Below are 57,095 nucleotides of genomic sequence, written 5' to 3'. Positions count from 1 at the left end.
GGCCAGGTGCCACTTGGTCGGCGACACGTCCGGCATGGTCTGCACACACATGTCCTCGGCACTCAGCGTCACAACCAGGGCCTGCGAGCGCTCCCGAACGCCCGAATAAAGCGTCAAAACAGTGTCGTCCAATACCTGCGTCACAGCCGTTTTCCCCTTCCCCACCAATGGAATTAACAAGTTCTCAAACTGAATGGGATAAATAACGCCAAACAGGATTTAGTACGCATCAGGACTGCATGGCTGCCAATCCGCAAGAAGCTCTGACCGCGCTCGCAAAAATGCGCGACCCGTCCAAGCGGCACCAGCTCGCCCTTGGCGTGACGGATATGTGCATCGCTCAAAAACTCTCTCCGAGTGCCGAGCCCGTCGCGGGCGAGTTGCTGGTTACACTGTCCGGGACGGCCCAGACGGAAACGAAAATCGCCATGGCGGAGAAACTCTCCGCCAGCAAGTTCGCGCCCAACGCTATTCTTCGCCATCTGGCCACGCAAGAGCTGGAAATTGCCAGCATCATCATCAAGAAAAGCGCCAATCTGACCGATGAGGACATGATCCACATCGCGCAGACGACCTCGCCGGATCATCGCCTGATCCTGGCCAAGCGTCAGAATCTGCGCGTCCGCGTGACCGATGCGGTGGCCCAGCCGGGCGAAGCCCCGGTGCTGCGCGCGCTCGCCGATAATGATACGGCTGAGATTTCCGAAGGCACGCTGGAAATCTGCCTGACCGTTGCCAAGAACCACCCCAAGCTGCGCGAGGCCCTGGCCCGCCGGCATGACCTGTCGACCGACTACGCGACCCAGCTCTGCATCATGCTGCCGGAAAGCTGGCGCGAAGAGCTGTGCCGCCGTTTCGGTCTCGACAAGGACCGGGTCGAGGAGCTGACCGTGGAAGCGGCCCTGCGGGTGCCGAACGAAAATTTCGAGGACGAAGCTGCGGCGGCTGTCATCGCCGCTGAGGACGCGGGAACACTGAACGGCCAGTTCGCCCTGTCGGCGCTGAAGACCGGCAATCTTGCGCTGTTCGACCATGCCCTCGCCAAGCTGTGCTCGGTGACCCCGGCGCAATGGCGCGTAGCCTTGGCTATGGGCGGCGTACGCGCTGCGGCCATGGCCTGCCAGGCCGCCGGTCTTGACCGCACCGCCTATCCCGTCATGCACAAGGGCCTGCGCCACCATGGCCGCATGCACCAGGCGCTCGAAGGCGATGCCATGACCGCGGCCGCGAATGTTTTCCGCATGTATGGTCCGGAAAAAGCGTCGAAAGTCTTGCGTCAGATGGGCCGGGGAGTTTGAATGACGTCCACTTAGCCGGGCGTACATTTTGACCTCCACTTCCCAGCCTTCCCTCGCCTTCCTCGCCAGCCGCAAGCCGGGTGCGCTTGCCGCCAAGGAGCGGCTCGAGCAGCGCTATGGATCCGTGTCCGTCTATGACGCCGACATTATCGTCGCCCTTGGCGGTGACGGGTTGATGCTGGATGCCCTGCACACCTCGATTGCAACCGGGGCCCAGGTCTACGGCATGAATTTCGGATCGGTCGGATTCCTGATGAATGATTTTCATGAGGACAATCTTGTCGAGCGCATCCAGGCGGCCGAGCCGGCAAGGATCCGCCCGCTACGGGCTACGGGCGAAGACATCCATCACAACGCCTTCGAGGCGCTGGCGATCAATGAGGTCTCGCTGCTGCGCGAAACCCGCCAGACCGCCAAGATCAAGATCCGGATCGACGACAAGGACCGGCTGGCCGAATTGCAAGCCGACGGCGTTCTCGTCGCCACGCCCGCCGGGTCGACCGCCTACAACCTGTCCGCCCACGGGCCCATCCTGCCGCTGGACAGCCGGGTGCTGGCCCTGACGCCGATCAGTGCCTTCCGGCCCCGGCGTTGGCGCGGCGCGCTCCTGCCGCACACGGTCAAGGTCAGTTTCGAGGTCTGCGAACCGACTTATCGGCCGGTATCGGCGGTGGCGGACAACAAGGAATTTCGCGAAATCGTCCGCGTCGAGGTCGAGGAAGCCCGCGACATAACCCTGACCATGCTGTTCGACGGCGACCGCAATCTCTCCGAACGCATCCTGGCCGAACAGTTCGAAAGCTGACCGGTTTAGCGCGCCGTTAAGCAAGCGACCCTATGCTAGCGGTCGGTTTTGAATGACGGGCGCCAGGCCATGACGGAACAGACCCAGGACGATTACGGCATCAGCCGGCAGCGCGTACTTGTCGTTGACGACAATGCGGCCCTGCGGGGTTTGCTGCGGGTTTCGCTAAACGCCTTCGGTGTCGCCAAGGTCACCGATGTGGATGGCGTCGACCGTGCCCTCGCCCAGCTTCGCCAGGATCCGTACGACATTGTGCTGACAGACTGGAAGAAGATGCGCCCGCGCAGCGGTTTCGACCTGTTGCGCGAACTGCGCGATCCGCAGCGCACCCCCGCGCCCGGGGTCAAGGTGGTCATGCTGACGGCCTATGACGACGCCGAGCGCATCACCATGGCCCGCGCTGCGGGCGCCAATGGCTTCCTCGTCAAACCCTTCACGGCCGCCTCATTGTCCCAGACTTTGCGCGAAGTCATTACAGATGAGCGGAATTTTATCCAAACCGAAACGTTTTTAGGGCCAGATCGTCGATCGAGAGACAGGTCCCTCGATGGCCCCATGACTATTGCCAGGTAAAGGAACGCCCCATGGCCAAGCCGCAACAAGATGTCGAGATTGTGAATCCGCCGAACCTTCTGCAGGTGAAAATCGGTGGTCCAATCAGCGCGGGCGATCTGCACCTGATCGAAAAAGCGGAAGATGCGATCAAGGATCTGCGCAGCGATTTTGGCACCTGGCTGGAAGAAGAGGTTCAGAAGCTTGAGGAAGCAGCGGCCGAGGTCAAAGCCGAAGGGCTCAAGGGCAAGGCCGGTGAGACTCTGTTCATTCGCGCGCACGACCTGCGCGGCGTCGGCTCGACCTATGAATTCCCGATCATTACCCGTCTGGCGAAATCCCTGACCAAGCTGATCGATCTGGACGAGAAACGTGAGAAGGCTCCGCGCGCCCTCGCCCTAGCCCACGTCAATGCAATCCGCGCGGCGCTGAGCCAGAATATCCGCGACACCAATGACGCAGTTGCCGCAGCCCTGGCAGAAGAGCTGGAAACGCAGTCGGCAGCCTTCGCCGAGCCGTGGAAAGACGACTAGGGTCTTATAAAAAATTGGAAGACTGAAAGCGGCCGGGTTTTTACCCGGCCATTTTCATGGGCGCATCGCTGTCGAAACGCGACAGCACATAGTCCAGATCATCCTCCGGGATGCCTTGGAAGCGGGTGATGGCGCGTTCGGCGAGGACGCGCTGGAAGTGCGAGCGTCCGGCCTCGTCCTGAGGCATTTCCATAGAATGATAGACATCCAGAACCGCCCGGATCGCCGGATAGAGACGCGGCGGCATGCCGGTACGGTCATAGACCGCACGCAGCCCCAGCGGACCGGCATCATGGACCAGCAACCAGGCTCGGCCATGCGTGACGCCGGCGAGCTCGGCAAAGGCGTGCTCGAGGAAAACGATGTGACCACGCAGGACGGCCCGCAGGATGAGAGAAGGCGTCAGGCGCCCGCTCATCCGCAGATGTTTGACGAAGGCTTCCGGGTCCTGCGCCACGCCAGCCTGATCGACGAGATCGATCGTCGCCCGCTCACGCGCGCCCTCGGCCAGCTCAATCGCCAGCTGCGGCGGCAGGGCGTGGTTTCGCACCAGGCGCTCGGCCGCCTCCTGGCTGACATGGGCGACCAGCTTCTCGGTGATCTCCACCGGCAGATGCGTCCGGGCCACAAAGGAATCCATCACGGCCGGATTCTCGCAGAAAGCCGCGAACGCCTTCTCATAGGCCTCGGTGTCAAACTCGGCGCCGTTATTCGACGCCGCGATACCGGTCGCCTTGTCGTCACCGGACTCGATAATCTCGTGCACAACGCTGGGCGGCAGGCTCTCGCGCGCGGCAATGGCGCAGCGCTTGGAGCTGTCCGAGGCCCGAACCAGCACCTCCAGATCCTCGGCCTCAAACGACGGCGAGGACAAAAGGACTGGCGTGGCAACCGAATCAACATCCGCCGCAAGCTTGATGGCGATCTCGCGCGGCAGGTTCTTGGACTGGCGTAGCGTCACCGCCATGGAGCGGCGCACCATTTCCGCAGCGTCCTGGACAATGAGATCCAGAATACCGCCGACGGCAGACCGCTCGACATCGGTAAGCTTGGCAGTATCGATCAGCTGACACACCTTGCGCGCCGCGAGGGCCCGGTCTTCCTCATCCCGTCCGCGCACCAGGCGCCGGATATCGGTATCAGTCAGTCGGTTTCGAAGGGTAACAACGCTCATCGCTTGCTCGCCGGATAAATGGGTCTGAGCGAGCAGGATGAGCCGGTATGCTTAATGAAGTCTTTCGCTGACCGCGTCCGGTTAAGCCTTTTCCCGGTCCCCACGCTCCGGCGCATCCAGCTCGGCCAGGATTTCCACGACCGCCGGTGACAGTTCGCCGCCGTGAAAACGCGTCATACCCGGTGCCACCGGACCAGTTGAACGGGACGCCGTCGCACCTGGTGCGGCGGCAATCTGGATCGGGACCGGATTGACAGGGACCGGATTGACAGGGACCGGCGCCATAACCGCTGCGGAGCCATTGGCCTCGCCAGTGAGAGAGGCCAGCACCTCGGCGACGCCGCGCGGGCGGGCACCATCATAGAAAATCGGGCGATTGGCAGCGGCAGCCTGCGGGAATAATTCATCAGCACGGCGCTGCGGCGTACGCTCGGCCGCAGCGATCAACCCGGCGGCTCCATTGGCTCCCAGGAAATGGGCGGCGTACAGCTCGCCTCCGCTGGCCGGGCGTCCGAGTCGGCTTTCGATGACCTGCGCATTCTCTCCGGCCAGTTCGGCGGCCATGCGCGCCGAGGCAGCCGGGTCAAACCGCAGATCGAGGATTTCCTGTTGCCGGGCCGGATCGGAAATGGTGAAGCGGCCATCGGCGCCGCGATCGATCGCGGCCGCGGCAGCGGCATAGCCATGCTTGGCGCCATGGCGCTGCAACGTGCCCAGCCAGGTCTGTTCGATGAACTGGAACATACCGGCAGCACTGGATGTCCGCGCCTCGGCCCGCGCATCGAAATTGCTCTCGCGCGCTGCTGTCCGAGCCAAATAGCCAAAATCGACCCCGGTCTCGCTGGCCGTCTGGCGCAAAAGCCCGGCTGTGGCCTCGGGGATATTCATTTCGACGCGGCTCACCACAGCGCGGCTCCTGCAAGGCTTGAAAACGAATCGAGCCCAAGCCTCGCTGCGCCGCTCCTAACCGCTCGTTAACGCCTTGGTTCTCCCGGGTCGTCGTGCTAGGGTTCAACCGAGGGATGAATCTGTGGAGAGATGCCATGAAGATCGCCGCAAGTATCACGACCGCCGCCATTGCCGCCTGCCTGATGGCCCTGCCCGCGACCGCGGATGAGGGCGAGGAGGAACGGCGCAATGAGCGTGTCCGCCTCGTCCATATCAATGGCTACACCGTGATGGATAACGAGCATCTGCTTCTGCGCGGCGGTGTATCTCGCCGTTATCTGGTGACGATGCAGCGCCAGTGCTTCGGTTTGCGCGCGGGCGTCCATATCCGGACCAGTTTCGGGCGCACCCAGACGATTTACAGCCCGCAATTTGAATACATTACCACCCGCGAGGGACGCTGCTATATCCGCAGTATTGAAGAGGTGGACAGCGAGGAAGCAGCCCGCATCCTGATCGAACAACGCGCTGCCGCGGACGCCGCCGAAGACGCGGAAGCCGGATCGCGCTGAGCTTTTTCGACTGCTTGGCCCGGCATCAATGGCGATAGGTCAGAGCGATCCAGATTTTTGACTGGTCTCCCGGCTACACCGGGTCATTGGTTCCCTCGAAGTCAAAAGAATCAAAGCGCAGCGCGATATTGCCGTGCGGGTCGAACGACACCCAGGCACCCCATTCGCTGCCCAGGTCACGGCCCGTACGCGGAGCGGAAAGCTCGTGCCGGCACAGCCCAAACTCGACCTGCTCGAAAAAGCCAAGCTCCGGCTCAACGAATTAGTAGACAGCAAGGTTAGCGTCCTCGAGACCATCAACGCTCCCCTGGAGACCACCACCCGTGAAGACATCGGCATAGCCCAGCACGGAATGATTGGCCCCGAGCGGGTTGAGAATGCGTTTGCTGTCGTCACCCTTTAGGACACGCCAACCGGCCGTGAAGGTCACCGGGCCATATGCGAGAGAGAGATCGGTAATGATATAGGTCAGGTCGAACTCGGCTCTGCGCTATTATCTCGGCTCGGATGTCCTGCCCTACGCCGCCTCGCCTATCCCCTATGTACTCGGAGTGGTCGCGCTGGGCGTGATTCTCCGGCGCTGGTTTTTCTGCCTGGCGCGTGCCCTGGCGCTGCGGCTGGTCCTCGCTGGTGCGGCCTTCGTCAGCGGCGCCGTCGGGATCGAACTGATCGCCGGCGAATACCTCGCCCACATCGATCCGCACCATCTCGGGATCACACACCCTACGCGGGACCTGTTCGCGACCCTGGAGGAAAGCCTGGAAATGGCGGCGCTGATCTTTCTTATCCAGACCCTGGCCGCCGGGGTCGCCGCAGGCCAGGCCGATACCGATCCCGCCACCAATAAAAAGGATACCCGGCCTGCCAACGACCGGGTGTCTCAGCCGGTATAACGTCGTGATGGTGTCGTAGGAGAAAAATGGTACCGCCTCCCCGGTTCGAACGGGGGACCTCTAGATCCACAATCTAGCGCTCTAACCAACTGAGCTAAGGCGGCACGCGTGAGCAGGTGGCACACGACCTGCGTCAAGGCGCGGGAAATTAGCGCCCGCGCCCTGATTAGGCAAGCATCGGAACAGGGCTTTTTCAGGCGCGATTACACGCTGGCAGAACCTGCCCTACACATACCCTCGCGCCGTCATGTGCGAACGCATCGCGGCGATGCGGTTATCGTCTGACGGGTGGGTCGACATGAATTCGAGACGGCCGCCCTGGTGCAGGTCGGACATGTTCTGCCAGAAATCGATCGCCTGGCGCGGATTGTAATTGCCCTGCACCATGTAATCGACGCCGAGGCGGTCAGCCTCGTATTCGTGCTGACGGCTATAGGGCAGAATAACGCCGAGCGTCACACCCATGCCAAGCGCCGCGCCGATATCGTCATTATAGGCCGCGGTCTGCTGGTTCGAGCCCAGCGCAGAGGTAATCAGAGAGACGCCCATCTGGGCCGCGATTTGCTGGCTGGCACGCTCGGCAGAGTGGCGACCCGCGACATGACCGACTTCATGCCCCATCACGGTGGCGATCTGGTCATCACTCTCCATGATGTCGAGAATGCCCTTGTAGAAGCCGACCTTGCCGTTGGGCAGGACCCAGGCATTGATGGTGTCACTGTCGAAGACAACGAATTCCCAGTCCTTGTCAGTCTGGCCGGAGGCATCGACGACGCGCTGGCCGACCCGGTTCAGGCGGCGCTGATAGCTCGGATCCCGCAACACCCGTTCACGCTGCAGGCTGTCGCGCCAGGCTTGGTCTGAGAGCTGGGCCAGTTGCCCGTCCGAGACCAGCATCAGTTGGGACCGGCCCAGCGCTGCATTGTCGGCGCAGCCCCCCAGCATGGGCACGATGGAACCCGCAGCCAGGCCCATGATGACCTCGCGACGCTGCATCAGATTTTTCAACTCGTTCGACGACATGCCTTCTTCCCCCTTCGACTGATGGTCTGTCTATGTATAGAATAGCGCAGCAGTTTCTGCCTGTCTCGCCCAGAAATGGTCACGACGGGCGGCTAACACGGAACAGTCCCGCCCGAGGAGCACGCCGCACCATGCCCCGCCTTTTACGCTTTCTTCTGATCCTCATTGTCTTGCTGGTTGGCCTGGCGATCGCTGTGCCGATGCTGATTCCCGCCGAGGCTTATCGCGAGCGCGTCGCCAGCGAAGCGTCCACAGCGCTGGGCCGTGATGTCGTGCTGGCCGGGGATATGCGCCTGTCACTACTACCGCGGGTCGAGATCCGGGCCGGTGATGTAAGCATCGCGAATGCAGAGGGCTTTGGCGGCGATCCGATGGCGCAGATGTCGGAACTGCGGGTCGGCATCCGCCTGATCCCGCTCTTCTCGCGCTCGGTGGAGGTCGAGGAATTCGTCCTCGTGGATCCGGTGATCCGGCTTTCGAGCAATGCGCGAGGGAATAACTGGACCTTCCGCAGCGACACCGCCCCGGCCGCCCAGCCGGCCGCCGGACCGGGTTTTGAGCGCCGCCCGGGCGCGCTGCCCTTTGACGCCTCCTTTGGCGATGTCCGGGTGGAAAACGCCACGCTGATCTATTCCGGCAATGGCCAGACCCGCGAGATCCGCGGCCTCAATGCCCGCCTTGCCCTGCCATCTCTGGACGAGCCGGCCGGTCTGACCGGCGCCTTGAACGCCGATGGCGAGCAATTGACCTTCAATGCCGAGCTGGGCTCGGTGCGCGGCCTGTTCGAAGGCGCTGAAACCCCGATCTCGCTCCGTCTCGGCGGAGATATCATGCGGGCAAGTTTTGATGGCTTGGTTCGCGAAGGCCCTGATTTCGTGCTGGCCGGCACGATCGACACCACAATCCCGTCACTGCGCAGCCTGGCCACCTTTGCCGGCAGCGAACTGCCGCCGGGCGATCAGCTGCAACGGGTCGAAGCCTCCGGCAATCTGGTCGCCAGCGCTGAGCGGATCGAGCTAAACGGCGCCCAGGTCCGCCTCGACGAGATTACAGGGAATGGCGATCTCGACATTGCCCTCAGCGGCCCGCGCCCGCGCGTCACAGGCGCATTGACGGTCCCGGCACTCGATATCACCCCCTATCTCCCCGAACAGTCCACCGGTGGCTCCGGCAATGGTGAAGGCGCTGGCATTCCGCCGTGGAGCGAAGCCCCCATCGACCTGTCCGGCCTGGGTGTAATCGATGCCGATCTCGATCTTTCCGTCGGCCTGTTCGAATATGGTGAAGTCGACATCTCCGATGTTGATCTGGATGTGGCGATCGAAAACAGCCGCCTGGATGCACGTCTGCGCCGTTTCGGCCTTTATGACGGAAGTGGTGCGGTTCGTGTTGTGGCCAATAATCGCACTAATCGCCCCTCTTTCCGCGTCACTGCCAATCTTGACGGGCTTGATGCTGGCCCCTTCCTGACAGCAGCAGCGGGTTTTGACCGGCTTGCCGGTCACGGCGGCATGAATGTCGATCTGCGCGCGTCGGGTAACAGCCAAGCGGCGATCATGCGCTCGCTCTCGGGCAATGGTCAGTTCGCCTTCCGCGACGGCGCCATTATCGGCATCAACCTGGCCGAGACGATCCGCAATGTGAACAGCTTCTTCAACGCGGCCCCGGCCGGCGAAGCGGAAACCAGCAGCGAGGATGAGAGCCAGGCCGAGACCGGGGACCAGGCGCAAACCGATTTCTCCTCGCTCAACGGCTCTTTCACCCTGACCGGTGGCCGCGCCACGACCGACGATCTGTCCATGCTCAGCCCCCTGCTGCGGGTGGGCGGCAATGGCTGGGTCAATATGGGCGAGCAAAACCTCGACCTGCGCATGCGCCCGCGGTTGGTCGCCTCGATCGAGGGCCAGGGCGGCGCGTCTGATCTTCAAGGGGTGGAAATTCCGGTCCGCATCCGCGGCGGTTTCAATGACGTCTCCGTCGGTGTGGATACCGATGCGGTCGGCCGCGCCCTCCTGGGCGGTGCCTTGAGCAATGCGCTGGGCGGTGATGGCGGTGCACAAAGCCCGGAGGACGCGTTGCGCCAGGGCCTGCTCGACGCCATCGGCCTGGGCCAGCGGGATGAAGAGCCGGCCTCCGATGACGGCAATAGCGAACCGCAAGAGGTCGACCCGGCGGAGCAACTCTTGCGCGGCCTGTTCGGCAGCCGCTCTTCCGATGATGATAATGGCGACGGGCCGGACTAGGCCCTGCGTGAAGGCCTGCGCTGCGCACTTTTGACCATTGGCCGGATGGGGTGGCCGAGCTATAACTAGTTTCAAATGAAACTAGTTCCCTGGAGCAAGCCATGCCTGTCAATGATCCCGTGGTGACCGAACAGACCCCGGCCGATGATTTTACCATCGACCAGAAGTGGGATCTGTATTCACGCGAGGAACACGGAATCTGGAGCAAGCTGTATGAGCGCCAGATGGGCGTGCTGAGTGGGCGTGCCGCTCCCGAGCATTTCAAGGGTCTCGAACTGCTCGACCTCAATGAGGGCGGCATTCCCGATTTCCGCCGCGTCAATGAGAAGCTGGAAAAGCTGACCGGCTGGACCGTGGTGACCGTTCCCGGCCTGATCCCGGAAAAGGAATTCTACGAGCACCTGGCCAATCGCCGGTTTGTCTCCGGCCGCTTCATCCGCGATCCGCACAAGCTGGACTACCTGCCTGAGCCGGACATTTTCCATGATGTCTTCGGACACGTGCCGCTGCTGACCCAGCCGGTGTTTGCCGACTATATGGAGGCCTACGGCAAGGGCGGGCTGCGCTCGATGGAGTTCGACGCCATCCAGAACATGGCGCGGCTGTACTGGTATACTGTGGAGTTTGGCCTCATCAACACACCGGAAGGCCGCCGCATCTATGGCGCAGGCATCGTGTCATCGAAATCGGAATCCATCTTCTCGCTGGAAGCCCGCTCACCCAACCGGGTCCATTTCGATCTCGAGCGCATCATGCGGACCGATTACCGTTATGATGATTTCCAGCAGACCTATTTCGTCATCGACAGTTTCGACGAGCTGATGGAAGCGACCTATGCCGACTTCGCGCCGATCTATGAGCGTCTGCCGGACCTGGGCGAGTTGAAGCCGTCTGATATAGTCGAAGGGGACAAGGTCTATTCCCGCGGTACACAGGAATACGCCATGAGCGGCGGGCTCACCGGCCACGCCGAAGCGGTCTAGGTCTGGACCCAGGCGCTGAGCCTAGAGGTCTGCCGGCTTGATGACGATGTGCAGGCTGCCATCTTCGCGGCGCTCTGCATGCAGGCCCGGCGCCTCAATGATGACTTCCTCGAGCTTCTGCCGGGTCACCGGTTTGACGATATAGAAACGCGCGCCGGCATCGCGGTAACGCTGCTCGGCCTCGGGATTGCGGGTGCCGGAATAGACGCCGATGGCGCCAACCGGGAGCATGTCCGCGGTTTCTCGAATAAGCTGCATGGCGCCATCAGCGGCCAGACTGAGGTCCGTCAGCACCAGCGCCGCCTGGCCTGCCTGAGCCCGTAAATGCTCAAGCGCCTCCTCCGCCTTGGTGAAGGCATGGAAGTCAAAATCCACACCCGCATCCTCAAGGTCGGCTCGGAACAGGAAATGTTCGTCCGGGTCATCATCCACCAGGATGATCGGAACGCGTTGACCCTCGCTCACTATTGCCCCCCAACAAAAAACTGCGCGAAACTACCACAAATTTCCAGCTGACCAGAGACCAGCAATGGCACGGGCCAGTTTAGCCCGGGACTATTGATAGTCTTTCAGGCGGTTGCAGGCATAAAAACATTCACAAACAGTCTGCGCCACTTAGGCGCAAGATTTACAATGGCTGCGCCTAGTGATTCGGCCGTCCAAAACCCTACCCGACTAGTCCAGACCCCGCACGCTCATCCGCTCCGGTTCTCGTGCCGCCTGCGTGGCTACCGGGTAGGCGCAATAATCGGCTGCATAATAGGCACTGGGGCGCAGGTTTCCGGACTGCCCCGGACCGCCAAACGGCATATTGGAGGCGGCACCGCAGGTCGGACGGTTCCAGTTGACGATACCGGCTCGGCTTTCCACCCAGAACCGCTCCCACAGGCTTTCATCATCGCTGACGAGACCCGCGGACAGCCCATAGGCGGTATTATTGGCCTCGGCGATCGCCGCATCGAAACTGTCAACGCGGACAACCTGGATCAGCGGCCCGAAGACCTCCTCGTCCGGCACCTCGACACCAGTGACATCGACCACGCCCGGCTTGAGAAAGGCCGAGCCGAGATCACTTTGTTCAACCGGGATGACGATTTTAGCGCCGCGCTTGATAAGATCATCTTGCGCCGCCAGCACGCCTTGCGCCGCACTTTCGGAGACCAGCGGGCCGATAAAGGGCTGCGGATCGGCATCCCATTTTCCAATGCTCAGCTCGCGCGCGATCTCGGCGATGCGATTGACCACGGCATCTCCCGCCTCGCCCTGCGGCACGATCAGGCGGCGCGCGCAGGAGCAGCGCTGGCCGGCGGTGATGAAAGAGGAATTGACGGCGATCCGGGCCGCGGCCTCGGCGTCTGCGGCATCCCAGACCACGAGTGGATTGTTGCCACCCATTTCCAGGGCCAGCTGGACGCCGGTGCGGCCGGCGAATTTCTGATGAATGAATTTCCCGGTCGGCCAGGAGCCGGTGAAGAGCACACCATCGAGCTCGGCATGATCGAGCGCGGCTGCGCCGGTATCCCGTGCACCATGGACGAGATTGACTACACCGGCCGGCACGCCGGCCGCCTCGAAGGCATTGACCATGAACTCGCCCACCGCCGGGGTGATCTCGGACGGTTTGAACACAATCGTATTGCCCGCCAGAAGCGCCGGGATGATGTGCCCGTTCGGCAAATGGCCCGGAAAGTTATACGGCCCGAGCACGAACATCACACCCACCGGCTTGTGCGCCAGGGCCGCATAGCCGAACGCGGTATCGGCCGATTGCTCGCCCGTACGTTCCTGGTAGGCAGTGCGGGAGATCTCGACCTTGCCGATCATCGCCCCGGCCTCGCCCGCCGTTTCCCACAGCGGCTTGCCGGTTTCGCGGGCAATCAGCTCGGCGAGCTCATCCTTGTGGGCGTCCAGATAGGCCTTGTAGGCCAGCACGATCTCGACGCGTTCGGGATAGGCACGGCGGCCCCAGGCCGGGAAAGCAGCGCGCGCCGCCTTGAAAGCCTGGTCGACCTGATCGGCACCGGCGGCCCGGCCTTCCCAGATCAGGCTACCGTCTGCCGGGTTGTCCGAGCGCATGACCTCGGCGCTGCCCTCGACCCAGTTTCCATCAATATAGTTCATGCCATCATCCTTAGCGGCGCCAGAAGCGGGCGCGTTCACCATCCTGCAGGTCAAGCGCCTGCATCGTCTCATAGGGCAGCCCGACCACATCGCCGTCGATCATGGCCTGGGTCTGGCAGGTACGGAAATTATCGACCCGGTCTGTCGACACGATGCCGGACACGCCACCGGCCACCGAAGCGGCGCGGGCCGTCACGGCACGGCTCTCATTCAGGGTGCGGATCTGTTCGGTCCAGGCCGAGACCAGCGGACCGCCATCGAAGATGTCGACATAGCGGTTATAGTGGAAGCCTTCCCACTCCAGCAGGCGCAGGGCCCCGGCACCGTCCTTGTGGGTCTTGCCGACCACGTCCTGGACCGCCTTGGGTAGCAGATCGAGATAGATCAGGTGCTGCGGGCCCAGATCGAGGATGAACTGGTTGTCCGTCGACGCGCTCAGCTTGTCGGCCTCGGCAAAATCCATGCGGAAAAAGGGGCGCGAGACGGCGTCGTAGAAGGGCGAGGAGCCGTCGTCGTGAACCACACCGCGCAGCTCGGCGAGCACTTTCTCGCCGAACCGCTCGCGTCCGGCCGCGATCAGCAGATAGCGCGATTGCGCGACCAGCCGCCCGGCGCCGGTGCCACGCCCGGCCTCGGATACGAAGAGCGTCCCGACCTCGGTCGCGCCAGCAAAGTCATTGACCAGCATCATCGCATCCATATCAAAACGGCGATCCGCCTCGACGGAATGCTGGGCCAGGGTCAGGATCTTGAAATCCCAATAGGGTTTGGACACCCCAACCATTGCCTTGACCGCCGAACAGCCAACCACGCGGCCGGTCTCGCTATCCTCCAGCATGAGCTGATAGGTGTCCTCGGTCTGCTTTGTCCCGGGCGAGGCAAACGCCGCCTCGGACTTGGCCAGACGCGCTTCCAGCGCTTCCGGCGGCACGGCCAGCGAGGTAAAGCCAGTCCCAGCCTCCTTGGCCAGCTGGACAAAGGCGTCGATATCAGTGCGGCGCGCCGCCCGGACTATAAGCATCCTGTTTCCCCCCTAAAGACGCCTACTCGCCGCGCGCCAAAGCACGCGCCTGGCGGGCATCAAATTCGCCCTGTGCAAATTTCATCAGCATCACGGCAGACAGTTTCGCCCGCTCGGCGAAGCTGGACAGTTTCACGATTTCCCGGTCGGAATGGATATCCGCGCCGCGTACACCCAGCGTATCGACATTGGGACAACCGGCAGCCCAGAGATTATTGCCCTCGCAGACACCACCCGTGTCCTGCCAGCGAATATCCAGTCCGATGGCACCGCCGGCAGCGCGCGTCCACTCGAACATTTTCGCATTGGCCGGTGTCATCGGCTTGGGCGGGCGGGTAAAACCACCATGCAGCTCGGCCTCGATCCCGTCGCGGATGCGGACCTCGTCGAGCAGACGTTCCAGCTCGGCTTCGACCCAGATCTTGTCATTCTCGCTGGCGACACGGACGTTGAAGCGCGCCACGGCGGTGTCCGGCACCACATTTTCCGGCCCACCGCCATCGATTCGCGCCAGGTTGAAAGTGACGTCCGGCCGCTTGCCATTGAGGTCATCAAGACCGAGGCCGAAAGCGCAGGCCGCGGCGATCGCATTGCGGCCAAGATGGTGCTCGCGACCGGCATGGGCCGCGCGACCGGAGACCTTCAGCGCCCAATTGCCCGAGCCCTTGCGCGCCCCGGCCAGAGACCCGTCTGCCAGCGCCGGCTCATAGGTCATGCCGACATCAGCGCCCGAGGCCAGTTCAGCGAGGATGGGCGCGGAGCCGCGCGATCCGATTTCCTCGTCCGGGCTGATCAGGACATCGACCCCGATCTCATCCTTCCAGGGCGAGCGCTGCAGCCCTAAAAGGCCATGCAGCATCACGATGATCCCGCCCTTCATATCGGCGACACCGGGGCCGTTGAGCGTGTCCTCATCCCACAGCTGCGAGGTCTGGAAATGACTGTTTTCCGGGAACACCGTGTCGTGGTGCCCAGTCATGACGATGCGAATCGGAGCTTGCGGTCGGATACGGCAGTGGAAAGAGGGCGTGTAGGCTTTCTCGGTCACCGTGCCATCGCGCTCGACTACGGTCGAGGGCGGCAGGTCGACCGCGGAAATCTCCCCGCCTAGCTCGGCAAAGGCCTCTTCGAGCTTGGCGCGCATACGCTCCAGCCCGGCCGCGTTATGGCTGCCTGAATTGATCGCGGACCAGTCCTTGACGGTCGCGATCATGTGATCAGCGCGGCTGTCGATCCAATCGAGGACCGCGCGCTCGTCGGCGTTGAGCTCTACCCGTTCTAGCATAGGGAATTGATAGCCGTTTCGCGCGGCGGGTTCACCCCCGCAATGACATCATTGCGGGGGTGAAAACGGTCAGACGTGTTCCAGCGCCTGTTTCAGATCGGCGATCAGATCATCGGGATTCTCGATACCGACCGACATGCGGACAAGACCGTCGGTAAAGCCCTGACGCTCGCGCAGAGCCGGGTCGACACCGCGGTGCGTGGTCGAGCCAGGATGGCAAATCAGCGTCTCGGTGCCCCCGAGGCTGACGGCAAGTTTCATGACCCGCAGGGCGTTGAGCATGCGGAAGGCGGCCGCCTCGTCTTCGAGATCGAAAGCGAAGGTCGAACCGGCCGTGGTGCACTGGGCTGCAAAGACGCGGGCATCGCGGCTGCCCTCTTCCTGGAAACCAAGATAGCGAACACGCTGGACCTTGGGGTGGTCGCGCAGATACTCGGCGACTTTGCGGGCACCGGCTGCAGCAGCCTCCATGCGGACCTTTACCGTTTCCAGCGAGCGCAGCAGCATCCAGCTGGTGTGAGCATCGAGGTTGGTTCCGAGATAACCGCGCAGCCCGCGAATTTTGGCCATCAGCTCAGAGGATCCGACAGCGGAGCCCGCGATCAGATCACTGTGACCGCCGATATATTTGGTCAGCGAGTAGACCAGCACATCTGCACCCAGAGAAAGCGGCGAGGTATTGACCGGGCCGAGGAAGGTGTTGTCAGTGACGATGGTCGGCCGCTTGCCCTGCTTTTCAGCGATCAAGTCTGCGACACGGCCGACGGCGGCCAGTTCAACCAGGTCATTGGTCGGGTTGGTCGGGCTTTCCGTGTAGATAACCGAAACCTCGCCCTGGGCCATGGCCTGCTCAGCGGCAACCATGATGTCTGCCTCTTCAGCACCGGCGTCGAAATCAACCGCCTTGATGCCGTAATTGGGCAGGAACTTGCGGATCAGGCTTTCCGTGCCGCCATAGAGCGGTGTGGATTGCAGGATCACCGAGCCAGCATGGGCGAGGGCCATGAGCGTCGTCGAGATCGCGGCCATGCCAGAAGAAAAGACCGCCGCCTCTTCAGCCCCGTCATAGATCGCAAGACGGTCTTCCAGAACTTCCATATTCGGGTTGTTGAAACGCGAATACATAAGGCCTGCGGCTTCCGGATCCCCCTCTTCGGCCTGGCCGAGATTGACACGGAAGAAGGCCGCGCCCTCTTCAGCGCTGGAAAAGGCGAAGGTCGAGGTCAGGAAGACCGGCGGCTTGATCGACATTTCAGAGAGCTTGGGATCAAACCCATAGCTCATCATCTGGGTTTCCGGGCTCAGTACGTGACCGGCGACATCGCGCTTGCGGTAGGGTTTGTCCGGCTTGCTCATAATTTCCTCCCGTGGCTCGCGAAGGCGCGAGCTGTGTGTTCCGTGAGGGCATTTGACGAGGTCTAGGGGGCGGGTCAAGCCCATACTCAGCAGCACAAAAAAAGCGACCGAAACGCCCTCGATCGCAGCCTGTTTGAGCAATTTTATTCCAAAAAAGAACGGCCCGGCGAAATGCCGGGCCGTTCCAATCGGTTACGATCGACGATTAGTCGAGCGTGATAACCACTTCCGTACGACGGTTCAGCGGCTCACGAACGCCGTCAGCCGTAGAGACTGCGGTATTCGTTTCACCGAAGGCTTCCATCGAGATGGAGCTGCCGGCGATGCCCAGGCGAACCAGCTCGTCGCGGACGACGTTGGCGCGGCGCTCAGACAGACGCACGTTGTAGGCAGCTGCGCCCGAACGGTCGGTGAAGCCAGCAACGGACACGCGGGTCACGTCGCAAGAACCGGTCTGGTTCGCAGCCTGAGCGATCACGGCACGTGCCTGATCGGTCAGATCCGAACGATCCCACTCGAAGTAGACGACGAAGTCGACGTCGTCACAATCCGGCGGCGGCGGAGGCGGCGGCGGAGGAGGCGGGGGCGGCGGCGGCGGAGGCGGCGGCGGCGGCGGCGGAGGCGGCGGCGGCGGAGCTGCGAAGGAATAACGCAGACCAACCCAGGCCTCGTGGCCGGCCAGTGCATCAACGTTCACGCCGTTCTCGTAGTCAGCCGGACCAACCGAGACGTAGCGGTATTCGGTGTCGAGGGTCAGACGCTGGGTCAGTTCCCAACCAATACCCGCCATCACCTGCCAGGTGAAGACCGTGTCATCGTCGTGAACCTGAACCAGGCTGCCGGGAACAACGACGCTGCCCGGGAAGCCAACGATGTACGCATCGGTTTCGGTGAAACCAACACCCATACCAACATACGGGTGGTAGGAGCCGTCCGGGTTGAAGTCGAACAGAATGTTCGCCATCGCGGACCACATCTGGAAGTCGCTGTCGCTTTCCGGACCACCGTCAATCGCGCCGGTCTGGTTGAAGCGGTGAGCGAGTTCACCTTCGATGCGCAGGCCGTCAGCCCACTCATAGCCGAGAGCAAGTGCTTCGCGCAGATTGCCTTCGCCGTTGATTTCGCCAGCGAGCGCGCCAGAAACTGCGGTATCGCCCGGAGCGCCATAGCCTACAGCGCCGCGAACGTACCAGCCTTCGTCAGCGAACGCAGGAGCCGCTGCGAGAATGGCACCAACGGCGGCCGCCGTGAAAAGCCGTGTTTTCATCATTCCCCCTCCGGAGGCATGCGCCCCCTTGGTGTGACTAAACAATTCTCATCCGGCCGAAACTGGACCGAACTGAATTTCCTTGGAGTGCCCCCTGCGGACATTCCTACCAATTTGACTACAGCAATTAACAATCGGAAGCTATAGCAAGCTGCGCGATTTCAGGCATTTGGTGCGAAAAATCAGTTCCGTTGCAAGACTGCTACACCCGGCACAAAAAATCTCGTAAGTGATTGTTTTATAGTATCTCGATTGCCGTCGCGGCGACACAGGGCCGACACCCGATCGCCTCAGAGGCGAGCCGCTTCCCCTCTGGCGTGCGCCTTTGTCGCGCCTCTCGAACCTTTCCGGTTAATGAAGCGCCGCTTCCAGCGACTCATGCACAGCCGCGACGGCGCTCTGATCAGGCTGGAACGCGTCAAAGGCCCGCACATATGCAGAAATGAGAGCGCTATCACGCCGATAAAGGTCATTCAGATAGCGCACCTCGCCATCGCTATCGCCGACAACGGTCCAATAGGCGATGTGAACCGGCAATTGCTCGTCGAGCCAGACCACGTCTGGGGAGTTGCCGGCAGCCACCTCATCGAGGCGCGCCCGGTCATAGCCGTCCTGGCCATCGAGAATCCACTCGGCCAGCGCAAACGGGTCCTGGACCCGGATACAGCCAGCGGAGAAATCACGCCGAGTACGGACAAACTGGTCGCGCTCCGTCGTGTCGTGAATGTAGACATTATAGCGATTGGGGAAGATGAACTTGACCTCGCCCATCGGATTGGTCGGACCGGGCGCCTGGGACATCCGGTAAGGCCAGTTGCTGGTGCCCCACCGCGACCAGTCGATCTCGTAGGGGCGCACGGCCTGCCCGGCCCCATCGAACACCCGGAAGCCGTGATAGGCGGCGACATTGGGATTACGCCGGATTGACCGGAAACGTGAGCGCGCCGACCCCGTCGGCACACCCCACCAGGGATTGATGACCAGATACTCCATCATGTCGGAGAATTCCGGGGTCGAGCTGGCAACGCCTCCAACCATGACCTGGTGCTCGCGTACCAGAGATCCGTCTTCCCAGGCCTCGAGATGGAAGTCGGCGATATTGACCCAGATATGGCGCCGGCCCAGCTCGCGATCGCGCCAGCGCCGCTGCTCCATATTGGCGCGCAACTGCGCAATACGGGCTTCTGGCTGGATATTGAGCTGGCGCAGCGTATTTTGATCCATGCGACCGGTCGGAGCCAGATTGACCCGCCCCTGGAACCGGCGCACGGCGGTTTCCAGGCGCATATCGAAGGCATCGCCCTCTTCCCAGCGTCCGGGATAAAGACCCTCCGCCACCAGCCGGGCCCGCAATTGATCCACGCGCGGGCCGCTATCGCCCAGCGTCAGCGACGCTCCGGTTTCAATGGTCGGCCAGATCGGCTGCAGCGCCGTCAGCCGGATCATCTCCCGGCGCAGGATGTCATAATCGCGCACCCGAGGCGCAAACTCGGCCAGCACGGCAGCAAAATCGCCGCTATCCAGGGCACTTGCCAACCCGTCAATCAGGATATTGCGCTCGGCATTGTTCAGCTGGCGGGTCTCGAGGCTCTCCTGGTCGACCAGCCCGAACCGCAACCAGCCGCCAAAGCGCATGAAAGCCCGCTCGGCCATGGCGGCACGGTCAGCCAGCGCAATGGTGGGATTGGAGAGCATGAACGCAGTATCGTCGAGCGAGGGCAGGCCATGACTGGGCGCTTCGAACAATTGCCCCGCCAGGGCGTCGATATGGGTTTCGCTCCACGCCGCACGCGACGGCATGGCGAGCAAGGGCACCTCCGGTTCCGGTGCGATATCCTCGACCACCGGCGCCGGCATGCCCGGGCCATCCGGGTCCTGTGCCATTACCGGTGAGGCAAAGGCGGCCAGGCACATCAATGTGGTCAGGACTGCTCGCACCAGTCGTCCCCCGAGATCTTAACTTATCTTAACCAAGCAAAATCGATTCCAATACCCATTTCCGACGCTTGCAGGAGAAACTTTATGAAAGCGCGGCTTTTTGGTCGCATGGTCAAGCGGCGCGGGCCTCAATACCCTCATATAAAGGGAGGACATCCATGGGCCGCGAGATTACGTCGGACGAACGCCTCGACGAAGGCGCTTTCCAGGAGCGGTTGCGCGCTGAGAGCAAGCTCGCCATGACCTGGTTCAGGGACAAGGCGTTCGAGGCGCCCGACACACCCAGTATCGGTCTTGAAGTCGAGGCCTGGCTGGTCGATCGTGACGGGCTGCCCAGCCCCCGCAATATCGAGTTTCTCAACATCCTCGACGATCCACTGATGGTGCCGGAACTGGCTGCCTTCAATTTTGAGTACAACGCCCCGCCAGCGGAACTGGGGGGCAGTGTTTTCGCCGACATGACGGCGCGGCTGAGCCGGGTCTGGAAAGCCGCCAGCGACGCCGCCGAAAGCCTCGAGCTTACGCCTTTGATGACCGGCATTCCTGCCACCTTGCGTGAACCGATGCTGTCGCTCGAGACCATTACCGAGTCGGCACGCTATCGCCTGCTCAATGACCGTCTGTTCCAATTGCGCGGCGGTGCGCCACTGACCATCGCCATCGACGGCCGCGAACGTCTCGATCTAGTGCAGGACCATCTCATGATCGAGGCCGCCTGTACCTCGCTCCAGGTCCATCTGATGCTGACCCAGGACAATGCGGCCGCCAGCTATAACGCCTCACAGATCGCCTCGGCGCCGCTGATCGCCATCAGCTCCAACTCCCCCTTCCTGTATGGCCGCCGGCTGTGGGAGGAGACCCGGATCCCGGCCTTTGAGTCTGCCGTCAACCTGCCCGGCTACCGTCAGGCCGATGGCCGCCGAGCCAACCGGGTCTCGTTCGGCCAGAACCATTTGCGCAGCTCCATGATGGAACTCTTCCTGGAGAATCTCGACGGCTATCCGCCCTTCCTGCCGATGGTCTCGGACACGCCCGACGAGCACCTAGTGCATTTCAACCTGCACAATGGAACCATCTGGCGCTGGACGCGGCCGATCCTCTACCCCGGCAAGGGCAAGACCCCGCACCTGCGGCTGGAGAACCGGGTCATGCCGGCCGGCCCGACCGTCATTGACATGGTGGCCAACACCGCGTTCTGCATCGGACTCATCCTGCATCTGCGGGACGAGGAAAACCTGGCGGACCGTCTGCCGTTTGAAATGGCCCGGCGGAATTTCTATGCCGGCGCCAAGCAAGGCCTGAGCGCCGATCTGGTCTGGCTTGATGGCGAGGTGATCAATACCCAGGTTCTGATCCGTGAGCGCCTGGCCGACGCGGCTGAGCAGGCCCTGGTCAAGGCGGGGGTTGCGGCCATGGATGCCAAGAGCGCGATCGACATTATCCGCGGCCGCAGCCGCAATGGTCAGACCGGCGCCGCCTGGCAGCGCGCCCATGCCAACTGCAATGGCAATGACCATCAAAAGCTCATTCTCGACTATCTTGCCCGCCAGCAGGAAGGAGCCCCGGTTCATCGATGGACCATCTAGCCCTGCCGTTGGCCCGGTATGACGCCCTGCCCGACGCGCTTTTGCGTATCGGGCCGCGCGATATCCGTTCCGTCTTTCCCGACTCTGCGCTGATCGAGCTCACGGGCCTCGCCGGTGCGCCGGTCTTCCTGTCGGTCTTGCTGCACGGCAATGAGACGACCGGGTTTTACGTGCTGCAGCGCCTGGCGCACTGGATGCGCACCCACAAACTGCCGCGCCCCCTGCTCGTCTTCGTCGGCAATGTCACTGCGACCGAGGCCGGTGTCCGGCATCTCAGCGGTCAACCGGATTATAACCGCATCTGGGAAGGCGGCCGGGACCGCGAACATGACTTGGCGCAACAGGTCCTCGCCGAAGTACGCGCGGCTCAGCCCTTTGCCGCCATCGACATCCACAACAATACCGGCCTCAACCCGCACTATGCCTGCGTCAACCGGCTGGAGCCGGAATTCCTGCATCTGGGATCCCTGTTCAGCCCGACCCTGGTGACCTTCAACAATCCTTCCAGCGTGATCTCAATGGCAATGTCGAAGATCTGCCCGTCGGTCACGGTAGAGGCCGGCAAGTCGGGTGATGCGCGCGGCATTGAACGCGCCTTCGACCTTGTCCTCGACACGCTGCACCTGCACGCCTTCCGCGCCTCCGGCCTCGACCGCGAGGTCAGCATTTACGAGACCATCGGGCGGGTCGAGCTGGCGCGCCATGTCTCCTTCGGTTTCACCGAAACCTCCGATGCGGACCTGGTCTTTCCCGCTGATCTTGAACGCTGGAATTTCACGCCGCTCGAAGCCGGCACGCCGTTCGCCACCAGCCGCGTCCCGGCCCCGGTCCTGCGCGTGCTCAATGCCGAGCGGGAAGACATCACCGAGCGCTTCTTCACGCGTGAAGGCGAGGTGATCCGGCTAGCGCGCGCCATCACCCCGTCCATGCTGACCCAGGACCCGCAGATCCTGCGCGAGGACTGCCTGTGCTATCTCATGCGAGACATCGCGGCCCCGGTTAAGGCCTAGTACCGGCTAGCAGGTCAGCACCGCATCGAAGTCCGGCCGCAATTGCGGATCACGCGACAGGATCGACGCGGCAACGGCGCATTTGAGATCATCGGTCAGGCGGTCATCACTGGCCAGGTCAGCCGCGATCTGCGCCGGTGTTTCAACACCGGACATCATCTCGCCGCCACCCTCAACCGTGTCAAAGCGCATCAAGCTCCCCGCCTCGCTCCAGGCTGCCCAATCCGCGCCCGGGCGCCCCGTCGCAGCCAGGCTGGCCCAGTGACGCCCCATGGCCCCTGCAACATCGGCCCGCCCCGCAGCGTTCGAGCCATTGAACAGGATCGGATCGAGCTGGCCGTAGAATTCGAAATGGTTGAACACGAAGGGGATTTCCATCGAGTGGGCCGCCCCCATGAGGTGGGCCAAATCGGTCACCAGGAAACTCCCACCCTCGTCCCAGTCAAAACGATAGGCCCAGACCTGATCATGCCCGGCCGCGTTCAGGGCGATGGCGAGCTCATCCACCGCCAGGGCGCGCCAGAGGCGGCTGGGATATTCCGACACCGCATCATAGACATCGCGGTCCTTGGCCCAGATGAACGGGCCGATACGGTTAACCAGTAGCGGGTTGAGCAGGCCGTACAGTTTCATTTCGTCGAGATTGGCCCCGGTAATGACCGGCACCGGTGCAAATCCCTCCGGTGTCAGTGCCGCAGCGAGGATGCCGCCTTCGGGAATGGCCACACCATCCTCGATCATGCGCGGCAGATTGCTGCCCTCGGCCAGGGCCGCACGATAGGCCTCATAGACCGTGTTCAGCGGCGTCGACCGGATCGTGGCAGCATCGGCATCCGGCCCGGCAAAGACATTGGCCCTATCGATGGCGGAGTTCGGCGCCGTCTGTTCGGCCTCTTCCAGCGTCACAGTGCGGGTGCTGCCGCTCTGGATGACCGCGGCATGGAAGAGCCCACGCGCCGGCGCACTGGCCAGAAGCGCGGCGACATTATGCCCGCCGGCACTCTCGCCGAATATCGTCACACGCGAGGTGTCACCGCCAAAGGCTTCACCATTGGCCTGCACCCATTCCAGCGCGGCGATCATGTCGAGCACGGCGAAATTGGCGGCCGCGTCCTCACTTGTTTCGGCATCAGAACGGATCGCCGGGTGGGCAAACCAGCCGAGTGGCCCGAGCCGGTATTGCATGGCGATGACAATCACATCGCGGTCGATGGCCAGTTGCGACCCATCATAGGCCGAGGAACGCCCCCAGGTATTGGCACCGCCATGGATCCACAGCATCACCGGCAGGTCATCACCCGGCTGCGTGTCCGGCGGGGCGTAGATATCCAGGGTCAGGCAGTCCTCGTTACCGATGATCTGGCCCGCCTCAAGCCCCTCGCCCTCATCGAGCGCATTGGTGATCTGCGGACAACGCGGACCGAATTCCAGGGCTTCAAAACGGGTCTCGAACGCTTCCGCCGGCCGTGGCGCGCGCCAACGCAAATCACCGACAGGCGCGGCGGCATACGGCACAGCGCGCCAGACCTGTGCACCGGCTGCATTGGTGAAACCGACCAGCTCGCCCTGGCTGATCGTCCGCGTGGTCGTGTCGTCCACGACGGGCGGCGCCTCGTCCGTTTGCCCGCAAGCCACCAGTCCGGCCAGCGCAGCTGGCACCGCAAAGAATTTGAACAAACGCATGAAGCCCTCCCCGTTTGTAGAGAAGAGTAGGCGTTTCGAGCGCGCTGACAATTGCTGGAAAGGATTGAAATGGTGAGCCGACAGGGATTCGAACCCTGGACCGTCTGATTAAAAGTCAGATGCTCTACCAGCTGAGCTATCGGCTCCCGTTTCGGAAGAGCGCGGAACGTATACGCGCGAATCTGTGTGGTCAATGCGCATTTGCTGATCGATTTCAGTATTTTTGATGCGTTTTCGTCACAATCATTTGTATGATGGTTTGCATGACGGGGAGAGTTCAGATTTTCGCATGTGTTCTCGCGGCGTTAGCGGCGAGTGCGTGCAGTTCCACAAGGGACCGGGCGAGCCAGGCGGGCGGTTTTGCGCGCGATGAGACCCGCACGGCGGTGGAAGATGCGGTCGGCCTGCCGCGCCAGCGTCCAGGCGAGATCATGGTCGATGAAGGCGATGACACCGTGCCCACCCCCTATGGCGGTGAGGGGTCGCGCCGGCGCTGCTCGACCGTGTCACGCGATATTGCCCGGCTGACCGTGGTTCTCGGCCCGGATATCGAGGAAGAGCGGCGCATCGAAGAAGAAGCCGACCATGAACACGAGACCTGGATCGGACGGGGTGCCCATGCGGCGCGTCAGGCCCCCGGCGCCGCCGCCGATGCGACCCGAGGTCTGTATCGCTCGACCATTGTCGGCCTCAACCCGGTGCGCCCGGTTGTCCGCTTTATCGGCGGTGCCGGACGGATTGAACGTGAAGCGCAGGAACAGCGCGACCACGCCCAGCGCCGTCGCGCCTATCTGCGCGGGCTTTATGACGGGTTTGGCTGCCCGGAAAGCTATATGGAACGGGCGTTTGAAGCCTATGGCCTGATCGAGGAAGCCGACGGCAGCCATAACGCCAGTCGCTAGCCCTTCGAGGTCCCCTGCGCCCAGCGCGCATTGAATTCAGCCCGGAAGGCCGCGAACTCGCCCGCTTCGATGGCCGCGCGCATGCGTGCGGTGAGGTCCTCGAAGTAAGCGATATTGTGCCAGCTGAGCAGCATGGCCGAGAGGTATTCGCCCGAGCGGAAGAGATGGTTGAGATAGGCCTTGGAATAATCGCGGCTGGCGGGACAGTTGAGCTCCGGATTGAGCGGCGTGTCGTCCTCGATGAATTCGGCCCGCTTGATATTGATCGGGCCATAATCCGACCAGGCTTGGCCATGCCGGCCTGACCGGGTCGGCAGCACGCAGTCAAACATGTCGACACCGCGGGCTACGGCTTCCACCAGATCAATCGGCTTGCCCACGCCCATCAGATAGCGCGGCCGTTCGACCGGCAGGTGCGGGGTGGTGAAGTCGAGCACCTGGCACATCAGCTCAAAGCCTTCGCCAACCGCCAGCCCGCCAATGGCATAGCCGTCATAACCGGTCTCGATCGAACGCTCGGCGCTTTCCCGGCGCAGATCGTCAAAGACGGAGCCCTGGACGATCCCGAACAGCGCCTGGTCAAACCGCTCGCCAAACGCGGCCTTGGAGCGCGCGCCCCAGCGCAGGGAGAGCTCCATCGAGGAGGCGGCCTCGTCCTTGGAGCAGCCAAAGGCGGTGCATTCATCCAGCTGCATTGAGATGTCAGCGCCCAGCAGGTCGGCCTGGATCTCGATCGAGCGTTCCGGGGTCAGCGAATGCTTCGACCCGTCGATATGCGAGGAGAAGGTCACCCCCTCCTCGCTCATCTTGCGCAGCTTGGACAGCGACCAGACCTGGAAGCCACCGCTATCGGTGAGGATCGGGCCTTTCCAGGTGGAGAAATTGTGCAGCCCGCCGAGCTTCTTCACCCGCTCCGCGCCAGGACGCAGCATCAGGTGATAGGTATTGCCCAGGATGATATCGGCCCCGGTCTCCTTGACCTGATCCATATACAGCGCCTTGACCGTGCCGGCCGTGCCGACCGGCATGAAGGCCGGAGTACGGATCTCGCCGCGCGAAGTGGTCAGGACACCGGAACGGGCCGCGCCGTCGGTCGCTTTGATCGTGTAAGGAAATGCGCTCATGGGGCGCGCTTCTAGTCCGCCTTGGGCCAAAGCGAAAGCCATGGCGTTCATCTTCAGCTCAGACGCAGGGGAATATATGCTAGCATATTCGCTCTAACGGGGAGGTAGAGATGAGTTTTCTTTTGATGGCAGCGGCCAGCCTTCTGGCCACCGATGCAGATTTTCAGCAACGTGAGCGCGGCTCCGGCCTAGCCACTGGTCGGCGCACCTATGAGCCCGTCCGGGCCGCCGGAAATTATCCGGCCAATGATCTGCTCGCCGGACAGCCCAATCATTTTCCCGGCGTGGACTGGAGCGGCATCGAGATTCGCCAGGTCGACGCCACTGCCTTTCCCGGCGTCGACTGGCAGCCCGCAGGGCATTGCCAGGGCCGCAATGGTCAGGTTGGCTATGTCTACCGCGCCCGCGGCAATAACAATGAACGCCCGACCGAAGAGGTCAATTTCTACTACCAGAAAATCCTCTTCGCCCAGGCACCCTCCGGTGATGGCCGGGGCGTACACCAGCCCGGCAGCGGCGCGACCGGCGCCACGCGCCGGCGCGGCGTAGAGCGGGAAAATATCGGCAGCGATCTCAGCGCGACCGCCAATACCGAAACGGAAGTCTTCCGCGATGACATGGGCCAGGTCCAGAGCCCGCGCCGGACCGCTGCTTCAGTGCAATGGCCCTATCAGTTGTCCGCATTCGACATCTCATCCAGCAATCATTGCCCGCGCTAGGGCCGAGGGGGAAACACTATGAGCATTTTTCTGATCACGGCTGCCAGCCTGTTGATGACTGATATTCAGCAAGACCCGGCCACGGGGCAGGCCTCCAGCCACCGTCGGCACCTGCCGCCCGTTACCACCCAGGTCGATCCGTCCGCCCTTCGCGTCGCGTCCGAGCCGGTTCCCGACGCCGTCTATCCCCGTCGGGATTTACTGGCTGGACAACCCGACTTGTTCCCCGGCGTCGACTGGACCTCGACCAGGGTTCAGCATGTTGGCCGGATCGAGTTTCCGACCGAGGAATGGTTTCCGACTGAAGAATGGTTCCCGACCGAGGAGTGGTTTCCGACCGAGGAATGGCGCCCGGCCGGGCAGTGCCAGCTATCCGATGGCAATGCAGCCCGCGTCGAGCGCCTTTGCCCAGACGGTGAAGGGGTCTGCTACCAGCGCGTTGCCACCGGTGAACCGGCTCGCGCACGCCTCAATCGCCGCAGCATCGTTGGTGAGCGAGGGATTGTCGGAGAGCGCGGTATTGTGGGAGAGCGCGGGTTCGTTGGTGAGCGCGGGATTGTCGGTGAGCGCGGTATCGTCGGAGAGCGCGGTATCGTCGGAGAGCGCGGTATCGTGGGAGAACGCGGTGTCGTCGAGGAAGAGGCGCAAACCACAGCCGGCCGCGGATCGCGCAATGTTCTTCGCACCCGGACCCGCTTAACATCGGTACAGGTCGATAACGCCTTGCCCCGCTGCCCGGGCTAGTCCGCCGCCAGTTCCAGCAGCGAGCTGTCGCCGTAGGAATAGAAACGATAGCCGGTCTCGATGGCATGGGCGTAGGCGCGCTGCATGACATCGAGACCGCAAATCGAACTGACCAGCATGAACAGCGTCGATTTGGGAAGGTGGAAATTGGTCATCAGCGCATCGATGACCTGGAACTCATAGCCCGGCGTGATGAAGATATCAGTGTCGCGGCTACCCGCGCGCACCCGGCCCTTGCCATCGGCCAGGCTCTCCAGCGTCCGAAGCGCCGTCGTGCCAACCGCAATGACACGGCGCCCCGCCGCCTTGGCCACATTGATCTGTTCCGCAGCCGAAGCGGAAATCGTGCACCATTCCGAATGCATGTCATGATCGTCCGTGTCCTCGACCTTGACCGGCAGGAAAGTGCCCGCGCCGACATGCAGGGTCACATGGACGGGAATCACACCGCGCTCATCGAGCGCTTTGAGCAGACGATCAGTGAAATGCAGACCCGCCGTCGGGGCTGCGACCGAGCCCTCTTCATTCGCATAGACGGTCTGATAGTCCTCAACGTCCTGCTCATCGACATCACGCTTGGAAGCGATATAGGGCGGCAGCGGCGGCGCGCCGGTGGCGGCAATCGCCTCATCCAGCTGAGCGCCGGAATAATCAAAGCGCAAGAGCGTATCGCCGCCCTCATACTTGGCTTCGACAACGGCCTTCAGCGCCTCGCCAAAGGCGATTTCATCGCCCTCCCTCACGCGCTTGGCCGGGCGGATAAAGGCGCGCCAGCCATCGGTGCCGTCGCGTTTGTGCAGATTGACTTCAAGCGTGACATCCCCGCCCCCGCCAACGGCACGAGCCGGGCGGATCCCCTCAAGCGCGGCCGGAATCACCTTGGTGTCGTTGAACACGAGGACATCGCCGGGCTGCAGCAGGTCAGGCAGATCCAGCACACCCCTGTCGTCGAGCGCCCCATTGGGTGCGACATGCAGCAGGCGTGCGCTATCGCGCGGCCGGGCGGGGCGCAGAGCGATATTCTCCTCGGGGAGATGGAAATCGAAATCGGAAACGCGCATGGCAGCTGCAGTAATCGATACCCCGATTGCGCCCAAGCAATATTGTCACTCAGCTCGGCCGATTCATGCGGCCGGATTTCGGCTTGAACCTGTCTGGAAACCCGTATGAGTGACCGCGCTCTTGCCCCCTCTTCAACAGGCCGGATTGCCGTTCTTGGCGCAGGTCTCGCTGGCAGCCTGACCGCGCTGAAGCTCGCTCGCACCGGGTTTGACGTCATCTTGATCGATGCAGCGGCGGACGCGATGCGTGGTGCGAGCCTGCACAATGAGGGCAAGTTGCATCTGGGCTATGTCTATGGCGCAGACCAGAGCGGCGAGACCTATGCCCGGATGATCGAGGGGAGTCTGAGCTTTATCCGGATCGTGGAGGAGCTGACCGGACATTCCATCCCGCCGGCCGCGTGGTCACGCCCCTTCATCTATGGCGTGATGGCAGACTCCCGGCTGCACACGACCGCGATCGAAGACCACCTTGCACGTGTCGACGCAGCGATTGCGGCCTATCCCGGCGCGCCCGCCGACTGGCCCGGCGGCTTTGCCCCGGCCCGCCGGCTGAACTCCGCAGAGCTGGCCTCACGCTTCAATCCAGACTGTGTCACCGCAGCCTTCCAGACGAATGAAGTCTCGGTGGACACCCGCAGCCTCGCAAACGCTGTCCGGAATGCCATCAAGACCTGTCCGCGCATTACGCCATTGTGGAATACCCGTGTGCAGAGCGCGAGAGGCGGTAAGCATGACACCTACATACTCTCGCTAGATCACCCGGACGGATGCCGCGACCTTGGTGCCGATTTCGTCATCAACGCGTTGTGGCAAAACCGTTTGCAGATTGACGCCAGTGCCGGCCTGCCGCCCGCGGCGGCGCAATTGATGCGGTACAAGCTGGCGATCACGCTCAACCTGCCGCCCGGCCAGATCGACACCATCCCCACAGCGACTTTCGTCTCCGGGCCCTATGGCGATGTGGTCAATCATGGCGATGGGCGTTTTTACCTGTCCTGGTATCCCGCCTGCAAGCTGGCGGAAACGCAGGACCTGGATACCGGTTCGCTTGAACACATCATCGCTGCAACCGACCGCTCGGCGCGTTACCGTGAAACGCTGGCCGCCCTCGGCGAAATTATTCCCGGCCTCGCTTGCGCGGCCGACAAGGCGACTGACATCGACATCGCCGGCGGCTTTATCATGGCGCGCGGCAGCAGCGATATAACCGACGCCAACAGCGAACTGCATCAACGCTACCGGATCGGACCGCGCTCAGTCGGCAACTGGATCAGTGTCGATACCGGGAAATACTGTACCGCGCCGTCTGCGGCGCTTGCTGCCGCCAACATGCTGCTGGATGTTCTGTGACATGGTCTCGTCAATCACTCTCTCATCCCGCTCTACCGCTCCAACCGGTTTTTCGAGAATATTTGCGGCAATATCGATGCGGTGCTGGATCAGGGTGTGAAGGTGCTGCTCTCCGATCAGCACGGCCATGATGACTGCGCCGAACGGCTGCGCCAACGCTATGCTGGCCACGAGAATATTCGCGTTTTGGCGAACGACACAGGCGGCGACTGGGTTGCCAATATCAATGTGCTGATCAAGGCGTGCGAGACCGAGTTCTTTCGCATTCTACCGCACGATGACATGAGCGGGCTGGAAGATCTGGCCGCCCTGCATCAGGCCCTTCTGGACACCCCCGACGCGGTTTTGAGCTTCGGGCCGGTTCATGCCGAGACGCTTGAAGGCGAGCCCTTGCCGGCAAGAAATGAACTCAATCTCGACGAAGCCGAGCGCAATGGAGAGCCATGGGACCGGCTTGAGGGCGCCCGGCTGTTCTCGACCGGCCGTTTCAGCGGCGCGTTCAAAGGACTGGTTCGAGCTGCAGCAGTCAGACGGCATCGATTATGGATTGAGCGCACCGACCGGCTCATACATTCCGAACGCGCCTGGCTGGCCGGTCTCGCCTTTGTCGGGCGATTCACCTACGCCCCGCGCGGCGGACTGCGAAAGCGCTATCATCCCGACAGCACTCATGCGCAGTGGAATGTCGAGGCGGCGGACTTTGTCTCCACCACGCGCGTCATGATCAATTATGCCAACCGCTTGCTTGAAAACGAGACCGACCGGTTCGCGGCGGAACAGGAATTGACCGGGCATTTGACGCGGCGTCTCGCCGCACTGTCCGCGAACGCCTGATCGCAAGCGCCCAGACCGAAAATGAAACGGGGCGGCTCCAGATCTGGAACCGCCCCGCTCAATCAGAAACAAATCGGCCTACGCCTCGACGACGCTCGCCTTGACGATCTTGCCCGGGCTGGCCGGCGGCTCCCCCTTCGGCAGGGCATCGACATGTTCCATGCCGGAGATGACTTCGCCCCAGACCGTGTACTGATTGTCGAGGTAAGGCACATCATCCAGGCAGATGAAGAACTGGCTCGATGCGCTATCCGGATCAGCGGCGCGGGCCATGGACATGGTACCGCGCTTGTGCGGCTCGGCAGAGAACTCGGCCGGGATATTGGTGCCGGAACCACCCATGCCATTGCCATTCGGGCAACCGCCCTGGGCCACGAAACCGTCAATCACGCGGTGGAAGGTCAGCCCGTCATAGAAGCCGTCCTTGGCCAGCTTGGTGATCTGCGCCACGTGCTTGGGCGCCAGGTCCGGGCGCAGTTTGATGATGACATCGCCGCCGTCGACGGTGAATACGAGTTGTTCTTCAGCCATGGGTCCTAATCCTGAATGCGGGAGGGAATATCGATTTCGCAAACGTCGGGCAGAGCACCCGAAGCGTCACGCAGACTGTCGAGATAGGCATTGAAAGCGGGATGAGTGCTGTCAACGACCTGGATATTGGTGCGCTCGTCTTCGGCGATATCCGCCTCGACGCGCATGGAGCGGATCACATCCGGGGTAAAGCCCTCGGTCTCGAACAGCGTACCTTCCTCAATCGCATTGATAGCCTCCTGGCCATAACGCACACGGCCCCAGACCGTGTAGGTCGCATTGAGATGCTCGGCATCACCACGGGTGATGTAGAACTGGCTGCCGGCGCTGTTGGGATCACTGGTGCGCGCCATGGCGGCCGCGCCCTGGCAATGCAGCAGCCAGCTTTGAACCTGGCCGGTCGCCGTGATCATGGCCTGGGCAATCGGCTGGGTGCCAGCCGGGAAGGAATTCCAGAAACCAGCCTGGCCGATCTGCGGCAGGGTCGGACTGACCTGGCGCGGCATAAGCTCGGAAATCGCCAGTTCCGGACCCCGCTGAACGGTGAACTCGGCCTGCAGCGATGGCAGGTCGGTCCGGTGGCTCGGATTGGAGCGGGTACCGCCGGCCTGGGCCATGAAGCCGTCAATCACCCGGTGCCAGACCAGGAAATCATAGAACTGGTCACGCGCCAGCGTCTTCATGCGTTCGACATGGGCAGGCGCAAATTCCGGGGCCAGCTCGACGACCACAAGGCCGTGATTGGTTTCGATATAAAGCGTGTTCTCCGGATCCAGGTCGCGCCAGGCATCTTCCGGGAAATCAAAGACCGGGGCCGCGCTGGCTTCCTGGCTGACGGCGACAGCCGCAGCGCCTTCACTCCCGGTTTCTGCCGTTTCCGCCTCGCGGGCACAGGCCGTGGTTGCCAGCGCGAGGCTGGCCAGGGTGGCAAAAGACAAACGCATGATCACGCAAAACGCTCCTTCAGTCGGCGCTCGATGGCCGGCGGCACAAAGGCCGTAATGTCACCGCCCAGTGCGGCAATTTCCTTCACCAGGCGCGATGCAATGGCCTGGTGCTGGGGATCGGCCATAAGGAAGACAGTCTCGATATCATCATTGAGCTTCTGGTTCATAGCGACCATCTGGAATTCGTACTCGAAATCCGACACGGCGCGAAGCCCGCGGACGATGGATTGCGCCCGCACAGCCTCGGCAAAATGCATCAGCAGGCCCTCAAACGGCCGCACCTCGATCTCGGCCGTCTCGCGCAGGTCCTCGACCTCGGCCTCGACCATCGCAACCCGCTCCTCCAGATCAAAGAGCGGCTTCTTCGCCTCATTGATCGCCACACCGATAACCAGCTTGTCGACCAGTTTCACCGCACGGCGGATGATATCGAGATGGCCGTTGGTCAGAGGATCAAACGTGCCGGGATAGAGTGCCGTGCGGAACATGGATCAGGTCTCGCTTTCGCCGCCTTCAGAGGCCGTGTTGTCGCCGGTTTCGGCGTCGTCGCCCTCTTCATCGCCCGCATCTTCAATTCTGACAACCGCGACGACGTTTTCACCTTCATTCAAGCGGATCAGACGCACACCCCGGGTGGAGCGTCCGGCAATGCGCACCCCGTCGACCGGGAAGCGGATCAGCTGACCACCATCGGTGACGGCCATGATCTGGTCGGCATCCTCGACCGGGAAGCTGGCTGCCAGCATGGCACCGCGGGACAGGTCCTGTGCGGCGACGCCCTGATTGCCACGGCCCATGACGCGATAATCATAGCCCGAGGAGCGCTTGCCCATGCCGTCAGCTCCGACGGTGAGCAGGAATTGCTCCGCCGCGCCCAGCTCGGCAATACGTTCCGGCGACAGGGCCGCCTCTTCGCCCTCTTCACCCGGCTCGACGGCGGGCATCTCGGCCTCGTCATCACCCAGGGCACGACGCATGGCCGTCGCGTGTTTCATATAGGCGCGGGCTTCCGGCGAAGTCACTTCGACATGGCGCAGGATGGCCATGGAGATCAGCGTATCCTCGGCACCGAGACGGATGCCGCGCACACCGATCGAATTGCGGCCGGCAAAGACACGCACATCGGTAACCGGGAAGCGGATCGCCCGGCCTTTGTCGGAGACCAGGAAGACATCATCATCCTCGGTACACAGGCGGACATCGATGATGCGCTCATCCTCGCCCTCCAGCTTCATCGCAATCTTGCCATTGCGATTGACCTGGACGAAGTCGGACAGCTTGTTGCGGCGCACGGTGCCGGACTTGGTGGCGAACATCACATTGAGATCGGCCCAGCTGCTCTCATCCTCCGGCAGCGCCATGATCGAGGTGATGGTCTCGCCCTGATCCAGCGGCAGGAGGTTCACCAATGCCTTGCCCTTGGTATTCGGCGCACCCAGCGGCAGGCGCCAGGTCTTGGTCTTGTAGACCATGCCCTTGTTGGAGAAGAACAGGAGCGGTGAATGGGTTGAGGCGACGAAGAGCGTGGAGATGAAATCCTCGTCCTTGGTCGCCATGCCGGAGCGGCCCTTGCCGCCGCGGCGCTGGGCCCGGTAGTCCGACAGGGCGGTGCGCTTGGCATAACCGCCATGGGTCACCGTCACCACCATCTCCTCGCGCGGGATGAGGTCCTCATCCTCGAAATCGAGACCGGCGTCAGTGAACTCGGAGCGGCGCGGGGTGGCAAAGTTGTCACGCACCTCGGTCATCTCATCGCGGATGATCTGCAACACGCGGACGCGCGAGCGCAGGATGTCCAGCAGGTCCGCAATCTCTTCCGCCAGTTTGGCCGCTTCATTGCCGAGCTCCTCACGGCCCAGACCGGTCAAACGGTTGAGGCGCAGCTCGAGAATGGCGCGGGCCTGCTCCTCGGTCAGGCGCAGGGTGCCCTTATCGGTCAGGATGGAACGCGGATCAGCCACCAGCTCGACCAGCGGCGCCACATCAGCAGCCGGCCAGTCGCGCGCCATCAGCTGGGCACGGGCCTCAGCCGGGTTGGGCGCATTGCGAATCAGGGCGATGACTTCGTCGATATTGGCCACCGCCAGGGCGAGGCCGACGATGACGTGGGCCCGGTCGCGAGCCTTGTTGAGCTCATGCTTGGCACGTCGGGCCACGACCTGCTCGCGGAAGCGCAGGAAGACCTGGATGATCTCGCGCGCGCCGAGCAATTGCGGCCGGCCATCGACCAGCGACAGCATGTTGGCACCAAAGCTCGTCTGCATCGGCGACCAGCGATAGAGCTGGTTGAGGATGACGTCCGCATTGGCATCGCGCTTGAGCTCGATGACGACACGGATACCCGAGCGGTCACTTTCATCACGCAGATCGGCAATGCCCTCGATCTTCTTCTCGCGCACCAGGTCGGCGATCTTCTCGATCATCGTCGACTTGTTCACCTGGTAAGGAATCTCGGTGACGATGATGGCCTGGCGGTCCTTGCGAACTTCCTCGATTTCGGTCTTCGAGCGCATGACGATGGATCCACGCCCGGTCTGCACCGCGTTGCGGGCGCCGGAACGACCGAGGATCAAACCACCCGTCGGGAAATCCGGACCCGGCAGCAATTCGTGGAATTCCTCATCGCTGAGCGCCGGATTGTCCAGCAGCGCCAGCGAGGCATCGATCACCTCGCCGAGATTATGCGGCGGGATATTGGTCGCCATACCCACGGCGATACCGTTGGCGCCATTGACCAGAAGATTGGGATAGCGCGCCGGCAGGACCACCGGCTCCTGGCGCTCGGCGGAATAGTTCTCGACAAAATCGACAGTCGACTTGTCGATATCGGCCAGCAGCGACTGCGCGACCTTCTGCATGCGGCTTTCAGTGTAACGATAAGCCGCCGGCGGATCGCCATCGATGGAGCCGAAATTACCCTGGCCGTCAATGAGCGGCACCCGCATCGACCAGTCCTGGGCCAGGCGCACGAGGGCGTCATAGACCGCCTGGTCACCATGCGGGTGATATCGGCCCATCACGTCACCGACGGCGGTCGCACATTTGCGGTAGGACTTTTCGTGCGTCTGCCCGTTCTCGTGCATGGTGTAGAGGATCCGGCGGTGCACCGGCTTCAGCCCGTCGCGCGCATCGGGGATGGCGCGGCTGACGATCACGCTCATGGCGTAATCGAGATAGGAACGGCGCATTTCCTCTTCGATGGCGATATTGCCCACACCTTCAGGCAAGCCGGAATCGGAGGAGTTCAGGTCGTCGTCGTGATCGCTCAAGGCGGCCTCTTTCGCTACGCTTGGGACAGGGCGGACGGCCCTGCGGCAGAAGACAAACACCGCCCGATTTAGAGACCGGTCATGCGGCCCGTGAATCAGGCGGTATCGCTGTCACCAAGCTTTAACAATTAGGCCGGTTCGGCGCAAACGGCGCTGACCGCAGCTCTTGGTCACCATCCGGGCCAAGGTCGGCAGACTTCGGACCCATCTGATGGCTGTCGCGGACTGGAATATGGCCGCCTCCCGACGGCCTATCGCCCCGGCCGGACGCTATTGCGCGTCCCGGGCCGCAAGCGCCGCGCGCAGAAGATTGATCTGGCTGAGAAGATTCGCGTTGATATTGCTCTGCTCGGTGGCCCAGCGCGACTGCACTTTGAGCCATTCAGGCCCGGTCATTTCCGCACCATTGGACGCGGCCGTGTACGCGCTGGTGCCGTAGGAGCAGGCCCACCAGGGCGAAGCCTGGCTGGTATAGGCCGTGCCGGCGGAATACATGGTTTCCAGTACGCTGGAGACCGTCTCCAGACGGTCATTGAGCAATTGCTCAACCTCTTCGCCGGCATAGGCCGTGGCAATGTTGAGAATGCCGGCCGAGCTGGAATCGAGACAGCGGGAAATGTCGTAAATCGTGCGCACCCGTCCAAGCATATAGGCTTCAATCGCCAGCTCGGGATTGGTCGTGACCGAGCGGCGCGCCACTTCCATCAGGAAGATCGGCGGGTTGTTGTCACGCTCCGCCCAGAGCTGCTGGGAAATCGCGGCGCTGTTTTCCTCAGGCAGCTGTGCCAGGCGCGCCAGGGCGCCGTAGACATTGCCCCAGGCCGTTTCACCGACGACATACTGCACCTGGGTGCCTTCAATCTCGATGGTATGGATTTGCGGCCGACGTAGATTGGGATCCGCATCGCCAGACGTGTTGTCCTGCGCCACGGCCGGAGCGGTGGCGAGCGCCAACGCCAAACTCAATACACCTGCAACCCGCATCCCGGTCCCCTGTACACTGTCCGGACACCTGTCCAGCTTCGAAACACTTGCCCGAACTTGGCCGGGCAAGACGGCAATTTCGTGGCCTAGAACGGGATTTCGTCGTCCAGATCGGCGCTTTGGAAGTTTTCCTTCGGAGCATCCATCGCCGCCGCGCCGCCACGAGAGGGAGCAGATTCAAAACTGCTGCCACCTTCATTACGACCGTCGAGCATCTGCAGCTCGCCGCGGAAACGCTGCAGCACGACCTCGGTGGTGTATTTTTCCTGACCGTTCTGATCAGTCCATTTGCGCGTCTGCAAAGAGCCCTCGACATAGACCTTCGAGCCCTTGCGCAGATAATTCTCGGCGACCTTGGCCAGGTTCTCGTTGAAGATCACCACATTGTGCCATTCGGTCTTCTCACGGCGCTCACCGGTCGACTTGTCGCGCCACTGGTCCGACGTCGCGATGCGCAGATTGACCACCGGATCGCCCGAGTTCAGGCGCCGGATTTCCGGATCACGTCCCAGATTACCGACCAGAATTACCTTGTTCACGCCAGCCATCGCCCAGTCTCCACTTCTTGCGGTCGTCACTACCGCTATTTTGTTCACATTATGTTCCGGGCGTCAAACACCCGATTCTCGGAGGCCACTGTGGACCCGCCGCGAACGGCCTGTCCAGCGCTGAGCGCTGCAGGCACAGACGCTCTAGCCGATCGCCTCTCCATCCGGCGGAGCATCCTGGTGTGCCCACATGTAAAGCGCCAGCCAGGACCGATAGGGTTTGAAACGCTCAGCCGTGCGCAGGGTCTTGCGGCGCTTCGAGGTCAGGGCCTCCAGCGCCTTACGCGCCGCCAGGTCTCCGTCCGGCCAGATATCCTCCTCGCCGAAATAAAACATGTTCATCATGTCTGCCGTCCATTGTCCTACGCCCCAGAGCTGGGTCAGGCGCGCCGCGCGCTCGGGAGCAGCAACAACCGCGAGAGCATCCCGTTCCAGCCCCGCGTCCAGATGCGCCCGGGCAATGCCCTGGATGGTCTTGGCTTTCGAATTGGACAGGCCGCAGCCGCGCAACGCATCATGCGAGCAGCCGGCGAAATGCTCGATCAGGTCCGCGCCTTCGGCACCGGCGACGACGCGGCTCCAGATGCTCTGCGCCGCCTTGACCGAGATTTGCTGGCCGGAGATCGCGCGGCAGAGATATTCCGGAAAGGCCACATCATCGCGGCGCGGAAACTCCAGCGGTCCGAGGCGTATCAAGGCAGCATGAAGGTCCGGCGCAAAGGGCTCGGCGGCTTCAAGCAGATGCGTGTGGACTAGCTCGTGGGACATCGGACCGGTCGCGCTGCGCGCATGGGCCGCACAGGCTTGCAAACATTATTCATGGAGGAGCTCAATTCAGCATGATATGCGCGATGTATGCAATCGGCCTCGAACCCGCGTCCGTCTTTCCTCGCCCAGACCCTCCTGGTTCTGGCGCTGCTGGCTGCCGGTACTCATGCGATGATCCCGAAAGGCTACATGCTCGATCGCAGCGCCGATACCGGCCAGGTCTCGGTTGTCTTCTGCTCCGCCGGCATGGGCACTCAAGTGCGGATGATGGATCTGCAGACCGGTGAATTCACTTCCGCGGCCGAACTCCCCGAATCCGGCGGCTCCAACCTGTGTGCCCTGACAGTTGCCGGGCTGGGCGATGCGGCCTTCCCGGTGGACGGCCTGCTGCGCGCGCCGGAACTGCAGATCGAGCAGCGCCGCGCCGCCGACCTGCACCTGGTCCTCGCCCGGTCACCGGAACTGACCCGGCCACCTGGTCGTGCTCCTCCCGCACGTCTCTGATCTTCTCTTGTTGTATTGTTGGCTCGCACTCGCTGCGGGCTGACGCTGATTGATCAGATTGCCGTTGATGACGGCTGTAACGGAGTCCAGCCATGACCCGCCATTTCCTCGTATCCACGAGCGCCCTCGCCCTGTTTGCAGCCCCGGCTGCGGCCGACCACCCGCTGGTCGACATCATCACCATCCATTCCCACACCACCGTGCATGACACGACTGAGGTGTTGTCGCCGGAGACCCTACCGCCCAATGCCGGTCCGGATCCGGCAGCCCTGATCGCGCGCCTGCCCGGTGCCGCAGCTATCGGCAATGGCGCCCTGTCGGGACAGCTTCAGTATCGCGGCATGTTCGGCTCGCGGATCAATATCCGCATCGACGGGCATGCCTTTGCCTCGGGCGGTCCCAATCTGATGGACCCGCCGCTGCACTATGCCCCCCTGCCCCTGGTCGAACGCTTCGAACTGGATCGCGGCCTGTCGCCGGTCAGCGCCGGACCGGGCCTGGGCGGCGGTCTCAATGCGGTGCTGAAACGCTCCGAGTTCGGTGACAGCGCAGACTTTGTGTCGGAGCTCGACTGGAGCCTGGGCGCGCGCTCGGTCGATGAAAGCTATTCCGCTGGCGGCCTGACCGCCATCGCCAATGAAAACTGGCGCGTCCATGCCCTCTATTCGATCGAGAATGGCGGCGATGTGGAGACGCCGCGCGGGACGCTGGTCGGGACCGAGCATAATCGCCTTGTCTATGGTGTCGGTGCTGGCTGGCGCTCCGGTGCGCACGAGATTTCCCTCGATCTGCGCCGCAGTGAAACCGGGGAAACCGGCAATCCGCCCTTCGCCATGGATATCCGCTTTTTCGACACGGATATCGCCCGCCTCGCCTACACGCTTGATCTCGGAGACACCGAGGTGCGGCTGCATGCGGGCTACAGCGATGTCGACCATGCGATGACGAATTTCCACCTGCGCCCGGCACCACCGGCCATGCGCCAGCGCGAAACCTTCGCCTATGCCACCAGCCGCAGCCTGGGCGCCGAGGTCGAGATGGACGCCATGGGCGGCCGCCTGACCCTCGGTGCGGACCGGTCGCGCTCGGATCACGATGTGACCATCACCAACCCGAACAATCCCGATTTCTTCCTCAACAGCTTCGCCGACATCGACGTCAAGCGCACCGGTGTCTTCGTCGAGTGGACGGGCCAAGGCCCGCTCGGCTGGTCTTCGGAGATGGGGATCCGGATCGATTCCCACGACGCCATGGGCGCACCGGCCAGTACCGGAACGGCGGTTCCGATGGGCCCGTCCATGCTCGCCACGGGCTATAATAACAGCGACCGCAATTGGAGTGACGGCACGATCGACGCCGCCGGCCGCTTCTGGCGCGAGCTGTCGGACACACTCACCGCACGCTTTGCCCTCGCCCACAAATCCCGTGTCCCGGGCTATGTCGAGCGTTTCGCCTGGCTGCCGACCCCGGCCTCGGGCGGTCTGGCCGACGGCAATACCTATGTCGGTGATCGCGACCTGGTCCCGGAAACCGCCTGGATCGCGGAAGCCGGTTTCGATTGGCAGCATGACCGCGCCTATGCCCGCCCCACCGTGTACTGGCGCGAGATCGACAATTACATCCAGGGTGTACCCTTCGATGATACGCCGGGTGTGATCAATTCTCCGGTCGAGATGGTCTCGAGCATGAATGGCGATCCGACGCCTCTGCGTTTCGGCAATGTCGACGCGCGCATCTATGGCCTCGATGTCGATTTCGGATATCGCCTGAGTGATCACTGGCACCTTGATGGTGTGGTCAGCTGGGTCCGCGGCGAGCGCCGCGATATCGACGACAATCTCTATCGCATCGCCCCGCCCTCCCTGCGCCTGGGAGCCACTTACGAGACCGGCGACTGGTACGCCACGCTGGAAGGTCTGATGGTCGGCGAGCAGGATCGCATCTCGGCCTCCAATTCCGAGCAGGCCACGGATGGCTATGCCATCGCCAATGCCTATGCCGGCTGGGCAATCGGCGACGGCATTACGCTGGCACTGAGCGCGGAAAATCTGCTGGACGAGGACTATGAGCAGCATCTGGCGGGCTATAACCGCAATGCCGCCTCTGTAGTCGGTCTGGGCGAGCGCCTGCCCGGCTCGGGCCGCTCGATCGGCCTGCGCCTCAGCATCCAGCGCTAGGGCTCAGCCCTCATCCTTCAGCGGGAAGCACATGCTGGCCCGCAAACCGGGGCCCCGGCCGTCGACAGAGACGCCGGGGCCTTCGCCCAGCTCGAAACGGCCATGATGCACATCGACAATCGCCTGCACCAGCGACAGGCCGAGGCCTGAGCCCGGCAGGGTACGCGAATTGTCCAGCCGCACGAAGCGCTGGGTCACGCGCGACCGGTCCTCATCGGGAATGCCCGGCCCGGTATCGGTGACCGAAAACTCCGCCCGGCCCTCGCCATTCTTGCGCAGACGCAAGGTCACGGCACCGCCATCGGGCGTGTATTTCACGGCATTGTCGAGAATATTGGCCAGCGCCTGGGAGAGCAGTCCGCGATCGCCCATCACGATCATGCCGCGCTCGATCTCGCTGGCAAAGCCCAGCCCCTCATCCTCGCAGACCGGCTCGTAGAGCTCGGCCAGATCCGCGGCAATATCGGCCGGGTCGATCGGCTGGATGGATTTGCGGCTCTCACCGGATTCCAGTCGCGACAGGGACAGGATGGCGTTGAAGATGCCGAGCAATTCATCGGTATCGCTGATGGCGCGCTCCAGCGTCTGCTCGCGCGCTTCCAGATCGCCATCCTCGCGCAAGGCTTCATCAAGCCGGCTGCGCATGCGCGTCAGCGGCGTGCGCAGGTCATGGGCGATACTGTCTCCGGTCTGGCGCATGCGGTGCATCAGCGCTTCGACGCGGTCGAGCATGTCATTGAAATTCTCCGACAGCTCGTCAAGCTCGTCGCCGGTATGATTGCGCGGCGCACGCTGCTTGAGGTCACCGGAGCGGACCGACCGGGCGACGTCATTGATCAGGTCGAGGCGGCGCACGAAACGGCGCGAGATGAAGATGCCACCGGCAACACCCAGCGCCAGGGCCAGGGCCGAGGCGGCCAGGATGGTGTTGAACATCCTGTCGACGAGCGAGCTCTCCTCATCGACATCGACACCGACAAACAGCTTGTAGCCCGAGGGCAGATCGATAATGCGGCCGCGCGCCGTGCGGTCATCCTTCTCGCTGTCCTCTGTGCCCAGCACGCGCGGTCGGCGATAGGTGAACTGGACCCGTCCCTCATCATCCGCCTGGGCATCGGGCAGGCCGGTGATCAGATTGCCTGACAGGCTGCGGCCATTGGGATTGACCAGCAGGTAGAGATAATCCGCCCCGCCGCCGACGGTGCGCTGCAGAATATAGCGATTGATGGCGCGGATACCGCCGGCGTCGAAGCGCTCGGACAGGGTCGCGACCTCTTCATTCACCACCGCATCGGCACGCCGCAGCATCATCCCCGCCGAAGCCGCGTAGACAAAGGCGAGGATGACGAAGCTGGACAGGGCGAACAGGGCTGCCGACAGGAGGGTTTGCCGGAAAGCCGTCGTCCGCAGGATGGCGGGAAGACGGGTCTGCACGCTGATCTAGGCCTGCAGACGGTAGCCGGCGCCACGCACCGTGTGCAGCAATGCACGCGGGAAGGGCTTGTCGATCTTCGACCGCAGACGCGAGATATGCACGTCGATGACATTGGTCTGGGGGTCGAAATGATAATCCCAGACTTTCTCCAGCAGCATGGTGCGGGTCACGACCTGGCCGGAATGCTTCATGAGAAATTCCAGCAGGCGGAATTCGCGCGGTTGCAGCAGGATTTCTTCTTCGCCACGAACCACCGTGCGGGCCAGGAGATCCATTTCCAGATCCCCGACCACCAGCTTGGTGCGGACCGTTTCCGGATCGCGGCGACGGGCCAGGGCCTCGACGCGGGCGAGAAGCTCGGCGAAGGCATAGGGCTTGACCAGATAGTCATCGCCACCGGCCTTGAGACCCTCAACGCGGTCATCGACCTCGCCCAGCGCAGACAGGATGAGCACCGGGGTGCGGTCATCATCATCGCGCAGGGTTTCGATCATGGTCAGACCGTCCATGCGCGGCATCATGCGATCAACCACGAGGATGTCGTATTCCGCGGCCCGGGCCATTTCCAGGCCCTCTTCACCGTCGGCGGCATGGTCGGCGACATGGCCACTCTCGCGCAGGCCCTTGCGGATATAGCTGGCCGCCTCGCGATCGTCTTCAACAATGAGAATGCGCACCCTCGTCTCTCCTTCTTATTCGTTCTCGTCGAGCTGCATGGCGACATAACGCTGGCCGCCACGGCCCTCGACCAGAAGCAGGATGGCGGAACGGCCATCGCGGGCGGCTTCATCCACCGCCGCCTGGAATGCATCGATGGAACCGACGGCATCACCGCCCGCTTCCAGAACGACATCACCGCGCATCAGCCCCTTGCGGTTGGCTTCACTGCCCGGAGCAACGCTTTCAACCACCAGGCCGACCTGGTCATCCGCCAGGCCACGGGCCTCGCGAACCTCGTCGGTCAGCGCCATCATGCGCATACCGAACATCACGACTTCGGTTTCCGCCTGCTGGCGGCTTTGCATCTGGTTCAGCGCGTTTTCGTCCGGACGATCGGAGAGCTCGGCGCGAACCGTGATCTCGCGGCCCTCGCGCACGACCCGAAAACGGATCCGGTCACCTGCATTGAACTGGCCGATCCGGCGCGTCAGGTCACGCGAGCCTTCAACCGCCTCGCCATTGACTTCGAGAATGACGTCGCGGCGCTGGAAACCGGCTTCATCGGCCGGCCCACCGGCGACGATGGAGCTAATGATGGCGCCTACCGGCTCATCCAGGCCTTCAGCCTCGGCAATATCCTCGGTGACATTCTGGATTGAAACACCCAGCCAGCCGCGCGACACGCGTCCGTCTTCGATCAGCTCGTCAACGATACGGGCCGCCACATCAGACGGAATGGCAAAACCGATCCCGACATTGCCGCCGGTCGGGGAGAAGATCTGGGAGTTCACGCCGACCACATTGCCTTCCAGGTCGAAGGTCGGACCACCGGAATTGCCCTGGTTGATGGGGGCATCGATCTGGATGAAATCATTATAGGTGGAGTTGCCGATCTCGCGGCCGGTCGCGGAAATGATACCCGCGGTCGCGGTGCCGCCGAGGCCGAAGGGATTGCCAACGGCGACGACCCAGTCACCGACGCGGTAGGCTGGATCACGATCCAGCGTCACAAACGGGAATGCAATGTCTTCATCGACCTTGAGCAGGGCCAGGTCGGTCTGCGGATCGGTTCCGAGCAGGGTTGCCGAATAGCTCTCGCCATCGCTGGTGCCGATGGTGATCTCCTGAGCCCCGCGCACCACGTGCTCATTGGTGACAATGTGACCTTCGGAGGAAATGAAGAAACCCGAACCCAGGCTCTGGCGCGGCCGCGTCTGCGGCGCTTGCCCGTCACCGCGGAACTGGCGTTCCAGCCATTCGCGGAACTGGCGCGGGTTTTCAAACTGCTGGTCCTCGGCCTGTTCGTCCGGCAACGTATTGGCCTGTATCGTCACCACGGACGGGCTCACGCTTTCGATCAGATCGGCAAAGGACATCGGCGCGCCATTGGGCACGGCCGCCGCAAATCGCGGCTCATCCTGAACGGCAAAAGCCGGGTTCGTGGCATTATCGACAAGGAACGCCGCAGAGGCGATGGCGAGGACCATGAGAGAGGCACCGCCAAGGCGGCCAAGACGCTGAATCGGCTTCATCTGTAGAAACGACCTTTCACTTCCAAACTGACGATAGATGTCGCAGGCGGACCTTATCCGCTGCCTGACCTCTACATTACAATAACATTACAAACGGTAACTTCCCGTTCATCTAGACAAATCGGGCTCAGGCTTCTTCCGTCCGGATCACGACAGGCGCGTTGAGGGTCCGATGAACCGGGCATTTGTCCGCGATTTCAAGGAGTTTGGCCCGCTGCCCGGAATCCAAATCCCCGTCGAAGGTGAAGCGGCGTTCAAAGATATCCACCTTCACCTCCTGGCCCTCGAGACAAGTCTCACAGTCCTCTGCGTGACCCTTGTTATGGGTCAGGCGCAGAGAGATTTTTTCCAGCGGCCAGCCCTTGTGATCGGCATACATGCGCACCGTCATCACCGAACACGTCCCCAGCGCCGCGGTGAGATAGCCATAGGGCGTCGGGCCATTATCCGTTCCGCCCACGCTTTCCGGTTCATCGGCCAGCATGACGTGATCATCGGCGATGACAAAATTCTCGAACTTGCCGCGCCCGGTCTCTTCGATCAGGACTTCACCGGATCGTCCGCGCGGCAGCGGCGGTAGCGGCTCGACCACAACATAGCGCTTTGCCCAGGCAGCAATGATATCGGCCGCATGCTCGGCATGCTCCAGCTGGGTCAGCAGGTGATCAGCACCGTCAAGGCTGACGAAATTCTTGGGATGCTTGGCCGCGACAAACAGCTTGGTCGCATTGTCGATACTGACCGTGCCATCGGTGGGCGCATGAGCGATCAACAGCGGACGCTTGAGCGTCGCGACCGCCTCTTCCAGCGACCGGCCTTTGATGTCGTCGAGAAACTGCTTCTTGATGGTGAAGGGACGCCCGGCCAGAGAAACTTTGGCAATACCGTCGCGATCGATATCTTCGAGATGGGCGTGGAATTGATGACCGACATGCTCGGCGTCGGCCGGCGCGCCAAGCGTCGCCACCGCCTTGACCGAGGGGAGTTGATGCGCCGCTGCGATTACCGCGGCACCGCCGAGGCTGTGGCCCACAAGAAGCGCGGGCGCTTCATATTCCGCCGCCAGAAACTCCCCGGCCTTCACCAGGTCCTCAATGTTGGAAGAGAAATTGGTGTTGGCGAAGTCGCCGTCGGACTGACCGAGCCCGGTGAAATCGAAGCGCAGCACGGCAATTCCCGACTGGGCCAGGCGCCGGGCAATGCGGTTGGCGGCAAAAATGTCTTTGGAACAGGAAAAGCAATGCGCGAAAATGGCGAAGGCATCCGCCTTGCCGGCCGGCCATTCCAGGCGGGCGGCGAGCTTTTCTCCCAGAGAACCGGTGAAGTCTACGCGTTGTGAACGGGCCATGCCTGTCTCCTTGTCTTGGGAAACAGCTAGTGACGCGACGGCAAAACGCAACTCATCTTGCGATGACGATCATGTCATCGCGAGCCGGGCTCATCCTCCTCGCCTTGCCAGGTTCCCGCTTCGCGCAGGGCTTCAGCCACCTCCGGCGGCATGTAGGTCTCGTCATGCTTGGCCAGCACAGTCTCTGCATTGAAGCGGCCATCCTGTGTCATGCGCCCTTCGGCAACGACCCCCTGCCCCTCGCGGAACAGGTCGGGAAGAATGCCGAAATAAGTCACGTCGACGCTTTCCGCACCATCGGTGATGACGAAGACAAATCCATCATCCTCGGCATCCCCGACCGAACCCTCGGCAACAAGACCGCCGACCCGGATACGCTCGCCGACAGCCGGCGGCTCGGAGGCGAGCTCGGAGGGGCTGTAGAAGAAAACAACCGCGTCGCGCAGGGCGAACAGGCCAAGGGCAACGGCCGCGACAAGAACAGTGCCGGCCGCGGCAATCGTGGCAAGGCGGCGATTACGATGACGCATCAGCGGATACTCCGGTACGGAAAATCAGGGAGAGATTATTGGCCGGCATGTCGACCCGTTCCAGTGAAACCAGACCGCTGCCTGCCATCAGAGCCTGGACATCGCTCAGGGCCCGCACGCCCCAGTCGGGATTGCGGGCCTTGAGATTGCGGTCAAAATCGAGATTGGACGGCGCGGTGGCCTCGCCCTCCTGGAAGGGACCATAGAAATAAACCAGCCCCTCTGGCCGATTGAGCATGTGTTCGGAGGCCTCAGCAATCGCCCGCGCCACATCCCAGGGCGCGATGTGGATCACATTCATCGACACGATCGCATCGAACGGCCCCAGCCCGTCCATCCAGCCCGGGCGGACCAGGTCAAGCGCCAGCGAGGGCTTCATGCGGCCGTCGAAATCTGACCCCCAGGCATCCTCGCTCAGACGCGAGGCCGAATCCGGATCACTTGGCTGCCAGACGACATCCTGGCGCAGCCCCAGTAGGGTCGCGGCGTGTTCGCCGGTACCCGAGCCGATCTCCAGCACCCAAGCCTGCGCCGGCAAAATGCGCGCCAGCACCTCGGCAATGGCGTGACGATTGCGCCCCGCACTGGGCGAAAACAGGCGATCCGCCTCATTGCGGCGGGCTTCCAATGCGGGAGGGGTCTCTCTGGGTGCGCTCATGGGCCTGAACTAGGCACTTGTGCGGCCGTGTGCAAGCGGACGCTATGCCGCGGCTGCATTACCCCGGCGGCGCAGCGTGGCGGCAACTTCGTCGGCATCTGCAATGGCAAGCAGGCGGGCCGTGATTTCCAGGCCTTCACGGGCCACATTGCGGTTCTGGCCCTCGCTTTCCGCGACCAGGTCGACCAGCAGTTCGCCGGCATCCTGCATGCGCGTCACCGCATCGGTCGAAATCCGCTTCTGCGAACTGGCAATCGCAGCGGCGGTCGCGTGCTCTCGGGCCTTGGTGGCGAAGTAGAGCAGACCTTCAGCCCGTTCGATGGCGCTGTCCGGCGGCAATTGCGCCGGGATGATGCGGCCGGACTTGCCGCGGCGCGGCTCCGGCAGGCCGGAATCAAGCGCCAGCGGAACCTTGGCGAGGATCTTCTCGACATGCATCGAGGCTTCAGCCCGCAACGAAAACAGCGACTGGCCCCAGCGGCCCGCCTTGCGGATTCCGAATTCCTGGGTCATGCCGACCGAATAATTGACGAATTTGTCGAACAGCGCGTAGGTCGCCTTGGCCTCTTCCAGCGTCGCCGGCGGCGATTGCAGGCGCGAGGCGAAATATCCGGTATCGGCCAGTACGGCATCACCGACCGCAGCCAGCTCGGTTTTGGAGACGACGAGGTCATCACCGCGCTTGCCGATCCGCTCGATGACCCGGAAAATCTCCCACGGGCGATCGAGCCGCCCCATGGTGATGATCAACACCCAGACCGCCGCGTCCGGCGCGGTTTCCATCATCTCGTCGTGAATTTTCTTCAGGCGCGTGCACAAATCCTCGTCGAGATCGAAAATCTTCGGCGGGATACGTGACATGGCCTGGTCGATGGCCTGGCTATTGCGCAGCAAAATGACGGCATCGCGCAGCATGGCGCCGCCATCACCGCTGAAGCGCTTGGCCAGGGCGGTCATGTCCTTGGGCACGCGCTCAGCCTTGTTGACAGCGTCTTCGAGCGCATCGGCGAGCTTGCCGCGGAATTCATACCAGATCGGTTCCGATGGCGGCTGTTTGCACTTCTTCGCCATCTCGATCGTTTCCTTGGCCAGCTGGCGACCGAGCCAGCCCCATACTTTCGAGATCTGCTCCGGGCTGAACCGGGCGCGCGAGGGCGGCGTGGTGGCCGGGTCGCCGACCAGCGGTTTCAGCGGAGCGAGCAGATAGCCCTTGGCCGCATCACCGGCGGGCTCCTGGATTGCGGTTTGCAATTCCTGGAAGACTTCAACGAGGCGTTTGGAACTGGGATCCGTGGCCGCCGCAGCCCGCGCCGAGGCCGCCAGCGCATCGCGCATGTGCGCGGGCATGCTGCGCCATAGCGCTTCCAGCTTTGCTCTTTGGGACGGCGAAAGTTTAGCCATGACGGGCCGTGAAACTCCGGATTACACGCCAGTTTCGGCCCAATAGGGTTAAGGATGATTTAGCGCGACGGGGCAGGCAATAAAACCTGGGCGCACAAGCCGCCCAGCCCGGAGCGTGAAAGCTCGACCTGACCGTCATAGGCCTTGGCCAGATCGGTGACGATCGACAGCCCCAGACCGGACCCGGGCGCCTGCTCATCGAGACGTACACCGCGCTGCAGGGCAGTCTCGCTCTCCTCATCGGTCAGGCCCGGCCCGTCATCCTCGATCAGGATTTCCAGCTCACGCTCGCCACTGCGCCGAGCCGTGATTCGGGCCTCGGAGGTGGCCCATTTACAGGCATTGTCGAGTAGATTGCCGATCATTTCCTCGAGATCCTGCCGTTCACCACGGAAAGTCACTTCGCCGGCCAGATCCGTTGTGATTGAGATGCCGCGGCGGGCGTAGATTTTCTCCAACGTGCGGGAGAGATCACCGATGACGGCGGACACATCGGTCCGGGCCCCGACCGCCTTGGCGTGGGCGGCAGCCCGTGCACGCCGCAAATGGTGATCCACCTGCTTGGCCATCACCCCGGTCTGGCGCTCGACAATATCCGCCAGCTCGCCTTCAGAGGCCCGGCTTTCATTGGTCAAAACGGCAATCGGGGTTTTCAGCGCATGGGCCAGATTACCGACATGGGTGCGCGAACGTTCCACCAGCTCGCGCGAATGGTCGAGCATGGCATTGAGCTCGTCAGCCAGCGGCTGCAATTCGTTGGGGAATTGACCATCAACGCGCTCCGCATGCCCCTCGCGCACCTCCGAGACGCTGTCACGCATGCGGATCACGGGCTCGAGGCCAATACGGACCTGGAAGAAGACGCCCGCGGCGATCGCCGCGGCGAAGCCAAGGAACATCAGGGCCGAGGTGATGGCGAAATTGCGCACTTCGCGGTCTGCAGGGCGCCGGTCCTCGGCGGCGAGCATGACCACGAAGTCGGGACGGTTCGGCAATTGCACCGCCTGCAGCACGACGCGCAGCGGCTCGCGGTCCGGGCCCTTGGTATCACTGGATATGATCTCGCCAGGCGCTGATCGGGCCCGCTCCAGGAGCGGTGGCGGCACGGCCAATTGCTCATCCCACAGCGAACGCGAAACGACCAGAACCCGGGCCGGCTCATCGCCGGCTAGGTCGAGAATTTCCCAGTAACGACCGGAGAAAACACGCGCATAGGCCGGGTCTGACGGGCGCCGGGCGAGCGCCACATCGCCGCCGGGATCGGTTTCCGCGGCCGCGACCAGGGCGCCGACCACACTGGTCAGCCGGTCATCCATGGTGCGCATGACATTGCGCTGATAGAGCACGGACAGCGCGATCGCGCCGAGCAGCAACAGGACCAACGCCCAGGCAGCTGCCCCGGCGAAAAGACGAAAGGCGAGCGAGCCCGTCCGCCTCACGAAACCGGTCGTGCCACCGGATCGACCAGCCGGTAGCCGAGCCCGCGCACGGTCTCGATCCGGTCAGACCCGATCTTCTTGCGCAAACGCCCGACAAAGACCTCGATCGTATTGCTGTCGCGGTCGAAGTCCTGATCGTAGATATGCTCGACCAGCTCGGTCCGCGAAATCACCCGGTCCTGGTGGTGGGCGAGGTAGCTGAGCATGCGAAACTCGTGCGACGTCACCTTGACCGGTGCACCCTCGATGAAGACGCGGGCACCGCGCGTATCGATGCTCAGGCCCCCGCACTCGATCGTCGAGGAGGAGTGACCGGCGGCGCGGCGGGTCAGGGCCCGCAGTCGCGCCAGCAATTCCTCGGTATGGAACGGCTTGGTCAGATAATCATCAGCGCCGGCATCAAAGCCTGCGACCTTTTCCGACCAGCGATCCCGCGCCGTCAGAATCAGTACCGGGAAATCGCGTCCGTCCGAGCGCCAGCGCTCCAGCACGGTCACACCGTCAAGCTTGGGCAAGCCGAGATCGAGCACGACGACGTCATACGGCTCGGTATCACCGAGAAAATGACCATCCTCACCGTCCAGGGCGACATCCACGGCATAGCCGGAGTCTTCCAGGGCACGGCCAAGCTGGCGGCTCAGATCCGAATCGTCTTCGACAATAAGTGCGCGCATCTTATCTCCCTAGCCTCTCGATAATACGCGACCCGTCCGCGCATCCAATACCACATCGATACGCCGGCCATTATCGACCATAACCTTGACGACAAAGCGCGGTTCGCGATCACGGACCAGCTCGACATCAAGGATATCGCCATTGGGATACATGTCGCGCACAATGGCACGAGCCCGGCGCGCGGGGATGGTTTCCCCGCTTTGGCGGCTACGACGGGCCTCGCCGGCAGTGAAGCGTTCGCTCTGGCTGGCAAAGGCCAGCATGGCACTGACCGGCCCGGACGCCTGGGCGGCGGCCGGAGCACTGATTCCTGCGACAAGCGCTGTGATGATGACCAGTTTTCTCAACATGACACACACATTTACCGACCGCCGCTGAACCCGGCCTGAACGACACCCTAACGGATGCTTGCGCTCAGGACTGCAAGCCCTTGCGCGGATTATAACCACTCGGCGGTGACCAGGTCTGCAGGAATTCCTGCAAGGCCTCGTCCCGCTCAGGCAGCGCCACCATCAAACGGATGATCTGATCGCCGCGCTTGCCCCCGCTTCCCGCAAATCCCTTGCCACGCAGCCGCAGAAGACCGCCGCTGGATGCACCGGCGGGCACGCGGACATCGACCATGCCGTCAATCGTGGGGACACGGACCTTGGCACCAAGGGCCGCCTCCTTGAGCGTGATTGGCAGATCGAGGCGCACATCCTGGCCATCGCGAGAGAAGAATTTGTGTTCAGCGACGGTAATCTCGATCAGCACATCACCGGGCTGACCACCAACGCGCGAGGGATGCCCCTGGCCGCGCAGGCGCAGCACCTGGCCTTCCGCCGCACCGGCCGGCACGGCGACATCGACAGAGCGGCCGCCGGGCAGGACCACCCGGTGCTTGCCACCCTGGGCCGCCTGCATGAAATCGAGCTTGAGGCTCTGTCGCACATCCTCGCCCTTGGACCGCTGCTGCTGTTGTTGCTGCTGCCCGGCCCCGCCCCCAAAATCGGTGAACAGGTCGGAGAAGATATCCTCGAACCCGCGGCCGCCGCCGGTACGGGTCTGGCGGAAATTGAAAGGTCCGCGCTGACCGCCCATACCGGCACCGCCCATGCCCGCGCCCATGCCCGGCTGGTATTGCGATCCGAAACCGGCACGCGCTGCGGTGTCATAATCGGCCCGCTTGTCCGGATCGGACAGCAGGTTGAAGGCGGCAGAGACCTGTTTGAATTTCTCTTCAGCAGCCTTGTCGCCCGGATTGGCATCCGGATGCAGCGCCTTGGCCAGCTTGCGATAGGCCTTGCGGATTTCATCCTGGGAGGCGGATTTGCTCACGCCAAGCGTCTTGTAAGGGTCTTCCATGCACAGGGTCCGTCGGGCGGTTTGACCTCATGCATGTAAGCGTCTTCGCGCCGATCGCAAAGGCCGCCCTCACAGCGTGATGTCAGCGCGCGCGCTCAGCCCGGCTCCGCTGTCACGGGAGATCTGCGCAACATGGATCGTCAAGACCGTGCCCGCCCCGCCCGCCAGGGCTGTCAGTGTGCTCACATCCGACTGCCAGGCCGGGGTCGTCACCCGCTGGCGCAGCACCTCGCCCTGCGATCGCGAAACACGGACCTCATAGAGCTCTTCCGCCTCGCCCAGGGGCACGTCTTCTACGCCCCAGTGATCGCCCCCGATCCGCGTGCACCGGATCCAGCGGGCCCGCACCTCATCGGCGGACCGGGAGAGACGCAAATGCACGGGCGCATGACATCGCGCACCCCGGCGACGGGAGACAACCGGCTCGATCGCCGCGTTTTGCACGCTGCTCGCCGCCGGCCAGGCCCGCACACTCAGGTCAATACCGGTTTCGTGTGCGGCCAGGGACAGCGTTGCCAAGGCCCCGTCGAGGAGCACAAGGCGCGCGCCCACCTTGGCGCCCGCGGCGACCGAGCCGGCCTGCCCGCGCAATAACCCGCTCAACCGGTAACACTGCTCGGCCACCAGCTCGGCCCGGGCGAAATCCATCACCTCCCACTCGCCGCCCGCCTGCTCGATAGCCAGGCGATTCTTGCCGGCGAACACATCTCGCCGGGCCCGGCTTTCAAGCCGGCCCTCATACACACAGACCTCCAGCGAGCCCGCCTCATCCCAATAGCCCACAGGGCCCGGCGCCAGATCGGTGAGCAGCTCACCCATGATAGCCCGCTGGTCGCACTGGCCACGAGCCTCGAAAACCGCCCCGTCAGTTGAGACTGCCAGCTCGACCGGCGCCGACCAGGGACGGCCATGGACAGCAGCCAGCAGCCCGTCCGGATGGCGATTGAGCAGGAGCAGAACCGGTCGCGCCGGCGGCATCAGGGGGCCGGTGGCGGTGCCGGCTTCACTACCAGCCAGCCTCGGTGTCTCCGCCTGCCAAGGCACGAGGTGGGCCTGCCGCTCTGTCCCGCCCTGCAGGGCCTCAATGCGATAATCCTGTCCCGCAAACCCGACCTTGTCGCCCGGCATCAGGGCCAGGGCGGACGGCGGCAGCGTGATGATGACCGATCCGCCGGACGAGCGCTGGCGGGCAAAATGCTGCTCGGCCCAGCGCTGGGCCAGGGAGGGGTCCGCCAGCACCGGGGCAGAAATGATATCAACGCCCGACGCGCCGACGGCCTGGCGCGCGCTGGCCACCGCGGGCGCGTAATCCGCACTGTCATCGAGATGATAGAGACGGGTATCGCGGCTTTGATCCTCTGCAGCGGGGTAATGCACCTGAAAATCTCCGGCATCGCCGGCCTGCCGATCATGGATTTGAAACGACCCGTCAAAACGGCCCGCGGACCGCACCACCAGGCCCTGCGGCCCCTCGATGACTGACAGGCCTAACAGATTGACCAGCGGCGCCAGCGCGTCGCGACCGGTCCCGGCCTGGGCCAGCACATAGCCCGAGACGAGATCATCCAGCGCCTCGACATCCAGCGCGCTCACCTCGCATTGTCCGGCGATGTCGCTGACGATCCGAGCCACCGGCACCAGACCGGCTCGACCATTGAGCCAATGGCCCAGGCGCCAGTTTCCGCCATCAGCCCACACGGTTTGCCGAGCCGGGAAGTCCGGCCAGGGCCGTGCATCAAAGGCCAAGACATGCACCCAATCAGCTTCCACCATCGGCCCGTCATAAAGCGAGGAGAGCGGATTATGCGCGCCGCTTTGCGACCAATGCGACAGCAAGGCCTCCAGGCCCCGGCGCTGGATCAGGTCATCGCGCTCACCGCTGGAAAAATGCGGCAAGGCACTCTCGGTGCTTTTCGGATCGAAGAAGACATTGGGCTGATTGGCGCCCTTGTCCGCCGCCGGCAGCCCGATCCGTCACACCAGGCGATTTCAAACTGCGGCCCGCGCAGACTGTCCGGGTCTTCCGCGGAAAACGCCTGGGCGACAGCCCCGTTAGGCCAGACCAGGCGGCGGCGGCTGACCTCATAGCGCGGGCGCTCGTCCGGCGGCCCGACACCCAGCAAACCCGACTCGCCATCAATCATCACCTCGCGCGTATCCGCAAAGGCCGGCCCGACAAGCGCCACACGGCGGCGACCGGCCTTGACCTGGGCGCGGACCCATTCCGCGCCGGCGCGGGTCTTGCCCGCCCCGCGCCCGCCCAGGAAGAGCCAGATCAGCCAGTCGCCAGCGGGCGGTTTCTGGGCGTCACTCCTCTGCTCGCTCCAGTCGTAGAGCAGCCGGATCTGCTGCGCGGTCGACTGGGCTCGCACCCAGCGATTTCTGGTCTTGCGCGGCAGCGAGGCGATCAAGGCGAGCGATGAGTTCAGCGGCGGGATCGCCAGCATCTCCGACGACTTGCATCCGGCCCGCCTCGACCGCGTTAGTCTTCCTGCCATTTAGAGCCACTAATCCCTCCAGATCGCGCGCGGCTTTCGCCGCCAAAGTTATGCGGCGCAAGAGCGCATCGGCTGTCTTGCCCTGGCCTTTATCCATGGCGGCCCGGGCCAGGATAAGCTGGCGCCTCAGGGAGACGGACATATCCTGCGCCAGGCTCCACTCGGCCGCACGCAGCCCCTCGCGGAGACGGCGCTGGACATAGTCCAGCTCCCGCCCGGTCTCGGCGGCAATCGCCTCAGCCGAGGTTTTGCCCTCAATGCTTTGCAGCACATAATCATCCCACTGCGCCGAGCTCACCATCGCCCTGCCCCATTTCCGGCCATAGCCAAATATAGCCGGGCGGCGTGTCAGCCGGATTGTTTGTGGCAAGTGACTGGAAAGGGCCCAGGTTTGACGGGACAGGCGGGTCTCTATCCCCGCTCACTGCGCGTCATCACCCTCGCCGGCGTCTAAAAACTGGGACAGACACAATTAATCCGGAAAATGTGTCTGTCCTGGTTTATCGGGACAACTCGACTGGACGATAGAAACTAGGGTTTAGCTTGCCTCGAGAGGGCGTGTAGATGCGAAAAAAGACCGGCGATGTCGTGGAGTTTTCTCTACCGGACGGGGGATTTGCCTATGCGAAAATACTCAAGTCCCCGCTTGTTGCATTTTACGATTGTATCACTGCTGAGCGCGTGCCTCTTGCAGACGTTACAAGCGCCAAGACTGCCTTTTCCGTGTGGGTCATGGACGAAGCTGTGAATTCCAAGGCCTGGAAAAAAATTGGCACTACCGCGCTTACCGAAGATGATCTTCGAGAGAGACTGTTTTTCTCACGAGATATGATAAGCAAAGATTATGTCCTTCACGATGACTTCGGTACCGCACCCGCTTCAAAGGAAGATTGCATAGGTCTTGAAGTGGCTGCAATTTGGTCCAAGAAGCAGATCGAGGAGCGGCTCTCTCACCACAGGCGGGGTGAAAGCTCCCCAATTCTTCGGCGCCATCAAGAGATGCTCAGCGAGCACTGGGACTTCCCATCCAGAAAATGATCCGTCGCCGCGCTTGAATAAACGGGAACACGAAAAAACTGGGACAGACACATTTCCTGTCCGGTGACATCAATAAATGCGTCTGTCCCAGTTATTCGGAGGGGGTGTTTTGCGGAACTTATCAATAAAGCTGGTGTTCATCATCGCATTGAGCCTCGGTGCTTGCGGAGTGGCTGAGTTCTCCGTTGACTCAATAATTGACGAAGCGCGCCACGAACTGGAAGCAATACATTCTCAATCTCCGGACTGGAGAACAAGTCGAATGTATTTTAGTTCAGAATCAGATTCGATTTCACGCGAGGAAGCTTTTGAAATCGCAGGTGAATGTGCACCAATGGATTTCGTTCTTGATGAATCGCAGAGTGAGATACGTGAACGTGAAATAGTTAGGGTGTTTTTCGTTTGCCGGGCGGCTGAACATTGGGTGATTTACCAAAGATATTTGTCAGCTGATCTTCGCGAAGGGTACAACGCGATGATTGTTTGCGAAGCCGAAAATTGCGATGGTTATCCTGAGCGGCATTTTAGCTTGGGATGACTATTGTTAGTCCCCAGTAAAAACGGGGACAGACACATTTTCCTGCCCGGCTGCATCATTAAATGTGTCTGTCCCCGTTTATTACGGGCAGCTAGTCGGCCTCACCCTCACCAGGCCATTCAACGATGTGCTCCTCCCAGTCGATCTGGTCGAGCTTCTCGTCGGGTACGGAGACGGTCTGGCCGATGACGGACATGCCGGCCTTGTGGGTCGACATCGGGTCGCCGGTGACCAGCGGGTGCCAGTCATAGAGGTCCTTGCCTTCAGCGAGCAGGCGGTAAGCGCAGGTTTTCGGGATCCAGGGCAGGGTGTGCACGCTCTCAGGCGTCAGCACGACACAGTCGGGGACCTTGGCCTTGCGGTTCGTGTAATCCTTGCAGCGGCAGGTCTCGCCATCAAACAGCTTGCAGGCGATGTCGGTTTCCAGGCGCAGGCCGGTATCCTCGTCCTCGAGCTTGACCAGGCAGCACTTCCCGCACCCGTCGCACAGTGACTCCCACTCATCCTTGCTCATCTCAGAGAGAGTTTTCATCTTCCAGAAAGGCCGTGACATGAAGGATCGCCTGATTTTCGCCGCTTTCGCGGAGCCTTAGACGGTGTGGCGGGGCGCGGCAAGGGATGCTGGCCCGCGCGCGGGGACAACAGGAATGAGCATGGAGCCCTACCGGGCCGATCATATGATGGAGCGGCAGCGCCGCGAACGCCGCAATCGCCTGATTGCCGGCGCCATTGCCGGTGCGGTGCTCTTTTTCGGCATTATTGTCTCCGGCTCGCTCTGGCACTGGGCTTTCCACGACCTGCCCGACACGCCGCAAACCGCCGCGGAACTGTGGTCGACGCGGCGTGAACCGTCCGTGACCTTGCAGGACAGGAATGGCGAGGTGCTGGCCGTGCGCGGGCCGCTCTATGCCCGCGCCGTGGCGCTCGATGCACTTCCCGCGCATGTCCCCAACGCCTTCCTGGCCATTGAGGACCAGCGCTTTTTCGAGCATGGCGGGGTCGATTATCGCGGCCTGATGCGGGCCGTGTGGACCAATATCGGTGCGGGCCGCTCACTGCAGGGCGGCTCGACCATCACCATGCAATTGGTGAAAAACCTGATCCTGAGCCCGGAACGCCGCCTGCGCCGCAAGCTGCAGGAAATCCGCATCGCCTGGACGCTGGAAGACCAGCTCTCCAAGACCGAGATCCTCGAGCTTTATCTCAACCGCATCTATCTCGGCGCCCGCGCCTATGGCGTGGAGGCTGCGGCGCAGCGCTATTTCGGTAAATCCTCGACCCAGCTCAGCCTGGCCGAGGC

At 62.7% G+C, this 57,095-nt stretch carries 56 protein-coding genes, 2 tRNA genes and 1 pseudogene (1 of these 59 running past the window's edge); 20 read left to right on the top strand and 39 right to left on the bottom strand.

Annotated features, from left to right (window positions below):
* Positions 1-144, bottom strand: the start of a protein-coding gene (egtB, locus tag Q1V51_RS06450) for an ergothioneine biosynthesis protein EgtB (protein ID WP_300554342.1). The gene continues 1,119 nt to the left of window position 1, outside the view; 144 of the gene's 1,263 nt are visible here — the first part of the coding sequence; it begins with the start codon at positions 142-144; its stop codon lies off the left edge, out of view.
* 95 nt (positions 145-239) lie between these two features.
* Here egtB and Q1V51_RS06445 point away from each other — a divergent pair, with 95 nt between their 5' ends.
* The 4 genes from Q1V51_RS06445 to Q1V51_RS06430 all read left to right on the top strand — a co-directional run bounded on the left by Q1V51_RS06445 (position 240) and on the right by Q1V51_RS06430 (position 3,188).
* On the top strand, positions 240-1,298 hold the full coding sequence (locus Q1V51_RS06445) for a DUF2336 domain-containing protein (protein WP_300554341.1): 1,059 nt from the start codon (positions 240-242) through the stop codon (positions 1,296-1,298).
* Between the two features lie 28 nt (positions 1,299-1,326).
* The gene (locus Q1V51_RS06440) at positions 1,327-2,103 is read left to right on the top strand and encodes an NAD kinase (protein WP_300554339.1); all 777 of its coding nucleotides are present in this window, start codon (positions 1,327-1,329) and stop codon (positions 2,101-2,103) included.
* Between the two features lie 69 nt (positions 2,104-2,172).
* Positions 2,173-2,676 carry a response regulator gene (locus Q1V51_RS06435; protein WP_300554338.1) on the top strand — a complete coding sequence of 168 codons (504 nt, stop codon included), beginning with the start codon at positions 2,173-2,175 and terminating at the stop codon, positions 2,674-2,676.
* Between the two features lie 11 nt (positions 2,677-2,687).
* Positions 2,688-3,188: an Hpt domain-containing protein gene (locus Q1V51_RS06430; RefSeq protein ID WP_300554337.1), complete on the top strand. Its 501-nt coding sequence runs from the start codon at positions 2,688-2,690 to the stop codon at positions 3,186-3,188.
* A 40-nt stretch (positions 3,189-3,228) separates the two neighbouring features.
* Here the strand turns inward: Q1V51_RS06430 and Q1V51_RS06425 are convergent, their stop codons facing one another.
* Positions 3,229-4,362 carry a DUF2336 domain-containing protein gene (locus Q1V51_RS06425; RefSeq protein ID WP_300554336.1) on the bottom strand — a complete coding sequence of 378 codons (1,134 nt, stop codon included), beginning with the start codon at positions 4,360-4,362 and terminating at the stop codon, positions 3,229-3,231.
* Positions 4,363-4,443: 81 nt separating this feature from the next.
* On the bottom strand, positions 4,444-5,265 hold the full coding sequence (locus Q1V51_RS06420; protein ID WP_300554334.1) for a hypothetical protein: 822 nt from the start codon (positions 5,263-5,265) through the stop codon (positions 4,444-4,446).
* Between the two features lie 140 nt (positions 5,266-5,405).
* Here Q1V51_RS06420 and Q1V51_RS06415 point away from each other — a divergent pair, with 140 nt between their 5' ends.
* A complete protein-coding gene (locus Q1V51_RS06415) occupies positions 5,406-5,822 on the top strand; it encodes a DUF6491 family protein (protein WP_300554332.1) in 417 nt (138 codons plus the stop codon).
* Positions 5,823-6,084: 262 nt separating this feature from the next.
* On the opposite strand, the gene Q1V51_RS06410 is transcribed toward Q1V51_RS06415, so the two are convergent.
* Positions 6,085-6,252, bottom strand: coding sequence for a hypothetical protein (locus Q1V51_RS06410; protein ID WP_300554331.1), 168 nt, complete (start codon positions 6,250-6,252; stop codon positions 6,085-6,087).
* A 136-nt stretch (positions 6,253-6,388) separates the two neighbouring features.
* Between Q1V51_RS06410 and Q1V51_RS06405 the strand changes: the two genes are divergently transcribed.
* Positions 6,389-6,715, top strand: a complete 327-nt coding sequence (locus tag Q1V51_RS06405; protein ID WP_300554329.1) for a hypothetical protein — start codon at positions 6,389-6,391, stop codon at positions 6,713-6,715.
* A gap of 27 nt (positions 6,716-6,742) precedes the next feature.
* Here Q1V51_RS06405 and Q1V51_RS06400 read toward each other — a convergent pair.
* Together Q1V51_RS06400 and Q1V51_RS06395 are read right to left on the bottom strand one after the other, a co-directional pair.
* Positions 6,743-6,819: transfer RNA gene (locus tag Q1V51_RS06400), tRNA-His, on the bottom strand.
* Positions 6,820-6,940: 121 nt separating this feature from the next.
* Positions 6,941-7,738: a M48 family metallopeptidase gene (locus tag Q1V51_RS06395; protein ID WP_300554328.1), complete on the bottom strand. Its 798-nt coding sequence runs from the start codon at positions 7,736-7,738 to the stop codon at positions 6,941-6,943.
* Between the two features lie 131 nt (positions 7,739-7,869).
* Here Q1V51_RS06395 and Q1V51_RS06390 point away from each other — a divergent pair, with 131 nt between their 5' ends.
* Together Q1V51_RS06390 and phhA are read left to right on the top strand one after the other, a co-directional pair.
* A complete protein-coding gene (locus Q1V51_RS06390; protein ID WP_300554326.1) occupies positions 7,870-9,981 on the top strand; it encodes an AsmA family protein in 2,112 nt (703 codons plus the stop codon).
* Between the two features lie 101 nt (positions 9,982-10,082).
* Positions 10,083-10,964 carry a phenylalanine 4-monooxygenase gene (phhA, locus tag Q1V51_RS06385; protein ID WP_300554324.1) on the top strand — a complete coding sequence of 294 codons (882 nt, stop codon included), beginning with the start codon at positions 10,083-10,085 and terminating at the stop codon, positions 10,962-10,964.
* 21 nt (positions 10,965-10,985) lie between these two features.
* Here the strand turns inward: phhA and Q1V51_RS06380 are convergent, their stop codons facing one another.
* The 7 genes from Q1V51_RS06380 to Q1V51_RS06350 all read right to left on the bottom strand — a co-directional run bounded on the left by Q1V51_RS06380 (position 10,986) and on the right by Q1V51_RS06350 (position 19,952).
* Positions 10,986-11,429 (bottom strand): response regulator, encoded by a 444-nt coding sequence (locus Q1V51_RS06380; protein WP_300554322.1) that lies wholly within the window; start codon positions 11,427-11,429, stop codon positions 10,986-10,988.
* Between the two features lie 210 nt (positions 11,430-11,639).
* Positions 11,640-13,085 (bottom strand): succinylglutamate-semialdehyde dehydrogenase, encoded by a 1,446-nt coding sequence (gene astD, locus Q1V51_RS06375; RefSeq protein WP_300554321.1) that lies wholly within the window; start codon positions 13,083-13,085, stop codon positions 11,640-11,642.
* 10 nt (positions 13,086-13,095) lie between these two features.
* Positions 13,096-14,106 (bottom strand): arginine N-succinyltransferase, encoded by a 1,011-nt coding sequence (locus Q1V51_RS06370; RefSeq protein ID WP_300554319.1) that lies wholly within the window; start codon positions 14,104-14,106, stop codon positions 13,096-13,098.
* A 22-nt stretch (positions 14,107-14,128) separates the two neighbouring features.
* A complete protein-coding gene (locus Q1V51_RS06365; protein ID WP_300554318.1) occupies positions 14,129-15,391 on the bottom strand; it encodes a hydrolase in 1,263 nt (420 codons plus the stop codon).
* 69 nt (positions 15,392-15,460) lie between these two features.
* Entirely contained in the window at positions 15,461-16,747 is a 1,287-nt protein-coding gene (locus Q1V51_RS06360) for a cystathionine gamma-synthase family protein (protein ID WP_300554317.1), read from the bottom strand.
* Positions 16,748-16,952: 205 nt separating this feature from the next.
* Positions 16,953-18,014, bottom strand: coding sequence for an OmpA family protein (locus Q1V51_RS06355; protein ID WP_300554316.1), 1,062 nt, complete (start codon positions 18,012-18,014; stop codon positions 16,953-16,955).
* 351 nt (positions 18,015-18,365) lie between these two features.
* Positions 18,366-19,952, bottom strand: a complete 1,587-nt coding sequence (locus Q1V51_RS06350; protein WP_300554315.1) for a L,D-transpeptidase family protein — start codon at positions 19,950-19,952, stop codon at positions 18,366-18,368.
* Between the two features lie 158 nt (positions 19,953-20,110).
* On the opposite strand from Q1V51_RS06350, the gene Q1V51_RS06345 reads away from it, so the two are divergent.
* Positions 20,111-21,538 carry a hypothetical protein gene (locus Q1V51_RS06345; protein ID WP_300554314.1) on the top strand — a complete coding sequence of 476 codons (1,428 nt, stop codon included), beginning with the start codon at positions 20,111-20,113 and terminating at the stop codon, positions 21,536-21,538.
* Positions 21,526-22,548 carry a M14 family metallopeptidase gene (locus tag Q1V51_RS06340; protein ID WP_300554313.1) on the top strand — a complete coding sequence of 341 codons (1,023 nt, stop codon included), beginning with the start codon at positions 21,526-21,528 and terminating at the stop codon, positions 22,546-22,548. Before Q1V51_RS06345 ends, Q1V51_RS06340 begins: the two co-directional genes overlap by 13 nt.
* 6 nt (positions 22,549-22,554) lie before the next feature.
* Here the strand turns inward: Q1V51_RS06340 and Q1V51_RS06335 are convergent, their stop codons facing one another.
* Both Q1V51_RS06335 and Q1V51_RS06330 read right to left on the bottom strand, forming a co-directional pair.
* Positions 22,555-24,231, bottom strand: coding sequence for a carboxylesterase family protein (locus tag Q1V51_RS06335; RefSeq protein ID WP_300554312.1), 1,677 nt, complete (start codon positions 24,229-24,231; stop codon positions 22,555-22,557).
* A 70-nt stretch (positions 24,232-24,301) separates the two neighbouring features.
* Positions 24,302-24,377, bottom strand: a tRNA-Lys gene (locus Q1V51_RS06330).
* Positions 24,378-24,494: 117 nt separating this feature from the next.
* On the opposite strand from Q1V51_RS06330, the gene Q1V51_RS06325 reads away from it, so the two are divergent.
* On the top strand, positions 24,495-25,133 hold the full coding sequence (locus tag Q1V51_RS06325) for a hypothetical protein (protein WP_300554311.1): 639 nt from the start codon (positions 24,495-24,497) through the stop codon (positions 25,131-25,133).
* On the opposite strand, the gene tgt is transcribed toward Q1V51_RS06325, so the two are convergent.
* A complete protein-coding gene (gene tgt / locus Q1V51_RS06320; protein WP_300554310.1) occupies positions 25,130-26,257 on the bottom strand; it encodes a tRNA guanosine(34) transglycosylase Tgt in 1,128 nt (375 codons plus the stop codon). The two genes, Q1V51_RS06325 and tgt, sit on opposite strands and share 4 nt — an antisense overlap.
* Positions 26,258-26,367: 110 nt before the next feature.
* Here tgt and Q1V51_RS06315 point away from each other — a divergent pair, with 110 nt between their 5' ends.
* Positions 26,368-26,976 (top strand): hypothetical protein, encoded by a 609-nt coding sequence (locus Q1V51_RS06315; RefSeq protein WP_300554309.1) that lies wholly within the window; start codon positions 26,368-26,370, stop codon positions 26,974-26,976.
* A gap of 18 nt (positions 26,977-26,994) precedes the next feature.
* Positions 26,995-27,720 (top strand): hypothetical protein, encoded by a 726-nt coding sequence (locus tag Q1V51_RS06310; protein WP_300554308.1) that lies wholly within the window; start codon positions 26,995-26,997, stop codon positions 27,718-27,720.
* Here Q1V51_RS06310 and queA read toward each other — a convergent pair.
* The gene (queA, locus tag Q1V51_RS06305; RefSeq protein ID WP_300554307.1) at positions 27,717-28,781 is read right to left on the bottom strand and encodes a tRNA preQ1(34) S-adenosylmethionine ribosyltransferase-isomerase QueA; all 1,065 of its coding nucleotides are present in this window, start codon (positions 28,779-28,781) and stop codon (positions 27,717-27,719) included. The genes Q1V51_RS06310 and queA overlap by 4 nt on opposite strands.
* A 105-nt stretch (positions 28,782-28,886) precedes the next feature.
* Here queA and Q1V51_RS06300 point away from each other — a divergent pair, with 105 nt between their 5' ends.
* Positions 28,887-30,134, top strand: coding sequence for an FAD-dependent oxidoreductase (locus Q1V51_RS06300; RefSeq protein ID WP_300554306.1), 1,248 nt, complete (start codon positions 28,887-28,889; stop codon positions 30,132-30,134).
* A gap of 102 nt (positions 30,135-30,236) precedes the next feature.
* The gene (locus Q1V51_RS06295; RefSeq protein WP_300554305.1) at positions 30,237-30,968 is read left to right on the top strand and encodes a hypothetical protein; all 732 of its coding nucleotides are present in this window, start codon (positions 30,237-30,239) and stop codon (positions 30,966-30,968) included.
* Positions 30,969-31,046: 78 nt separating this feature from the next.
* Here Q1V51_RS06295 and Q1V51_RS06290 read toward each other — a convergent pair whose 3' ends face one another.
* From Q1V51_RS06290 to Q1V51_RS06260, 7 genes are all read right to left on the bottom strand, one after another.
* Positions 31,047-31,499, bottom strand: a complete 453-nt coding sequence (locus Q1V51_RS06290) for a peptidylprolyl isomerase (protein WP_300554303.1) — start codon at positions 31,497-31,499, stop codon at positions 31,047-31,049.
* Between the two features lie 5 nt (positions 31,500-31,504).
* A complete protein-coding gene (locus Q1V51_RS06285; RefSeq protein WP_300554302.1) occupies positions 31,505-32,443 on the bottom strand; it encodes a peptidylprolyl isomerase in 939 nt (312 codons plus the stop codon).
* Positions 32,444-32,445: 2 nt separating this feature from the next.
* A complete protein-coding gene (gene coaD / locus Q1V51_RS06280) occupies positions 32,446-32,934 on the bottom strand; it encodes a pantetheine-phosphate adenylyltransferase (protein ID WP_300554301.1) in 489 nt (162 codons plus the stop codon).
* A 3-nt stretch (positions 32,935-32,937) separates the two neighbouring features.
* Complete coding sequence (gene gyrA, locus Q1V51_RS06275) at positions 32,938-35,694, bottom strand: DNA gyrase subunit A (RefSeq protein ID WP_366522716.1); 2,757 nt, start codon at positions 35,692-35,694, stop codon at positions 32,938-32,940.
* Positions 35,695-35,985: 291 nt separating this feature from the next.
* Positions 35,986-36,699 (bottom strand): hypothetical protein, encoded by a 714-nt coding sequence (locus Q1V51_RS06270; protein ID WP_300554298.1) that lies wholly within the window; start codon positions 36,697-36,699, stop codon positions 35,986-35,988.
* An 86-nt stretch (positions 36,700-36,785) separates the two neighbouring features.
* Entirely contained in the window at positions 36,786-37,247 is a 462-nt protein-coding gene (gene ssb / locus Q1V51_RS06265; protein ID WP_300554296.1) for a single-stranded DNA-binding protein, read from the bottom strand.
* 144 nt (positions 37,248-37,391) lie between these two features.
* Positions 37,392-38,015, bottom strand: a complete 624-nt coding sequence (locus Q1V51_RS06260; RefSeq protein WP_300554294.1) for a DNA-3-methyladenine glycosylase 2 family protein — start codon at positions 38,013-38,015, stop codon at positions 37,392-37,394.
* 87 nt (positions 38,016-38,102) lie between these two features.
* On the opposite strand from Q1V51_RS06260, the gene Q1V51_RS06255 reads away from it, so the two are divergent.
* Both Q1V51_RS06255 and Q1V51_RS06250 read left to right on the top strand, forming a co-directional pair.
* Positions 38,103-38,519: a hypothetical protein gene (locus tag Q1V51_RS06255; protein WP_300554293.1), complete on the top strand. Its 417-nt coding sequence runs from the start codon at positions 38,103-38,105 to the stop codon at positions 38,517-38,519.
* Positions 38,520-38,611: 92 nt separating this feature from the next.
* A complete protein-coding gene (locus Q1V51_RS06250) occupies positions 38,612-40,696 on the top strand; it encodes a TonB-dependent receptor (RefSeq protein ID WP_300554290.1) in 2,085 nt (694 codons plus the stop codon).
* Between the two features lie 3 nt (positions 40,697-40,699).
* Here Q1V51_RS06250 and Q1V51_RS06245 read toward each other — a convergent pair whose 3' ends face one another.
* From Q1V51_RS06245 to Q1V51_RS06180, 14 genes and pseudogenes are all read right to left on the bottom strand, one after another.
* Positions 40,700-42,130, bottom strand: coding sequence for a HAMP domain-containing sensor histidine kinase (locus Q1V51_RS06245; protein ID WP_300554288.1), 1,431 nt, complete (start codon positions 42,128-42,130; stop codon positions 40,700-40,702).
* A 6-nt stretch (positions 42,131-42,136) separates the two neighbouring features.
* Complete coding sequence (locus Q1V51_RS06240) at positions 42,137-42,808, bottom strand: response regulator transcription factor (RefSeq protein WP_300554286.1); 672 nt, start codon at positions 42,806-42,808, stop codon at positions 42,137-42,139.
* Positions 42,809-42,823: 15 nt separating this feature from the next.
* Complete coding sequence (locus tag Q1V51_RS06235) at positions 42,824-44,323, bottom strand: Do family serine endopeptidase (RefSeq protein WP_300554284.1); 1,500 nt, start codon at positions 44,321-44,323, stop codon at positions 42,824-42,826.
* A gap of 127 nt (positions 44,324-44,450) precedes the next feature.
* A complete protein-coding gene (locus Q1V51_RS06230; RefSeq protein ID WP_300554282.1) occupies positions 44,451-45,671 on the bottom strand; it encodes a bifunctional alpha/beta hydrolase/OsmC family protein in 1,221 nt (406 codons plus the stop codon).
* Between the two features lie 74 nt (positions 45,672-45,745).
* On the bottom strand, positions 45,746-46,201 hold the full coding sequence (gene ccmE / locus Q1V51_RS06225; protein ID WP_300554280.1) for a cytochrome c maturation protein CcmE: 456 nt from the start codon (positions 46,199-46,201) through the stop codon (positions 45,746-45,748).
* The gene (locus Q1V51_RS06220; RefSeq protein WP_300554277.1) at positions 46,188-46,859 is read right to left on the bottom strand and encodes a DUF938 domain-containing protein; all 672 of its coding nucleotides are present in this window, start codon (positions 46,857-46,859) and stop codon (positions 46,188-46,190) included. The genes ccmE and Q1V51_RS06220 overlap by 14 nt, the downstream gene beginning before the upstream one ends.
* 42 nt (positions 46,860-46,901) lie before the next feature.
* Positions 46,902-48,260, bottom strand: coding sequence for a hypothetical protein (locus Q1V51_RS06215; RefSeq protein WP_300554274.1), 1,359 nt, complete (start codon positions 48,258-48,260; stop codon positions 46,902-46,904).
* Between the two features lie 59 nt (positions 48,261-48,319).
* Positions 48,320-49,699: an ATP-binding protein gene (locus Q1V51_RS06210; protein WP_300554272.1), complete on the bottom strand. Its 1,380-nt coding sequence runs from the start codon at positions 49,697-49,699 to the stop codon at positions 48,320-48,322.
* Entirely contained in the window at positions 49,696-50,373 is a 678-nt protein-coding gene (locus Q1V51_RS06205; protein WP_300554269.1) for a response regulator transcription factor, read from the bottom strand. The genes Q1V51_RS06210 and Q1V51_RS06205 overlap by 4 nt, the downstream gene beginning before the upstream one ends.
* Positions 50,374-50,382: 9 nt before the next feature.
* Positions 50,383-50,724 carry a PepSY domain-containing protein gene (locus tag Q1V51_RS06200; protein ID WP_300554267.1) on the bottom strand — a complete coding sequence of 114 codons (342 nt, stop codon included), beginning with the start codon at positions 50,722-50,724 and terminating at the stop codon, positions 50,383-50,385.
* A 64-nt stretch (positions 50,725-50,788) separates the two neighbouring features.
* Complete coding sequence (locus Q1V51_RS06195; protein WP_300554266.1) at positions 50,789-51,721, bottom strand: DnaJ C-terminal domain-containing protein; 933 nt, start codon at positions 51,719-51,721, stop codon at positions 50,789-50,791.
* Positions 51,722-51,790: 69 nt separating this feature from the next.
* Complete coding sequence (locus tag Q1V51_RS06190) at positions 51,791-53,686, bottom strand: glycoside hydrolase TIM-barrel-like domain-containing protein (RefSeq protein WP_300554414.1); 1,896 nt, start codon at positions 53,684-53,686, stop codon at positions 51,791-51,793.
* Between the two features lie 8 nt (positions 53,687-53,694).
* Positions 53,695-54,066, bottom strand: a pseudogene (locus Q1V51_RS06185) (terminase family protein); the annotation flags it as partial.
* Complete coding sequence (locus tag Q1V51_RS06180) at positions 54,029-54,520, bottom strand: hypothetical protein (protein WP_300554260.1); 492 nt, start codon at positions 54,518-54,520, stop codon at positions 54,029-54,031. The gene Q1V51_RS06180 and the pseudogene Q1V51_RS06185, both read right to left, overlap by 38 nt.
* Positions 54,521-54,783: 263 nt before the next feature.
* On the opposite strand from Q1V51_RS06180, the gene Q1V51_RS06175 reads away from it, so the two are divergent.
* A complete protein-coding gene (locus Q1V51_RS06175) occupies positions 54,784-55,257 on the top strand; it encodes an immunity 26/phosphotriesterase HocA family protein (RefSeq protein ID WP_300554257.1) in 474 nt (157 codons plus the stop codon).
* Positions 55,258-55,333: 76 nt separating this feature from the next.
* Entirely contained in the window at positions 55,334-55,795 is a 462-nt protein-coding gene (locus Q1V51_RS06170; RefSeq protein WP_300554254.1) for a hypothetical protein, read from the top strand.
* A gap of 91 nt (positions 55,796-55,886) precedes the next feature.
* On the opposite strand, the gene Q1V51_RS06165 is transcribed toward Q1V51_RS06170, so the two are convergent.
* The gene (locus Q1V51_RS06165; RefSeq protein ID WP_300554251.1) at positions 55,887-56,348 is read right to left on the bottom strand and encodes a YcgN family cysteine cluster protein; all 462 of its coding nucleotides are present in this window, start codon (positions 56,346-56,348) and stop codon (positions 55,887-55,889) included.
* Positions 56,349-56,442: 94 nt separating this feature from the next.
* Here Q1V51_RS06165 and Q1V51_RS06160 point away from each other — a divergent pair.
* On the top strand, positions 56,443-57,095 hold a 653-nt coding region (locus tag Q1V51_RS06160; RefSeq protein WP_300554248.1), incomplete at its 3' end, for a biosynthetic peptidoglycan transglycosylase.

Source organism: Maricaulis sp. (genome assembly GCF_030149235.1).
In the GTDB taxonomy this organism is placed as follows: Bacteria; Pseudomonadota; Alphaproteobacteria; order Caulobacterales; family Maricaulaceae; genus Maricaulis.
Note: the sequence above shows the minus strand (reverse complement) of the source record. Positions and strands in the feature narration are given on the sequence as shown.

Coding starts and splice junctions, on each gene's coding strand:
- phhA (WP_300554324.1), top strand. CDS start 10,083: ATGCCTGTCAATGATCCCGTGGTGACCGAACAGACCCCGGCCGATGAT.
- tgt (WP_300554310.1), bottom strand. CDS start 26,257: ATGAGCGCATTTCCTTACACGATCAAAGCGACCGACGGCGCGGCCCGT.
- Q1V51_RS06165 (WP_300554251.1), bottom strand. CDS start 56,348: ATGTCACGGCCTTTCTGGAAGATGAAAACTCTCTCTGAGATGAGCAAG.
- Q1V51_RS06290 (WP_300554303.1), bottom strand. CDS start 31,499: ATGGCTGAAGAACAACTCGTATTCACCGTCGACGGCGGCGATGTCATC.
- Q1V51_RS06300 (WP_300554306.1), top strand. CDS start 28,887: ATGAGTGACCGCGCTCTTGCCCCCTCTTCAACAGGCCGGATTGCCGTT.
- Q1V51_RS06370 (WP_300554319.1), bottom strand. CDS start 14,106: ATGCTTATAGTCCGGGCGGCGCGCCGCACTGATATCGACGCCTTTGTC.
- Q1V51_RS06415 (WP_300554332.1), top strand. CDS start 5,406: ATGAAGATCGCCGCAAGTATCACGACCGCCGCCATTGCCGCCTGCCTG.
- Q1V51_RS06260 (WP_300554294.1), bottom strand. CDS start 38,015: ATGTCCCACGAGCTAGTCCACACGCATCTGCTTGAAGCCGCCGAGCCC.
- Q1V51_RS06205 (WP_300554269.1), bottom strand. CDS start 50,373: ATGCGCGCACTTATTGTCGAAGACGATTCGGATCTGAGCCGCCAGCTT.
- Q1V51_RS06215 (WP_300554274.1), bottom strand. CDS start 48,260: ATGGCTAAACTTTCGCCGTCCCAAAGAGCAAAGCTGGAAGCGCTATGG.
- Q1V51_RS06310 (WP_300554308.1), top strand. CDS start 26,995: ATGAGCATTTTTCTGATCACGGCTGCCAGCCTGTTGATGACTGATATT.
- Q1V51_RS06285 (WP_300554302.1), bottom strand. CDS start 32,443: ATGCGTTTGTCTTTTGCCACCCTGGCCAGCCTCGCGCTGGCAACCACG.
- Q1V51_RS06430 (WP_300554337.1), top strand. CDS start 2,688: ATGGCCAAGCCGCAACAAGATGTCGAGATTGTGAATCCGCCGAACCTT.
- Q1V51_RS06315 (WP_300554309.1), top strand. CDS start 26,368: ATGAGTTTTCTTTTGATGGCAGCGGCCAGCCTTCTGGCCACCGATGCA.
- Q1V51_RS06445 (WP_300554341.1), top strand. CDS start 240: ATGGCTGCCAATCCGCAAGAAGCTCTGACCGCGCTCGCAAAAATGCGC.
- Q1V51_RS06365 (WP_300554318.1), bottom strand. CDS start 15,391: ATGCTAGAACGGGTAGAGCTCAACGCCGACGAGCGCGCGGTCCTCGAT.
- coaD (WP_300554301.1), bottom strand. CDS start 32,934: ATGTTCCGCACGGCACTCTATCCCGGCACGTTTGATCCTCTGACCAAC.
- Q1V51_RS06435 (WP_300554338.1), top strand. CDS start 2,173: ATGACGGAACAGACCCAGGACGATTACGGCATCAGCCGGCAGCGCGTA.
- Q1V51_RS06390 (WP_300554326.1), top strand. CDS start 7,870: ATGCCCCGCCTTTTACGCTTTCTTCTGATCCTCATTGTCTTGCTGGTT.
- Q1V51_RS06340 (WP_300554313.1), top strand. CDS start 21,526: ATGGACCATCTAGCCCTGCCGTTGGCCCGGTATGACGCCCTGCCCGAC.
- Q1V51_RS06355 (WP_300554316.1), bottom strand. CDS start 18,014: ATGAAAACACGGCTTTTCACGGCGGCCGCCGTTGGTGCCATTCTCGCA.
- Q1V51_RS06335 (WP_300554312.1), bottom strand. CDS start 24,231: ATGCGTTTGTTCAAATTCTTTGCGGTGCCAGCTGCGCTGGCCGGACTG.
- Q1V51_RS06180 (WP_300554260.1), bottom strand. CDS start 54,520: ATGGTGAGCTCGGCGCAGTGGGATGATTATGTGCTGCAAAGCATTGAG.
- Q1V51_RS06200 (WP_300554267.1), bottom strand. CDS start 50,724: ATGTTGAGAAAACTGGTCATCATCACAGCGCTTGTCGCAGGAATCAGT.
- Q1V51_RS06230 (WP_300554282.1), bottom strand. CDS start 45,671: ATGGCCCGTTCACAACGCGTAGACTTCACCGGTTCTCTGGGAGAAAAG.
- Q1V51_RS06255 (WP_300554293.1), top strand. CDS start 38,103: ATGCAATCGGCCTCGAACCCGCGTCCGTCTTTCCTCGCCCAGACCCTC.
- Q1V51_RS06235 (WP_300554284.1), bottom strand. CDS start 44,323: ATGAAGCCGATTCAGCGTCTTGGCCGCCTTGGCGGTGCCTCTCTCATG.
- Q1V51_RS06270 (WP_300554298.1), bottom strand. CDS start 36,699: ATGCGGGTTGCAGGTGTATTGAGTTTGGCGTTGGCGCTCGCCACCGCT.
- queA (WP_300554307.1), bottom strand. CDS start 28,781: ATGCGCGTTTCCGATTTCGATTTCCATCTCCCCGAGGAGAATATCGCT.
- Q1V51_RS06325 (WP_300554311.1), top strand. CDS start 24,495: ATGACGGGGAGAGTTCAGATTTTCGCATGTGTTCTCGCGGCGTTAGCG.
- Q1V51_RS06250 (WP_300554290.1), top strand. CDS start 38,612: ATGACCCGCCATTTCCTCGTATCCACGAGCGCCCTCGCCCTGTTTGCA.
- Q1V51_RS06170 (WP_300554254.1), top strand. CDS start 55,334: ATGCGTCTGTCCCAGTTATTCGGAGGGGGTGTTTTGCGGAACTTATCA.
- ccmE (WP_300554280.1), bottom strand. CDS start 46,201: ATGCGTCATCGTAATCGCCGCCTTGCCACGATTGCCGCGGCCGGCACT.
- Q1V51_RS06195 (WP_300554266.1), bottom strand. CDS start 51,721: ATGGAAGACCCTTACAAGACGCTTGGCGTGAGCAAATCCGCCTCCCAG.
- Q1V51_RS06220 (WP_300554277.1), bottom strand. CDS start 46,859: ATGAGCGCACCCAGAGAGACCCCTCCCGCATTGGAAGCCCGCCGCAAT.
- ssb (WP_300554296.1), bottom strand. CDS start 37,247: ATGGCTGGCGTGAACAAGGTAATTCTGGTCGGTAATCTGGGACGTGAT.
- Q1V51_RS06360 (WP_300554317.1), bottom strand. CDS start 16,747: ATGAGCAAGCCGGACAAACCCTACCGCAAGCGCGATGTCGCCGGTCAC.
- astD (WP_300554321.1), bottom strand. CDS start 13,085: ATGAACTATATTGATGGAAACTGGGTCGAGGGCAGCGCCGAGGTCATG.
- Q1V51_RS06425 (WP_300554336.1), bottom strand. CDS start 4,362: ATGAGCGTTGTTACCCTTCGAAACCGACTGACTGATACCGATATCCGG.
- Q1V51_RS06395 (WP_300554328.1), bottom strand. CDS start 7,738: ATGTCGTCGAACGAGTTGAAAAATCTGATGCAGCGTCGCGAGGTCATC.
- Q1V51_RS06175 (WP_300554257.1), top strand. CDS start 54,784: ATGCGAAAAAAGACCGGCGATGTCGTGGAGTTTTCTCTACCGGACGGG.
- Q1V51_RS06345 (WP_300554314.1), top strand. CDS start 20,111: ATGGGCCGCGAGATTACGTCGGACGAACGCCTCGACGAAGGCGCTTTC.